Consider the following 56202-nt stretch of genomic DNA (forward strand, 5'->3'; position numbering starts at 1 on the left):
GCGCCCGGAGGTCGTGGTGCCGCTGACGGGGGCGCCGGCGGATGCCTGGTCACGCCAGGATGTGGCCGCCCTGCGGCGTCAGCTCAACGACTGCCGCGGCGAGGTGCCGGGGGATCAGCCGGCGCGGGCGCGTCAGCTCTACGATGCGATCAAGGCCCTGGACGGGGCGCGGCGGCCGCTGGTGCGCATGAAGCAGGAGCGGGGGAGGATAGAGACCACGGTCGAGCGGCTGCTGGAGCGGCGGGCCGATGAGCGCCTGCCGGCGCAGCTCGCCCTGACCCAGGACGTTTTCCGCGGGGAGCCCGCCGCGCCGGAGCGGTACGGCCTGCGGGGCGTGCCCAACTGGATCCGCCACGTGGAGCGCGCCCGGCCGTACCTGACCGGCGCCGAGGTGGACGCCCTGGTCGCCCGTCTCGAGACGCGGCGGGCGGCGCTGGCGGCCGAGGCGGCGCGTGTGGCGGCGGAGCGCGAGGCGACGCTCGCGGCGCTGCGCGCGGAGCTGGCGGCCGTGCCCGAGGACGAGTCGGGGCTGCGGCGGCTGGACGAGCTTCAGCGTTCGCCGCGTCTGAACGAGCTGCCGGCGGAGGCGGGGCGAGCGTTCCGCGGCGAGGTGCAGCAGCGGCGCCGCACCGTGCTCGCCGCCGTGGAGGCGGAACGCCAGCGCCGATACGCGGCCGAGCGCGCCCGGGCAGCCGAGGAACGCGCGGCGCGGGAGCGCGCCGCCCGCCAGGCGGCCGAGGCTCGCGCGGCGCAGGAACGGGCCGCCCGCGCCCAGGCGGAACGGGCCCGCCAGCAGCAAGCTCAGGCCGGCCGTCCCGGCCGGCCGGCTGGGGAGCAGGCGCCCGCGGCGCCGGCCGACGGCGGGATCGCCGCCCATCTGGCGGAGGTCCTTGCCGGCGACGGTCCCGGCACCCTCACGCTGGTCGGCCTCACGCCCGACACGGCGCAGGGCGAGGTGCTCGAGCACCTGCGCCAGCGCCTGGGCTACGAGGAGATGATGTCGCCGTTCTTCACCCGCGCCTGGGGTCGGGGTGACGCGTTCGTCGAGCTACGGACCATGGGCGATGCCGTCGGCCAGCTCGACTACACGGAGTACTTCCGCCCGGCGCTGGATACCGCGGCCGTGGCGGCCGCGCTGACAGAGCGTTTCGGGCCGCCGGACGCCGTCGAGAGCCTGCGCGGCTCCGGGCGGCTGATGACCTGGCGGCGCGACGGCCAGGGGCTGCAGGTCTTCGCGACGGATATCCTGCACGCCGCGGTGCGGCATCAGGGCTACACCGGCCGCATCAGCATCAGTCTCTGGGACGAGGCCTACGACCGCCATCTGGCCGGGGTGAACCGCCGCTGCGCGGAGCTGCGCGACCGGCCGCAGGATCAGTGGAGCATGAACGATGGCCAGTACTTCAGTGCCAACTGCCCGCTGATGTCCAACGCCGAGCGGCACGCCGGGGTGCAGGTGGTGGAGTAGCGTCGCCATCGCGGGCGAGCACCACAGGCGTCCCGGCACCGCGCCCGACAGGCGGCGCCGAGAACGGCTATCCTGCGCGTAATGCAAAGCCCACTGGTTCCCCGGCCCCGCGAGCCACGCCTCAGGCGCCACACCCTGGTGGCGCTGGTCTACCTCGTGGCGGCGTCGGCCTACATCCTGATCAGCGGCATCGGCCTCGCCTGGCGCTACGAGTACGACGTCATCGTGCTGCGTGCGGAGACGCTGAAGGGGCTGGGCTTCGTCATCGTCACCTCCGGGTTGCTCTGGTACGGGCTCAAGCGTGCCTACCACACCCGGCTGTTCGGGGAGCGCATCTTCACCACGCTGGTGGAGTCCCTGGACGATGCCGTGCTGGTGCTGCGGCTGCCCGAGCGGGTGGTCGTCTATGCCAATCCGGAGGCCGAGCGGCTGTTCGGCTATCCGGAATCGGCGCTGGCTGGCGCCGATACGCGCCGCCTGCACGTGGACGAGGCGAGCTTCGCGCAGTTCCAGGCGCTGAGCGCCGGCGAGGTGGCGGCCGGCAGGCCGTACCGTGGCGAGTTCACCATGCGCGCCCGGGACGGGCGCGTGTTCCCCACCGAGCACCTGGTGTCCATGTTCACCGTCGACGGCAGCGAGCGGTACGCGGTGAGCGTGGTGCGCGACATCACCGAGCGCCGGCGGCGCGAGGAGGCGGTGCGCGAGAGCGAGGCGCGCTTTCGGCAGCTGGCGGAGAATCTGCGCGAGGTGTTCTGGATCTCGAGCCCCGACAAGCGGGTGATGGAGTACGTCAGCCCCGCCTTCGAGAGCATCTGGGGCCATCCGCCGCAGGCGCTTTACGAGCGCCCAACCCTGTTTCTCGAGACCATCCACCCGGACGACCGGCCGGCCGTCGAGGCAGCGCTGCCGCTGCAGCGCGAGGGCCGCTACGACATCGAGTACCGCATCATCCGCCCCGATGGCGCGACCGCCTGGATCTGGGACCGCGCCGTGCCCATCGCGGATGACGCCGGCGAGGTCTATCGCATCGTCGGCGTCGCCGAGGACATCACCGAGCTCAAGCTCGCCGAGCAGCGCTTCCAGCAGGCCCAGAAGATGGAGGCCGTGGGCAACCTGGCCGGCGGCATCGCCCATGACTTCAACAACCTGCTGACTATCATTCTGGGCAGCCTGGAGGCGCTGGAGGATGGGGGCACGGCCCTGCCCGAGCGCGATGCGGCCCGCATCGCCTCCGCCCGGCGCGCGGCCGAGCGTGGCGCCGACCTCACCCGCCGCCTGCTCGCCTTCGGCCGCGGCCATGCCACCGTGTCCGTGGACGTCGACGTCAACCGCCTGATCGACGACTCCCACCGCATCCTGGCCCGCACCCTCGGCGAGGACATCGAGCTGCACATCGAGCCCGTGCGCCCGCCGGCCTGGGTCAGTGTGGACCCGACCCGGCTCGAGTCCGGGCTGCTCAACCTCGCCGTCAACGCCCGGGACGCCATGCCCGGCGGCGGCGGGCTGACGATCCGCGCCGTGCGCGAGCGGGTGGATGCGCGGCAGGCCGAGTCGCTCGGCCTCGCCGCCGACGCCCCGTACGTGGTGATCGAGGTGACGGACACCGGCACCGGCATGACGCCGGAGGTGCAGAGCCACGCCTTTGAGCCCTTTTTCACCACCAAGGAGGCGGGGCGCGGCAGTGGCCTTGGCCTCAGCACGCTCTATGGCTTCGCGCGCCAGTCCGGGGGTACGGTGACCATGGCCAGCACACCGGGGCAGGGCACCTGCTTCCGGCTCTACCTGCCGGAGGGCGAAGCCCCGGTACCAGCGGCGGCGGAGGTGGGCAATCCCCGCGCGGAGCCGTCCGCCGACCCCCTCCGGGGCCTGCAGGTCCTGCTGGTGGAAGACGACGATACCGTGCGCCAGCTGGTCGTCGATCAGCTGCAGGCCCTCGGCTGCGCAGTCACCGCCGTGGACCGCGGCGACGCCGCCAGGGAGCGCCTCGAGGCCGGAGTGCCGGGTTTTGATGTCCTAATCAGCGACGTGGTCATGCCGGGGGGCCTCAGCGGCCCGGAGCTCGCCCGCGAGGCCCGCCAGCGCTGGCCGGCACTGCGCGTGCTGCTGACCTCCGGCTACCCGGACCGCGCCAGCGAGGCGGGGGCGGACCTGCCGGAAGGCGTCGCCTTCCTGGCCAAGCCGTTCCGCGCGGCCCAGCTTGCCGCGGCGCTGCGGGCGCTGTGCGGGCCGCCGACGGACTGAACGCCGGCGCAGCCATGCGCCGCCGATCTCCGCCGACGCCGGCTTCGCTCCGTGGTGCTGGCCGGCTTCGCGCGGGATTCAGCACGGGGGCGCGCCCCAGGCGGGCAGTTCTGGCCGTGCTGGCATGATCCGAACGTCCGGGAGCGGCGCCCTCGCCGCGAACGGGGCGCTGCGGTCGCCGCGGGTGGCGGCGCCTACAGCGAGCTCACCCGGGCCTCGCCGGCGGGCTCGGCGGGCGCGCCGTGGTCCGTGCGGCAGCGGCGGTGATCGGCCAGGGCCTCGATCACCCGGCAGCCGCTCGCGTGGCCCTCGCAGCGGTCGGCGAGCATCCGCTGCAGTTCCGCCTCCAGCGCCTGCAGTCGCTCGATACGCGAGCGCACGTTGGCGAGATGGGCCTCGGCGATGGCGTCGGCGGCGTCACAGGGCTGCTCCGGGTGGTCGCTCAGGGCGAGCAGATCGCGCACTGCCTCCACCGAGAAGCCGAGCTCCCGCGCATGGCGGATGAAGCTCAGCCGCTCGGCATCCGCCTGCCGGTAGCGGCGCTGGTTGCCGCTGGTGCGCGCCGGCGGCGGCAGCAGGCCAAGCTGCTCGTAGTAGCGCACGCCCTGGGCGGAGCAGCCGCTGCGCCGGGCGAGCTCGCCGATGGTCAGCATGGGGTGCCTCCAGGGTCGGGCCGCATGGGTGTCACCCGACAGTGTAACCCTTGAACCTACAGCGGCTGTAGGTCGTAGCCTCCTCACGAGGAGGTGGGCCGATGAGTCAATGCTGCGGTTCCGACGCCTGTGAGTCCGCCGATGGCGACGGGGCGACCCGGGGCAGGGCACGCGTCTACGTCGTCGAAGGGCTTTGCTGTGCCCAGGAGGTGACCGCGCTGAAGCAGGCCCTCGGGCCGCTGGTGGGCGATCCAGAGAGGCTCGGCTTCGATGTGATGCGAGGGCGGCTGCGCGTGCCCGCGGAGGCGCCGGTGAGCGACGCCCGCATTCGCGAGGCCGTCGCCAGCACGGGCATGACCGCGCGCCCGGAAGCGGCCGGCGACACCGGGAGCGCGGGGCCCGCGGACCGCCGCCCGCTGCGCGCGGCGCTGGCGAGCGCGGGGCTGATCGTGCTCGCGCTGGTGCATCACGTGGCGGTGAGCTGGGAGGGCAGCCTCGGCTCCTTGCTGCGCGGCGAGGGCGTAGGCCTGCCGCTGCCGGAGCTGCTGCTCTATCTGGCTGCCATCGTGACCGGCGGGCGATTCGTCGCCGTGCGCGCCTGGTACGCGCTGCGCCGGCGGCGCCTGGACATGCACGTGCTGATGACGGTTGCCGTCGTCGGTGCCATGGTGCTCGGCGAATGGCTCGAAGGGGCCATGGTCGTGTGCCTGTTTGCCGTCTCCCTCGCGCTCGAGAGCTGGAGCGTCGGCCGCGCCCGGCGGGCGGTCGAGCGGCTGCTGGACCTGCGCCCGGAGACTGCCCGCGTGCGCACTGCGGATGGCACATGGGCCGAGCGGCCGGCGGCCGAGGTGGCGGAGGGCAGCCGCATCCAGATCCGCCCGGGTGACCGGGTACCGCTGGATGGCCAGGTACTCGATGGCGCGAGCAGCGTGGATCAGGCGGCGGTCACCGGCGAAAGCGTGCCGGTGGCGAAGGCGGCCGGGGACACGGTCTACGCCGGTACCGTCAACGTCGAGGGCACCCTGGAGGCACGCACCACGGCGCCGGCGGACGGCACGCTGCTTGCGCGCATCCTGCATCTGGTGGAGGCCGCCGAAGGCGGCCGCGCCGAGACCGAGCAGTGGGTGGACCGCTTCGCCCGCGTCTACACGCCGGCGGTGTTCGCCGCCGCGCTCGCCACGGCCTTCATCCTGCCCTGGCTGCCGGGGTGGACCCTCGCCGAGGGCGTCTACAGCGCCCTGGTGCTGCTGGTGATCGCCTGCCCCTGCGCGCTGGTGATCTCCACGCCGGTGAGCATGGTGGCGGGGCTCGCGAGCGCGGCCCGCCACGGGGTGCTGATCAAGGGCGGGCGCTTCCTGGAGCTGCCGGCACAGGCGCGCGCGGTGGTGCTGGACAAGACCGGCACCCTCACGGCCGGGCGCCACCGGGTCACCGCGGCGGTGGCGCTGCCGGGGCGCGACGAGGCCGACCTGCACCGCGTCGCCGCGGCGCTCGCCGCCCACAGCAGCCATCCGCTGTCGGCGGCGATCCGTGCGGCGCTGCCGGCGCCGGCCGGGCAGGCCGCTGAGGCGTCCGCGGTGGTGGCGGCGCCCGGGCGGGGCGTCAGCGGGGAGCTGGACGGCCGGATGGTGGCCCTCGGGGCGGTGCGGTTCCTGGCGGAGCGGGGGCTGGACACCCGTGCGCTGGAGGCCGCCACGGCCGCCCACGAGGCCGCGGGCGAGACCGTGGTGGCGGTCGCTGACGGCACCGGGCCGGTCGGCTTCTTCGCCCTCGCCGACCGCCCCCGACCGGAGGCCGCGGCGGCGCTGCAGGACCTGCGCCGGCTCGGGGTGGGCACCCGCGTCATGCTCACGGGCGACAAGCGCCGCACGGCGGAGGGCGTGGCCCGCGGGCTGGACCTCACCGGGATCGAGGCCGAGCTGCTGCCGGAGGGCAAGGTGGACGCCGTGGCCCGGCTCGCCCGCCGCCACTCGCCGCTGATCTTCGTTGGCGACGGGGTGAACGACGCACCGGCCATGGCACGGGCCGACCTCGGAATCGCCATGGGCGCGCTCGGCAGCGATGTCGCCATCGAGACCGCGGATATCGCGCTGATGACCGACGAGCTCGACCGGCTGCCCTGGCTCGTCCGCCACGCCCGGCGGACGCTGCGCGTCATCCGCCAGAACGTGTTTACCGCGCTGGGCGTCAAGCTCGTGTTCGTGGTGCTGGCGCTGCTGGGGATGGCGAGCCTGTGGGGGGCGATTGCGGCGGATGTGGGCACGACGCTGCTGGTGGTGCTGAACGCCCTGCGCCTGCTGCGGGCCGATGCGCCATCGGCTCCTGCGGCGGCGGGCGCAGAGGCGCCGGCGCTCGACGCGGCGTCACACGGCTGACCGGAGCGATCCGCTACACTGGGGGCAGGTAGGCTACCCGGCGGGAGGCGCGACGCGATGGCGCTGGCGAGCCGTGACTACTCCGCCGCCGAGCAGTGCGCCGACCGCTGGCTGCACCGGGTCGGCATCGGCGTGGCCGTGGTCGGCGTCGGCGTGCTGCTCTGGCTGGCGGCGGGCCGGCACGATGCGCTGCTGCTGGTTGGCGTTGCCCTCTACAGCGTCGGCCTGCTGGCGATGCTGGTGGCCTCCGCAGTGGCCAACCACCATCTGGGCGCCAGCGGCGAGGGGCTGCTCTGGCGCGAGCGCTTCGACCACGCGGCGATCTTCCTCATGATCGCCGGGACCTACACCCCCTTCACGCTGACCGTGCTCGCCGGGCCCTGGGGCGTGGGGCTGCTGGCCTTCGTCTGGAGCCTGGCGCTCGCCGGCGCGGGGCTGAAGCTCACGGGCCGGCTCGGCTACGGGGCCTCCATAGCGCTGTACCTGCTGCTCGGCTGGAGCATCCTGCCCGCGCTGAAGCCGCTGGTGGCGGGGCTCGCCCTTCCGGCGATGGTGCTGCTGGTCGCCGGGGGTGTGGTCTACACCGCGGGCGTGCTGGTGTTCGTCTGCTCACGGCTGCCTTTCCATACTGCGATCTGGCACGGCATGGTGATGGCGGCGGCAGGCTGCCACTACGCCGCCGTGCTGCTCGGCGTGGTGGTTCCCGCAGGCACTGGCAACCTCTGAGCACGCCATGACAGAGGCCGACGATCGCGCCCACTGGGAGCACATCTACGCCACCCGCTCGCCGGAAGCGGTGAGCTGGTATCAGGCCGAGCCGACGCGCTCCCTGGAGCTCATCGAGGCCAGCGGGGCCGGGCCGCACAGCGCCCTGGTGGATGTGGGCGCGGGCGCGTCGCGGCTGGTGGATTGCCTGCTGGCACGCGGCTGGCAGGACATCACCGTTCTGGATTTCTCCGTCACCGCCCTGGAGGCCGCGCAGTGCCGCCTCGGCGAGCCGGCGGCGGCGGTGAACTGGCTGGTGGCCGATGTGCGCGAGTACCGGCCCGAGCGCCCGTTCGACCTCTGGCACGACCGCGCCGTCTTCCATTTCCTCACCGATGCGGCGGACCGGGAGGCCTATCGGCGATCCCTCGAGGCCGCGCTGCGCCCGGGCGGGCACGTGGTCATGGCCACCTTCGGGCCGGACGGTCCCGAGCGCTGCAGCGGCCTGCCTGTGGTCCGCTACGACGCCGAAGCCCTCACCGCCGCCCTGGGCAGCGGCTTCCGCCTGCTCGAGGAGCGCGCGGAGCAGCACCGGACCCCAAGCGGCGTGACCCAGGCCTTCCGCTACTTCCTGTTGCGGCGGGAGGGTGCGTAGCGCGCCTGTCGCCGCCGGTGCCGGGCAGGAGGCTCATGGCGCGTCCATGAGTCGCCGCACGCAGCCGTTCAGCGCCGCCACGGCGTCCCGGGGATCGGCGCCTGTCAGCCGGCCGTCCCGAACCCGCGGCATGCCGTGTACCAACACCAGATCTGCCCGCGGCGGCGGGCTCAGCACCAGCGCCGCCAGCGGGTCATGCACCGCGCCGCCGGCGAACGCCGGGTCGTCCAGGCGGAAGGCCGCGATGTCGCCCACGCAGCCGGCGGCCAGGCGGCCGAGCTCGGGGCGCCCGAGCACGGCGGCGCCGCCCCGCGTGGCCAGCTCCAGCGCCTCCGCCGGCGTGAGGGCGCCCGCGCCGCCCCCGGCGCGCTGCAGCAGCAGCGCCTGGCGGGCCTCCTGGAGGAGGTGACTGCTGTCGTTGGAAGCGGCGCCGTCGGTGCCGATGCCCACCGTCAGTCCGGCCTCGCGCAGAGCGCGTACCGGGGCGATGCCGGTGCCGAGGCGCATGTTGGAGCACGGGCAGTGGGCGATGCCACAGCCATGGTGGCCAAGGCGCAGGCGCTCGGTGGCGTCGAGGTGGATGCCGTGGGCGAACCAGACGTCTGCGCCGACCCACTCCAGGGATTCCGCGTAGCCGGCCGGCGTGGTGCCGAGCGCACGCCGGCAGAAGTCCCGTTCCTCGCGGCTCTCGGCCAGATGGGTGTGCAGACCGACGCCATGCCGGCGGGCCAGTGCGGCGGTGCTGCGCATCAGCGCCGGGGTGACCGAGTACGGCGAGCAGGGCGCGAGGGCGATGCGCAGCATCGCGCCCGGCGCGGGGTCGTGGTAGCGGGCCAGGACGCGCTCGCAGTCGGCGATGATGGCGTCATCCTCCTCCACCGCTTCATCCGGGGGCAGGCCGCCGCGGCTGGCACCGAGGGAGATGGCGCCGCGACAGGCATGCAGCCGCAGCCCGAGCGGCGCCACCGCCTCGATCACGTCGTCGACACGGCAGCCATTCGGCCAGAAATAGCCGTGGTCGACGCTGGTGGTACAGCCCGAGAGCAGCAGCTCCATCGCGGTGACCCGTGCGGCGGCGTGCAGGGCCGGCGGGTCGATGCGGGACCAGAGTGGATACTGGGCCCGCAGCCAGTCGAAGAGCCCCAGGCTCTGTGCCGCCGGCCAGCAGCGCGTGAGCGTCTGGAAGAAATGGTGATGGGTGTTGATGAGCCCGGGGACGAGCACGTGCCGGCTGACGTCAATGGTGGCGGCGGCGTGGCCGGCCAGCTCGGCGGCGGGACCGATGCGCTCGATCCAGCCGTCGCGCAGCAGCAGGCTGATATCGCGCTGCAGCTGCGGGCCGTTGCCCGTATCCACCAGCGCGGCCCCGGCGTCGCGCAGCAGCAGAGTGTTCCCGTCGTCACCGGACATGGGCCCGGTACCTCCTCGCCCCCGGCGGCCGCGGCGCCGCCGCCTGAATGCCCCCGATGGGGGTGATCCGTGTCGACAGCCCGTCCGTTCCGTAACGGGTGCCGTGAGGCAAGGGTAGCGGCTGGTGACCGGTTGGGCTTGCCGGGCGAGAGTGGCCGGTGCAGGGGAGCCGCCGGATCAGTCGCTGGAGCAGTCGCGCACGAAGGGCCGGAGCTTTTTGCGGCTCTGGGAGACGTATTCCCGGGCGGCGCCCGGCGTGCGCCCGAGGCGTGCCCCGATCTCGGCCATCGCCAGCCCGTCCAGGGCCGCCCAGATCAGGCAGCGCGCGCGGTCGGGATGGGCCCGGGCGAAGCGGACCAGTGCCAGCCGGATGCGGGCGCCGTGCTCCTCCTGCGCCACCTGCTCGGGGATCGACAGCTGGGGGTCTGCCAGACGCTCGATCACGTCGTCGGCGAGCGGCTGCTGATGGCGGCGCAGCCGCAGCGCGTCGATCATCACCCGGCGCGCAGTGGTGCGCAGCCACGCCCCGATGCGCGCGGGATCCCGGACCTCATGGGCGTGCCGGATGAGGCGCAGGAAGGTGTCGTGGGTCCAGTCGTCCGCTTCGGCCGCGCTCACCCCCTGGCGGCGGTAGCGTTCGCGGAGCCCGGCGGCGTGCCGGCGGTAGAGGCTGGCCAGCGCACGCTGGCGCTCGTGCGGCCGGCCATGGCGGAGCGCTGCCATCAGTGCGGCGTCGCTCTCGTCCCCGGCGTGACCGCCGTCCATGCGCTGGGCATGGCCGTCCGGCGTCGGTGGTGTCGGCATCGAAGTCTTCCTCCAAGGCTTGTTGTTCTTGGTGCCCGGAGTGGCTGCGCAGACGGTCCGAACCGTCCTGCGCACAGGGACGGCAGGGGAGCGCCTCCGCTAAAGCGGCAGGTGGCAGTGACCGGCGTCAAAGTCGTGGGTTTGTGACGCGGTGCCTGATTGACCGTGCAATCAATCACGCTGCGCACAGGGTTTCCGCGCCGCCACGGCCGCCGCTTGAAGGCTCCCCCACCGACCACCATCTCTGGGGGAGTGCGTGCCGGCCGGGGCCGGCTACAGAACGGATTCAGGAGCGGCGGATGACCTCACGTGACCTGGAACGCCTGATGTGGGCGGATGCCTGCGAGATGCTCGATCGTGCCGAGCGGCTGCGGCGGCAGTTCTTCCGCCCGGCCAGCGGGGCAGCCACCTCGGTGTGGGAGCCGCCAGTGGACGTCTACCAGAGCGCGGACACGGTCTGGCTGGTGGTCGCCATGCCCGGGGTGTCCCCGGAAGCCATCGAGGTCAGCGTGCGGGGCAGCGAGCTGGTGGTAAGCGGCGAGCGGGCGTTGCCGGCCGTGGCCCGCGCCGGCTCGGTACGCCGCCTGGAGATCCCCCACGGCCGCTTCGAGCGGCGACTGACGCTGCCCCCCGGCACCTACCGCCTGGCCGAGCGGTACTGGGAGGACGGCTGCCTGTTCCTCGGCCTGCAGATCGCCTGACGCGGAGTCACGCCACCATGACGGATATCGAACATCACGGCCCGGACGCCGGCCGCCAGCAGCCGCCACTGCCAGACGACGCCCTCATCCTGCTGCCGGTGCGGGACCTTGTGCTCTTCCCGCAGCTGGTGCTGCCCGTGGGCATCGGACGGCGGCTGTCGGTGGCGGCGGCCCAGCAGGCGGTTCGCGACGATCGGCCGCTGGGGGTGCTGCTGCAGCGCGAGCGCGAGACCGAGCAGCCCGCCGGCGACGAGCTCTACCCGATGGGCACCGTGGCCAATGTGCTGCGCTTCGTCTCCGGAGAGGACGGCAACCACCACCTGGTCCTGCAGGGCGTGGAGCGCTTCCGGGTGCGCGAGTACCTTGAGGGCTACCCGTTCCTGGTCGCCCGGGTGGAGCGCATCCGCGAGGAGCAGCCCGAGGGGCCGGAAACCGAGGCGCGCGTGCTCGCCCTGCGCGAGCGCGCGCTCGAGGCCCTGGAGCTGCTGCCGCAGGCCCCGCGGGAGCTTGCCGGCGCGATCCGCTCGATCACCGAGCCGGGCCTGCTGGCGGACGCGGTGGCCGGCTATCTCGACCTGTCGCCGGCGGAGAAGCAGGAGCTGCTCGAGGAGACCGACGTCATCAGCCGGCTCGACCGGGTGCAGTCGCTGCTCGACTACCGCGTCGAGGTGCTGCGGCTGTCGCAGAAGATCAGCCAGCGCACCCAGGAGACCATGAGCGAGCGCCAGCGCGAGGCGGTGCTGCGCGAGCAGCTGCGCTCGATCCAGCAGGAGCTCGGCGAGGGCGACGACAAGGGCGAGGAGATCCGCGAGCTGGACCGGCGCATCGGCGAGGCGGGCATGCCCGAGGAGGCCGAGGAGCAGGCGCGCAAGGAGCTCAAGCGCCTGGAGCGCATGCCCGAGGGGGCCGCCGAGTACTCCATGGTGCGCACCTACCTGGACTGGCTGCTGGAGCTGCCCTGGAGCCAGGCGAGCGAGGAGCACATCGATATCGCCCGGGCCCGGGAGATTCTGGACGAGGACCACTACGGCCTGGAGCCGGTGAAGCGGCGCATCCTCGAGCACCTGGCCGTGCGCAAGCTCAACCCCGAGGGCAAGAGCCCGATCCTCTGCTTCGTCGGCCCGCCCGGCGTGGGCAAGACCTCCCTCGGCCAGAGCATCGCCCGGGCCACGGGGCGCGAGTTCGTGCGCGCGAGCCTCGGCGGCGTCCACGACGAGTCCGAGATCCGCGGTCATCGGCGCACCTATATCGGTGCCCTGCCCGGCAAGGTGATCCAGGGCATCCGCAAGGCCGGCGCCAACAACCCGGTGTTCATGCTCGACGAGATGGACAAGCTCGGCGCCGGCATCCAGGGCGATCCCTCGGCGGCGCTGCTGGAGGTGCTGGATCCGGCGCAGAACAGCACTTTCCAGGACAACTACCTGGGCGTGACCTTCGACCTCTCGCCGGTGATGTTCATCGGCACCGCCAACGTCCCGGACCAGATCCCCGGGCCGCTGCGGGACCGCATGGAGCTCATCGAGCTGCCGGGCTACACCGAGGACGAGAAGGTGGAGATCGCCCGGCGTTACCTGCTGCCGCGCCAGCGCGAGGCGGCGGGGCTCCGCGAGGAGCAGCTCGAGGTCACCGACGCCGCCCTGCACCGCATCGTCGCCGAGTACACCCGCGAGGCCGGCTGCCGCCAGCTGGAGCGCCAGCTCGGCGCGGTGGCCCGGCACGTGGCGGTGCGCATCGCCGAGGGCCGCAGCGAGGGGGAGCGCATCGACGCCGACGACCTCCACGATGCCCTGGGCGCGCCGAAGTACGAGAACGAGGTGGCCATGCGCACCAGCGTGCCCGGCGTGGCCACCGGCCTGGCCTGGACGCCGGTGGGCGGCGATATCCTGTTCATCGAGGCGAGCCGCTCCGCGGGCAGCGGCCGGCTGATCCTCACCGGCCAGCTCGGCGACGTCATGAAGGAGAGCGCCCAGACCGCGCTCAGCCTGATCAAGGCCCGGGCGGACGAGCTGGCGGTGGACGCCGAGGCCCTGCAGAAGGCCGACATCCACGTGCACGTGCCCGCCGGCGCCATCCCCAAGGACGGGCCCAGCGCCGGGGTGGCCATGTACACTGCCCTGGTGTCCCTGCTCACCGGGCGCTGCGTGCGCGAGAGCGTGGCCATGACCGGCGAGATCACCCTGCGCGGGCTGGTGCTGCCCGTGGGCGGGATCAAGGAGAAGGTGCTCGCCGCCCAGCGTGCCGGCATCACGACGGTCCTGCTCCCCGCCCGCAACCGCAAGGACTGGGAGGACATCCCCGAGCACGCCCGGGAGAAGCTGGAATTCCGCTGGATCGACCGCGTCGACGACGCCGTCGAGGCGGCCCTGCAGCCGGCGCCCGAGCCGGAGCCGGCGTGACCGGCGCAGCGCCGAAGGAATGGCAGTAGTCAGTAGGTCGGCAAGCGCGCAGCGCTCGCCGACAGCCGCGCGGAGCGCGGCCCGCAGATTCGCCTGCCGGCGTGTCGGGTAGGAAGTAGGTCGGCAAGCGCGCAGCGCTCGCCGACAGCCGCGCAGAGCGCGGCCCACGGATTCGCCTGCCGGCGTGTCGGGTAGCGCCTGCGGCGCTTCCCGACCTACACCTGCGGCAGCCCGGACAGCGCCATGGCCTGCTCGGCGTCGCTGGTGTGCTCGTCGCTCAGCCTGCCGGCGAGATAGTCCGTGTAGGCCTGCATGTCGAAGTGGCCGTGGCCGCAGAGGTTGAACAGCAGCGCCTTTGACTCCCCGGCCTCGCGGCAGCGGATGGCCTCGTCAATGGTGGCCTTGACCGCGTGGTTCGCCTCCGGCGCCGGGATGATGCCCTCGGCCCGGGCGAACTCCAGGCCCGCGGCGAAGCATTCCAGCTGGCCGTAGGCGCGGGGCCGGATGTAACCGAGCGCGGTGAGATGGCTCACCTGCGGCGCCATGCCGTGATAGCGCAGGCCGCCGGCGTGGAAGCCCGGCGGCACGAAGCCCGAACCGAGGGTGTGCATCTTGGTCAGCGGCGTGAGATGCCCGGTATCGCCCCAGTCGTAGGCGAACCGCCCGCGGGTCAGCGTCGGGCAGGCCGCCGGCTCCACCGCGACGAAGTCCACCTTGCGCCCGCCACGCAGCTGCTCGCCGAGGAAGGGAAAGGCGAGGCCGGCGAAGTTGCTGCCACCGCCGGTGCAGCCGATGACCATGTCCGGGTAGTCGTCCACCATCTCGAGCTGCACCTGTGCCTCCAGGCCGGCGACGGTCTGGTGCAGGAGCACATGGTTGAGCACGCTGCCGAGGGCATACTTGGTGTCCTCGCGCTCGGCGGCAAGCTCCACCGCCTCGCTGATGGCGATACCGAGGCTGCCCGTGCTGTCCGGGTGTTCCGCGAGCACGGCGCGGCCGGCGGCCGTGGTGTCGCTCGGGCTCGCGATGCAGTGGGCGCCGAAGCTCTCCATGAAGGCCCGGCGATAGGGCTTCTGCTCGTAGCTGACCCGCACCATGTACACCGCGATCTCGAGCTCGAACATGGCGCCGGCGAGGGCCAGCGACGAGCCCCACTGGCCTGCGCCGGTCTCGGTGGTAATGCGGCGCACGCCCTCGGCGTGGTTGTAGAAGGCCTGCGGGATGGCCGTATTCGGCTTGTGGCTGCCGGCCGGACTCACGCCCTCGTACTTGTAGTAGATCCGCGCCGGGGTCTGCAGCGCGTGCTCGAGGCGCCGGGCGCGATAGAGCGGCGTCGGCCGCCACTGGCGATAGGCGTCACGCACCGGCCCGGGGATCCCGATCTCCCGCTCGGTGCTCATCTCCTGCTCGATCACCGCGCGCGGGAAGATCGGCGCGAGATCATCGGGTGTGACCGGCTCGTGGGTCTGTGGATTGAGCACCGGCGCCAGCGGCTCCGGCAGGTCGGCGTTGATGTTGTACCAGTGCCGCGGCAGCTGCGACTCGGCGAGCACGGTCTTCACGGTCTCGGGCATGACGGCGGACGTCCTCTTCCGGGGCGTGGGTCCGAGAAGCTATCACGCCAGGCGGTGCCGCGGGGCGTTCGGCTGCCGGGAATTCGCCACGGGGCGGCGCTCAGGCCGGGGGCAGGATGAGGGTTGCGGTGGTGCCTTCGCCGGGCGTGCTGTCGAGGGTGAGGCGGCCGCCGCTCTCGCGGGCGAAGCCGTCGGCCATGCTCAGGCCCAGGCCGGTGCCGAAGCCGTGGCGGCGGTGGCTGAAAAAGGGCTCCCGGGCGCGGGCGAGCACCTCCGGCGACATGCCGACGCCGGTGTCCCGGAGGGTGATGACGACCTCGCCGTCGGCCGTCGTGCCGACGGTGAGGGTGATCGTGCCGGACTCCTCCATGGCCTCGATGGCATTGAGCGCCAGCGCCAGCAGCGAGGTCTCGAGCAGGGCGGGGTCTGCGATCACCTTGGGAACGCTGGCGGGGAGATCGGCTTCCAGCACCACGTGCCGCGGCAGGTTGGAACGGATCAGCGCTGCCGTGTCCTGCACCGTTGCCAGCGGGTCGATCTGCTGGGCGACCATCACCCGGCGCCGCGAATAGGTGAGCAGGCGGCGCACCAGGTCGGCGCCATGCTCGGAGGCGCGCAGGATCGACTCCAGGTAGCCGCGGCTGCGCTCGTCGAGCAGGGCATCGTCCAGCAACAGGTCGGCGGAGGCGGTGATGCGCATGAGCAGGTTGTTGAATTCATGGGCGACGCCGCCGGTGATGCGGGTGACGAGCTCCATGCGGCTCGCCTCCAGCAGCTGGCGCTCGCGCCGGCGCTCGTGGGTGACGTCGGCGAGGATCCAGACGCGCCCGCTCGCCTGCGCCAGCTCCAGCGGACGGTGCTGCACGAACAGCACCCGCTCGCCGCGGCGCAGATCGGCGCTGCGGGGGTCGTCCGGGCTGCCATCCAGCGCCAGCCGTTCGCCGGCCTCCGCCGCGTTGTCGGCGCTGCCGATGAATCCACGCATGAGGCGCGAGAACTCGGCCGGGGTCACGCTATGCGTCGGCGCTCCCAGCAGGAGCGCGGCGGCCGGGCTCATCACCACCCAACGGGCGCCATCCTCGACAAAGGCGACGCCATGGGGCAGCGCTTCCAGCACGCCGAGCAGCAGCGCCGCCGGCGAGAGCGCCCCGGGGGGGCGGGCGGCCTGGCTCAGCAGCATATCCAGGGTGCGGCAGGCGGGCTCCAGCGGAGGTGCGTCGGGAACCGCATCCGCCCAGGCGAACAGCAGCCGGCAGCGAGACTCCACCGCGCCGACGGGCGGGCCGAACCACAATGCCTGCGGCCGGCCGCCACAGGCGCTGAGGAGCACGGCGGGGAGTTGCGCCTCCCGGGTGGTCTGCGGCACCGGCGCGGCGAAGGGCGCCAGTGGCGCCGTGGGTACGGTGACCCCGGTGGCGAGCCTTGCCGTGGGCCATTGCGCCACCACCATGGCGCGCTCGCTCCCGGTGGCGTCCAGCAGCAGCGCGGTGCCGGCGCCGGCCGCCTGCGCCGCTATGGCCAGGGCGTCGTCCAGCCGGCCGGGCACGGCGCCGGCGTCGATCATGGGGCAGCTCCGCTGCGTGCTGGCGTGTTCACGGGGAGGATCGTGCGCAGCGTCGACCACACCTCGTCCGGCGCGGAGAGGTGGGGCAGATGCCCGGACGCCTCGATCCGGTGCAGCGTGGCGTGCTGGAGGCTGTTGCGCAGATAGTCGGCCACCGCGGCCGGGACGGCCATGTCCTGGGAGCTGTGAATCAGATCCACGGGTACCGTCACCGCCGGCAGCAGGTCGCGCACGTCCGACTGGAAGATGGTGCGTGCCACGCCCACGGCGATGTCCGGGCGCATCGCGCGCAGGCCGTCGCTGAAGATGCGTACCGCTTCCGGCGCGTCGGCATGGATCACTGCGGGGGCGAAGCCCGCGACCCAGTCCTGATAGGTGGTGCCCATGGCGCGGTAGAGCCCGTCCAGATCCTCCTGGTCGAAGCCGCCGTAGTAGCCGGGGGCGTTCAGGTAGCGCGGCGAGGGGTTGAGCATGATCAGCCGGCGGAAACGCCAGTGCTGCTCGAGGCTCGCCATGAGCCCGATCATGCCGCCCACCGAGTGCCCGAGGTAATAGGCGTCGGTGATCTCCTGCTCCGCGAGCAGGGCCAGGAGGTCGTCGGCGTAGTCACCGACGTGGGTGTAGTCGGCCGGCTCGAAATCCGGATCGGCGATGCAGGCGAGGTCGTAGCCGAGGACGCGGAAGCGCGCGTCCAGCCCCGGGCGCAGATAGCGCCAGGAGGTCTGATCGGTGCCGAAGCCGTGGCCGAGGATGAGCACCGGCCCGTCGACTCCGCTCCAGGTGGCGTTGAGGCGGCGGGCGTGACGGCCGTCGGCGGGTATCGGGAGGCGGGTCATGGTCAGCTCCAGGTGATCGGAAGATCGGCAACCCCGACCTTGCCTAGTCGAGCACGCCGAGGCTGCCACGACCGCGAACTGGCGCAAAGCAGCAAGCGCCAGCCCGCCTGTCTCACCGATCCGCGCCCGCAGCGGCGAATCGGTGAGACAGGTGGGCTCAGTCGGGCATATCCCGCAGCAATACCCGGAAGACAGCGCCGCCGCCATCGTCGAGGCTGGCGGCGCGGACGTTGCCCCCGTGCCGCTCGGCCACCAGGCGCACGATGGTGAGCCCGAGCCCGAGATGCGCCCGCCCGTCGCCGGGGTCCCCCTGCCGCTGACTGACCAGGGCGTCGAACGGGTCGCTGTCGCCGAAATCCGGAAGCGGCGGCCCCTGGTTGGTGACGCTCAGCACATAGCCGCTCCCCGAGGGCGCAACGGCAAGGCGTATCCAGCCGCCGTCCGGGCTGAAGCTGGCGGCGTTGTCCACGAGCTTGTCCAGCAGCTGGCCGACCAGCTCGGGTGCACCGTGCAGCGGACAGGGCGTCGCCGGCAGGTCGAGCTGGATGCGGCGGCCGGGGTAGAGCTGCTGGTAGGCCTCGCCGTAGTCCCGTAGCAGGGCGGCAAGGTCGAAGCGCTCCGCCGCCGTGTCCGCCAGGCTCTGCTCGATGCGGGTCGCCTCGCTCATGGCACGGAGCAGGGTGCCGAGCCGCTCGGCGCCGGCCTGGGCACGGTCGAGATAGCGGGTGTCCTCCGCCGTGAGGCGGGTCCGGTCCAGGTTGTCCAGGGAGGAGGTGACGATGGCGAGCGGCGTGCGGAGCTCGTGGGCGAGGCGGCCGGTGAGGCTGCGGAGGTAAGCCGTGTAGCGGCGCAGGGACTCCAGCGTCTGCCCGAGGCTGCGGGAGAGATCGCCGAGCTCGTCGCCGGCACTGCGCTCGGGCAGCTCCGGGTCCACCTCGCCGCGGCTGCCGACGGCGCTCGCGGCCGCATCGCGCAGCCCGCGGATGCGCCGCGACAGCCGCCCGGCGAAGGCGAGCAGCGCGCCAAGGGCGAGGGCAACCGCCAGCAGCACCGCCAGCAGGACCTCGCCCAGTGCCCGCTCGGTGAGCAGCAGCACGCCGTCGCTGGCCTGCTCCACAACCAGGGCGCCCCCTCCGGCCAGCGGCTGCGCGGCGCTGATGAGCACACCGCCGGCACCGCCGACGCTCCGCCAGCGGGTGCCGGCCTCGCCAGCGAGCGCCTGCGCGACCTCCGGGCCGGCTATGCGTGCCCGGGGCCCGCTGCGTTCGGCCGGCGGCGCCAGGGGCGAGGCCAGCAGATAGCGGTAGATCAGGTTGCGCAGCCAGGGCCGGCCGGGGCCGGTGAGGTCCAGGCTGCCGGCGGCTGCGATCACCCAGCCGCTGCCGTCCAGTACCCAGGCCCGGGTGTGTCGCGGCAGCAGCTCGTCGACCTGCCTGGCCAGCGCCGCCGCCGGCCGGCGCAGGGTGCGCGTCGCCGCAGGCCGGGCGCGGGGGCCGGTGCCATGCACCGCGCCGGGCCCCCGGGCGTCCCGATCATGTACGCTCGCCCCCAGGGCCGTCACCTCCGCGCCGCGGGGGATGCGCAGCTCCACCGAGTAGCCCTGCGGCGTCTCCTGCCACACGCCGGAGATGCGATGGCGCGGGGCATTGCCCTCGACCGGCAGGGCCTGGAAGGCGCCCGGGGCGAGCGGTGCGATCCGGTAGTGCAGCGCCGTCCCGGCGCGGCGCAGGCGCAGGCGCAGGTGATCGCCGGCGGCCGCCGCGGCACTTGGGGCCGGGCGGTAGCGGCGGCTGTGGTCGCGGGCCTCGATCAGCGCGACCAGGGCGTCGCCGCGCTCGGCGAGGGCCAGGCGTGGCGGCTCGCCGCTGCGGCCGTCGAGATGGGGCAGGGGGCGCGGGAGGTCCGGCCAGTCCCGCCATTCGTCGCCGTAGCCGTCGACGCTCAGGGGGCGGTCACTCGGCCAGACCAGGAGGCTGTCCCGGTCGCGGTCGGCGGGCAGGCTGCCCAGGCTTGCCAGGCTGCGCGCCAGGGCACCGGTGGTGGCGAGCAGGGCCTCTTCCTCCCCGGCGCGCAGCAGCCCTTCCGTGGTGCCCACGAAGCGCCAGGCCGCCCAGGGCAGCACCAGCAGCACCAGGCTGATCAGCGCGAGCTTGCGTCGCAGGCTCATGCCTGCCAGCGATAGCCGAGGCCGTGCACGGTGCCGATGGCGTCGAAGGCCGGGTCCACGGCCTGGAACTTCCGCCGGATGCGCTTGATGTGAGAGGTGATGGTGTGGTCGTCGACGACGATCCGCGCCTCGTCCATGAGCTGATCCCGCGTGCGCACGTGGCCGGGGCGGCGGGCGAGGGCGTGCACCATCCAGAACTCCGTGACCGTCAGCGCCACCGGCTCGCCCTGCCAGCGCAGCTCCAGGCGCTCCGGGTCCAGCCAGAGTGCGCCGCGCTCGAGGGCATGCTCCTCCACGGCGGCGCCGCGCAGGGCGTCGAGCCGGCGAAACAGGGCGGCGATGCGGGCGCTGAGCTGTACCAGGCTGATGTCCTTGCCGAGGTAGTCGTCGGCGCCCAGCCGCAGGCCCGAAACCGCATCCAGATCGCTGTCGCGGGCGGTGAGGAAGATGATCGGCAGCGCGGTGGAGCGGGCGCGCAGCTCCCGGCAGAGGTCGAAACCGCCCTCGTGCTCGTCGCCGAGGCCGACGTCGATAATCACCAGATCCGGCAGGGCATCGCGGAACGCGGCCAGGGCCTCGCTGCGGCCCGGGTAGCCACGGACGCGGTAGCCCTGGCGCGCCAGGGCCTCGGCGTAGTTGGCGCGAATGCTGGCCTCGTCCTCGACGATGGCGATCTCGCGGGGCATGGGCCCTCCCGGACCGGTGAAACGATGACTAACCCTGCCACAGGCCCGGTCGGCCGGCCACGGCGGTCACCTTTTCGCCACAAATCATCAGCGGACTGCCACGGCGCCGCCCGGGCAGCGTCCTCCCGCTGCGGTGTGATGGCCCCGTCGCAAGCCAGTCAATCCGCAGAGGAGTTGCACCATGAACCGACGTCGCCTTTACGCTATCGCCCTTGCCGCCGGCCTTGCCGGTGCCCCCCTCGCCGCCGCGGCCGACACCGGCGGGGACAGCCCCGAGACCGGCTGGGGCTTCGCCGCCGGCGGTCTTGCCGGCGCCGCCCTGGGCGGGCCCGTGGGGCTGCTTGCCGGCGGCATTGTCGGCGCACTCACCGGCAACGCCATGGACGCCGAGCAGGACCGCCGCGACGCGGCACAGCGCCTCGAGGCCGCGGACCGGCGCGCGGAGCGTCTGGCCGCGGAGCTCGGGGAGGCCCGGCAGGCCCTTGCGGAGAGCGGCGCGGCCACGCCGCTGGAGGGTCTCGACGGCGCGCTCGCGCTGGATGTGCTGTTCGACACCGGCTCCGCGGCACTGGACGCCCGGGCCGAGGAGCGGATCGCCCGCGTGGCCCGGGTGCTGGAGCGGTACCCGGAGCTGCAGCTGACGCTCACCGGCCACGCCGACCGGCGCGGCTCCGCGGAGCGCAACGAGACACTGTCCCGCGAGCGGGCGGAGGCCGTGCGCCGGGTGCTGCTGGAACAGGGCATCGCTGCCGAGCGTCTGCGCCTGCGGGCCCGTGGCGAGCAGGCGGCCAGCGCGCCGGTGGAGGACCTGGAGGGCCTGGCGCTGGATCGCCGCGTGGCCCTCGAGGTGGGGATGACGCGGCGCGGACCGGACGTCGCCCAGGGCCGCTGACTGGCCCGCACCCGCCGCTACCGCCCCGTCGCCGCCCGGCGACGGGGCGGCTTGCTGTGCGCGCGCCGCTGCCGCCGGGTGCCGCTCGAGTAGCACGGCCGCGTATGCTGTGCGCGTTCCGCCGCTGGGGCGGGCGACAGGGAGAAGCGGCGATGACCGAGCAGACCGGTGTCTGGCAGCGATTGTGGCGCACCTTCGTCTCCGGGCTGGGCGTGGTACTGCCCGCGGCCATCACGCTGTACGTGCTGGTCTGGATCGGGGTGCAGGCCGAGCAGGTGTTCGGTGGCATCGTCCGCGTGATCCTGCCGGAATCCTGGTACCTGCCCGGCCTCGGCATATTCGCTGCCATCGGCTTCATCCTGCTGGTCGGCATGTTCATGAAGGCCTGGGTGTTCAGCAGCCTCGTCGGTCTCGGCGAGCGGCTGCTGACGCGGATCCCGGTGGTGAAAACCGTCTACGCCGGGCTGCGCGACCTCACCCGCTTCGTCTCCGAGTCGAGCCGGCAGCAGGAGCGGCTGCAGCGTGTCGTACTGGTGGAGATCGCGTCCGATGTGCACGTGATCGGTTTCATCACCGATCGCGCGCCCGCGGAGGGCATGCCCGAGATCGCCGAGGTGTGCGACGAGGAACGGGTTGCCGTATACATGCCCATGGGCTACCAGATCGGCGGCTATACCCTTTACCTGCCCAAGCATCGCCTGCGCCCCGTGGACATCCCGGTGGAGGATGCCCTGCGCGTGGTACTCACGGCCAACGTCAACCGGCCGACCCGACGCTGACGGATGAAAGGGAAACCCATGCCGAAGTGGATGCCGGCCCGCCTTGATGACCGATGCGCAACGCAGGGACGCTCGCTGGACCCGGGTACGCAGCCGGCGAGCGGTCGAAAACGCGGGCCCGTGGCGATGCTGGTCCTGGCAGGTCTGCTGCCTTCGCTGGCTGCTGCACAGGTGGACGACGCGGCGGACGCGCCCATCGGTGAGGGGCGCACGCCGCTTGACTCGGAGGCGGAGGGCGAGGGTATCCAGCCGCGCCTCGGGGAGCCGGTGCGCGAGGCACGACCGGTACCGACGCCGGGGGAGCCAGGGGCGGCGCTGACCGTCAACGAGCCGATGTATTTCGTGGTCGGCGGGCGCGGCGATACCCGCGCCCGGTTCCAGTTCAGCCTCAAGTACCGGATCTTCGCCGAGGACGGGCTCGTCGTTGACTGGGTGCCGTGGCTGGAAGACCTCCACTTCGGCTATACCCAGACCGCGCTCTGGAATCTCAGCGAGGACAGTGAGCCCTTCGAGGACACCAGCTATCGCCCCGGCTTCTTCTGGGACATGACTCCGGAGCTCGGCGGCATCGTCCCGGATATCGCCCGCTTCGGCTACGAGCACGAGTCCAACGGCCAGGCCGGGGTCGAGTCGCGCAGCCTGGATACGCTGTTCGTCCAGCCGGGCTGGGTCTGGCAGGTGTTCGACCGCCCGCTCACGTTCGCACCCAAGCTCTACGGCTACATCGACCGGGACGAGCAGAACCGTGACATCGCGGACTTCCGTGGCTATGCGGACATCATCGTGCGCTACGGCAGCGAGGACGGCCTGCTCGGCCAGATCATGCTGCGCCAGGGCGCCGCCGCGGACCGCCAGACCCTGCAGCTGGACCTGTCCTACCCCATCCGCCGCCCGATCTTCGCCCGCACCGGTGGCTACCTCTACCTGCAGGTCTTCGACGGCTACGGCGAAAGCCTTGCGACCTACAACCGGGAGACGGGCCCCCAGGTGCGCATCGGCTTCGCCATCGTGCGGTAGACGTCGAGCGGTCTGCTATTCTCTGCCGCCGGCAGCCAGGGAGAAGCGAGCATGCAGTCCGCCACCGTCGTGATCGATCATCCGCTGGTGCAGCACAAGCTTACCGTGCTGCGGGACCGCGAGACCTCCACGTCGAAGTTTCGTGGGGTGCTGCGGGAGCTCTCGCTGCTGCTCGCCTACGAGGTCACCCGCGACCTGCCGCTGACCAGCCGTCGCATCGAGACGCCGCTGGAGCCGATGGATGCGCCGGTCCTGGAGGGCAAGAAGCTCTGCTTCGTGTCCGTGTTGCGCGCCGGTAACGGTCTGCTGGAGGGAATGCTGGATCTGGTGCCCACGGCCCGGGTGGGGCATGTGGGCATGTACCGCGATCCGGAGACGCTGGAGCCGGTGGAGTACTACTTCAAGGTGCCCGCATCGCTGGACGAGCGCATCGTCATCGTGGTGGACCCGATGCTGGCCACGGGGCATTCGGCGGCGGGGGCGGTGGATCGCCTGAAGCAGGCCGGCGCCAGGGATATCCGTTTCCTGGCGCTGCTGGCCGCGCCCGAAGGCCTGCGCGCCTTCCATTCCCGCCATCCCGACGTGCCGGTCTACACCGCCGCCGTGGACCGCGAGCTCAACGAGAAGGCGTATATCCTGCCCGGGCTCGGAGACGCCGGCGACCGGATGTTCGGGACCAAGTAATCTGCCGCCGCCTTCAGCCGCCCGCCAGCGGAGCCACCCCGGCGCCCAGATAGCGCAGATGCGCGCCGCAGCCTGCTTGGCAGTCGGAGGCGCCGAAGCCGGGGATCGCAATGCGGCCACCCTGGCGCGCGTTCAGGGCGCACTCTTCGATTGCCACCAGACAGACGTCCACCACCTGGCAGTCCGGGTGCGTGAGCAGATAGTCCACGTGCCAGCGCAGCCGGCGCGGGCGCAAACCCAGATGGCGCTCGAGCCGGGCGCGGGGGTGGCGCCGGGCACTGCCGGTGTAGACGTAGCGACCGGGGGCGAGGTGATGCTCGCCCAGCGCGCCGATACGCAGAGGCGGACCGGCCGCTCCAGCCACAGGCACAGCCGGTAGCTGAGCGGCGACGCCGTATTGCCCTTCACTCCCCGGCGCGGCGCTGTTCCTGGGGGCGCTCCTCGGCGGCCGGCGCATCTGCTGCCGGTCTCTCCGGCTCCGGCGCCCGCTCCCGTTCAACCTCGGTATCATCGTCTGCGCCGGCTCGACTGCCCTGGTCAGCTTGGCCGGCCCCGGCAGCCCGCTCCGTGTCTGCAGTCTCCGCCGTGGCGTCGGGCTCGGCGGCTTCGGTGCGCGGGGCGGGCTCGTCCGTCGCGGCGGCCTCGGACGGATGCTCGGCGGGCGCCTCGCCATCCGCGCCGGGGGCCGTCTCCGGGCGCCGTGCCCCGGTATCGGCGGCGGCATCGATGGGCGGTTCGCCGGGGGTGTCCGGCTGTGGCACGTCCGCCGGTGCGCGGGCCTCCTCGATCAGGCGGCGGGCCGGCTCCTCGCCGAGGCCGAGACTGCGGGCGCCCTCGGCGAAGTGGAGATAAAGGGCGCGGTAGTCCCGGGAGAGATTGCCGAACAGCGCCGCCGTGTGCTGGAAGTGATCCTCTACCTGCGAGCGCAGCTCGTCGCGCTCCTTCTGCGTCCGCTCCAGCTCCGAGCGCGTCTCCTGATACTGGCGTTCGCGCGGTGCCGTCAGCCGGCCGACGAGAAAGCCGATCACCACGGCCACCACGGCGATGGCGAGCATCAGCCACGTCGTCTGCGTCATTGGCGCTCTCCTTGTTGCGCTGCCCCATCGCAGGGTCCGGATAGCCGACGGTACCCGAATACGGGGGGCGGCGTCTCGGTAGCCGGCTCAGACAAGCGGTGCGGCCAGAGGTCGCACCGGCATCGGCCGGCCCCGCTCCGGCGGCAGCGGCGGCAGAGCCGGGGCGGGTAGCGGCCTGTGGGCGTGTCGCCGCAGGCAGCGCCGATACTCGGCGAGCACCGGCGCCTGACGCTCCTCCGCCGTGGCAAGCAGCGTCGGGCCCGGCCAGGGCGTGCTGCTCCACCGCACAAGCGGCGCCGCGACCAGCGGCCCGAACAGCACCGGCGCGAGCCAGGGCAGAAAGGCCGGCGCCAGCACGGCGGCCAGCGCGCCCCAGGCCAGGGCAAGCACGGTAACCGGCCCGACCCGGCGCCACACCTCGCCCCAGGGCAGGGCGCGGGCGTCGCGGTCCTGCGGATCCCAGCTCACGGCCCGACCTGCGGCGATGGTCACGACGAAGGCCGCATGGAAGGCCATGGTGAGCGGCGCGATGATCACCGCGAACGCGGCCTCGCCGGCGGCGGCGAGGGTGAGCCGGACGCCCCCGCCGTAGGCCTGCCGCCGCCGCAGCAGCGCTAGGAGGAGACCGAGTACCTTGGGGACTGCGAGCAGGCCGATGGTCACCGCCAGCAGCGAGCGGATCAGATCCGGCCGGCTCACGGGCCAGTCGGGAAAGAGCTGGTAGCCGGTGCCGAAGAACTGGGCGGTGGAGACGGCGTTGATCACGGCATCCGCGGTGCTGGCGGCGAGCATCAGCAGCCATAGCAGCGAGGCGATGAAGGCAAGGGCGCCGAGGGCGAAATGCAAACGGCTGATGGGGTGCAGGCCGCGGACGGCAAGCAGGCGCAGATGCTGCAGATTACCCTGGCACCAGCGCCGGTCGCGACGCAGGTAGTCCAGCAGATTGCCCGGCAGCCCCTCGAAGCTGCCGCCGAGCTCCGGCAGCAGCAGCACGCGCCAGCCGGCACGGCGCAGCAATGCGGCCTCGACGAAGTCGTGGCTGAGGATCTCCCCGCCGAGCGGCGGCCGCCCTGGCAGCGGTGCGAGGCCGCAGTGCTCGGTGAAGGGCCGTATCCGCAGGATGGCGTTATGGCCCCAGTAGTTGGCGGTATCGCCCTGCCAGAAGGCGAGGCCGTGCGCGAGCATCGGGCTGTAGAGGCTGGCGGCAAGCTGCAGCAACCGGGCGAACCCCGTCTGCTGGCCGACCGGCAGCGGCACGGTCTGGATCAACCCCGTGTCGGGGTTGGCCTGCATGCGCCGCACCAGGGTTACCAGTGTCTCGCCCGCCATGACGCTATCCGCATCGAGCACGACCATGTACTCGTAGAGAGCGCCCCAGCGCTGGCAGAACTCGGCGAGATTGCCCGGCTTGCGGCCGCGGTTGTCCTCGCGATGGCGGTAGTAGAGACCCGGCGGCTCGCCGAGGCGCCGACGCAGCGTCGCCAGGCCTGCGGCTTCCTCGCGCTGGCGCTGCGGGTCGGTGCTGTCGCTGAGCAGATAGCAGTCGAACCAGGCACCGTGGCCGGTGGCGGCGAGGGAGCGCCAGGTCGCCTCGAGGCCGGCAAGCACGGTGGGGACGTCCTCGTTGCAGATGGGCATGACCAGCGCCGTCCGGGCCAGCTCCGGCGGTGGCCCGGGTGGCTCGCCACGTCGGCGCAGGGTCAGCGCATGGCGCCCGAGCAGCTCCAGCAGGAAGCCGATAACCGCGGTCCAGAAGGCCACCGCGAGCCACGTGAAGGTGATGGCGAACAGCACCAGCACAGCGGCCTCCAGCGGGCGCATGCCGTTGGTGCGAAGGATGTCCAGCATCAGCCGCAGGCCAGCCGCGGCCGTGCCGGCCACCAGCACGAGCATCAGCGCCCGGCGCAGGCCAAGCGCCGGGATCGGCAGCCGCCAGGCGCTGCCGTCAGGGCTGCTCTTCGGGATACCAGACATAGTTCCAGGTCTCGCTTACTCGCTCGCCGCGCAGCGTCAGGTGCAGTCGCAGGTCGGCGGCCTCGCCGCCCTCCGGGACGAGACGCAAGCCCACACGCCAGAGGGACTGCTCCGGCACCGGCGCGGCCTGCACGTCACGCACCTCGCCGCTGCTGCTGGTGACCACCGCGCGCACGGGCTGGCGCGGATCCAGCCCCTCCAGGTCGCCGCCGGCGAAGTCCACCAGGAAGCGTCTATGGGCACGGGGCGGATCGGCGCTGCTCCCGTTGCCGGCCCAGCCGACCCGCGTGCGCAGGACCCGCCCCAGCGGGGTGCCCCGCTCCCCGGCGAAGGCGGTCAACCGGTAGCGATAGCGCCGGCTCTCCCCCGCGGCGGGCGGGTCGTCGGTGCGCCAGTAGGCGGTGATGTTGTCGTTGATCTCACTCAGGGAGGGGATTTCCAGCAGCTCCACGCTGCCTTCCCCCCAGGGCTCTCCCAGCGGCTCGATCCAGTAGCTCGGCCGCCGCTCGAAGGCGGCCTCCTGATCCAGGTAATGCGCGGGGTCGCGGTCGCGCTGGAGCAGGCCGAAGCCCTGCAGCGCGCCCGCCTGCAGGGCGCTGACCCGCAGGCGTGGCGGGTTGACCAGCGGGCGCCACACGCGTTCGTGGGCATTGGTGAGCAGCATGAGGCCGTCGGCATCGTGGACCTCGGGGCGGACGTCATCCACGGCCCGGTTCGTGTGCTCGCCGTGCAGGAAGGTGCCGGTGAGGGGAGCGACACCGAGCTTGTCGATACCCTCGCGTGCGAACAGTCGCGCATCCACCAGCACGCGGGTGCGGGCACCCGGAACGACATCGAACCGGTAGGCACCGGTGATGGAGGGGCTGTCCAGCAGCGCGAGCAGGGTGATGCGTGTGGCGTCCGGCGCCGGGCGCAACAGCCAGAAATCCGTGAAGCGGGGGAACTCCTCGCCGGTTGCCGTGCCGGTGTCCACCGCCAGCCCCCGAGCCGAGAGCCCGGTCACCTGACCGCGGGCGAGTATCCGGAAATACGAGGCGCCGAGGAAGCCGACCACGGGGTCCTTGTGCCCGGGGCGGTTGAGCGGGTAGTGCAGGGTAAGCCCCGCAAAGCCGAGATCCTCGGGCACGCGCTCCGCCAGCGCCGAGGCCTCTCCGTCGTAATGGAAGCGATCCGGGCTGAAGGGCACCTCGCGGATGGCCCCATCCACCACCTCATGGATACGCACCCGATCGCGGTAGACAAAACCGCGATGGTGGAAGCGCGCCTCGAAAAGCCGCTCGCCATGCCAGAGCCCCCGCTCCGGGCGCGAGCGAATATCCTCGTAGGCGTCGCGCTCGAGCTCACGCAGGGGCTCGGGCAGGGCGGGCGGATCGCCCTGATAGGGCCGGGTGGCGAGGGTCTGCGCCTCGGCGATCACCGCCTCGAACACGAGCTCGTTGTCGGGGGTGAGGGCGGGCGCCGCCTCCATGTAGAGCGGGACGGGCGCCGTCGGCTGGCCGTGCGCCAGGCTAACGACGGCGAATAACAGCACCGCCCACAGGCCGTGGCGTGGACGCATGGCGACTCCGTTGCTGCCTTCTTCGGGCGCCCCGCCCCCACGGACGGCCCCTCTAGATTAGTGGGGCGCTGGCAGTTGGGCCAGCGGGACGGGCTTTCTGGCCGATGGACACCGTCGGCCGGCTGAAGTTGCTCTGCCGGAACGCCCGGCATGACGCGGCGGTCGGAGAGAGCATGCCGAATCCGAAACCACCGTCACCCGTCGGCGACAGCCTCTGGCCACCGCTACTCGCCTTTCTGGCCCTGCAACTGCTGCTGCTGGCGCCGGAATGGTGGTTGCCGGGGGGCAGCTGGCTGCAGCCCGCGATAGCGGCCGAAGCGCTCCTGGTGATGGGCCTGCTGCTCGGGCTCACCCGTCGCGAGGCGGGCTGGCTGCCGCCGCTGCTCGGCGGCGGCCTGGTGCTGGTGGTGGCCCTCGCGCTGTCGGACCTGGCCGCCTACTGGTCACTCGGACGCCCGGTAAACCTCTATCTGGATCTGCCTCTGCTCGCCTCGGTGGAGCACCTGCTCACCGGCGCCCTCGGGCGGGTCGGCGGCTGGGCCCTGCTGCTTGCCGGGGGCGTTCTTCTGCTTGGCCTGGCGGCCGGTGCGGGGCTCGCCATGCGCGCGTTGATGCGCCACCACGTCGGCCCGCGACGGCGGCTGCTGGGCGCCCTGCTGGTGGCGGCGGCGGTCGGTGTATACGCCATGCGCAACGAGTGGCCCGTGGGCCTGCACTTTGCGGCCCCGGCCGTGGACCGGGTGGCTGCCCAGGGCGAGCGCGTGCTGGCCACCGCCCGCGAGCGGGAAAGCTTCGCCCGCGCACTGGCCACGCCCTCGGCGCCGGCGGGGCCGGCGTCGTTGCAGCGGCTGCAGGGACGGGACGTGGTGCTGGCGTTCATCGAGTCCTACGGCGAGAGCGCGGTGCGCGATCCACGCTACGCGCCGGTGGTGCAGGGCGCCCTGGAGCAGCTGGCGGCGGATCTGGACGCGGCCGGGCTGTCCGTGGTCACGGGCCTGCTGCGCTCGCCGGTGCAGGGCGGGCAGTCCTGGCTCGCCCACGGCTCGCTTCTCAGCGGGCTCTGGCTGGACAACCAGCTGCGCTACGACCTCTTCCTGGCGAGCCCGCGTTCCTCCCTCATCGACGACCTCGAGGCCGCCGGTCATCACAGCGTGGCGGTGATGCCGGCGCTGACCGCAGCCTGGCCCCAGGGCCGGCTCTGGGGCTACGACGAGGTGCACGATTATGCAGCCATCGACTATGCCGGCCCGCCGCTTAACTGGGTCACCATGCCGGACCAGTACACCTGGCACTACTTCCAGCGGGCCGTGCGGGAGCCGGCGTCGGAGCCCGTATTCGCCGAGCTGGCGCTCATCAGCAGCCACGCGCCCTGGACGCCGATCCTCCCGGTGCTCCCCGACTGGTCCCGTATCGGCCGCGGCGAGGTGTTCGGGCCCTGGGCCGACGCCGGACCGAGCCCGGGAGAGCTCTGGCGTAATGCGGAACGGGTGCGCGCCCATTATGCCCAGGCCGTGGCCTACGCGCTGCGCACGGCGGGGGCCTGGAGCGGGCGCTACCTTGGCGAGGAGGCGCTGCTGATCCTGCTGGGCGATCACCAGCCGGCGCCGTTGATCACCGGCGAAGAGACCTCTCGCGCCGTGCCGGTGCATGTTGTCAGCGCCGACCCTTCCCTGCTGGCGCCGCTTCGCGAGTTCGGCTTCATGGCAGGCGTTCTCCCGCCGGAGGCGCCCAATGGCCGTCTGGACGACGTGCGCGGCTGGCTGCGGGCGGCTTACGGCGGCGGACCGGAACGCGGCGTCGCTGTGGCACCATCCACCGCGCAATGAGCAGGAGAGCAGCCATGGACATGGAGCCCATTGTCATCGTCGGCGGCGGCATGGTGGGGGCCGCCCTGGCCCGGGATCTCGGCCAGCGCGGGCTTGCGGTACGGGTGCTGGAGGCGCAGCCGCCGGCGCCTGTCGCCGCCGGCGAGCCGCCGCGCCTTCGGGTCTCCGCGCTCAATCGGCGCTCGCTGGACTACCTGGAGTCCCTGGGCGTGCGCGATCGCCTCGACCCGCGCCGACTGGCATCCTTCGATCGCGTCGAGACCTGGGATGCCGCGGGGGGTGGGCGTCTCGTCTTCGACGCCGGCGAGATCGGCCTGGATGCCTTCGGCTGCTTTCTGGAGAACGACCACCTGCAGGCAGCCCTGCTGGCAAGTCTGGAGGATACTCCCGGCGTCACCGTCGAGGCCCCCGCCCCGGAGCTCACCCTCACGGCCGATGAAAACGGCCCACGGCTGTCCATTGCCGGCCGCGGCGCCGTGCAGCCGACCCTGCTGGTGGCCGCCGATGGCGCGCGCTCCCGGGTGCGTGAGGCCGCCGGCATCGGCGTCAGCCGCGGCGATTACCGCCAGCACGCCGTGGTGGCCACGGTACGCCTCGATCCCCCGGCCGGCACGGTGACCTGGCAGCGGTTCACGCCCGAGGGTCCGCAGGCGCTGCTGCCGCTGGCGGGCGGGCTGGCATCGCTGGTGTGGTACGTGGATCCGCCCCATGCACGGGAGCTCACGGGCCGGCAGCCCGAGTCCCTGGCGCGCACGGTGGAGGCTGCCTTTCCCCCGGCCCTCGGGCGCATCACCGAGGTGCTCGCGACCGGCAGCTTCCCGATCACCCGCCTGCACGCGAATCGCTACTGGGCGGCGGGGACGGTGCTTGTCGGCGACTCTGCCCACGTCATCCATCCACTGGCGGGCCAGGGCGCGAATCTCGGCCTGCGGGACGCGGAGGCGCTGGCGCGCCGACTGGCGGAGGCCGCGGCGCGCGGCCTGCCGCCGGACCATCCACCGACCCTGCTCGCCTACGAGCGTGAGCGCCGACGTGACAACCTGCTCATGCAGCAGACCATGAGCGCCCTGCACTATGGATTCACCAGCGGTCTCGGGCCGCTGCGGCGGCTGCGCGGTCTCGGCCTGCGCGCTGCCAATGCCGCAGGTCCGCTGAAGCGCCGTGTTCTCGCCTATGCCGTCAGCGGACGCTGACCAGGAGGATCCCATGCGCTGCCTGCCGACCACATTAGCCCTTCTGGTGCTCGCGCTGCCTGCCGCCGCAGTGGAGCGCAGCGAGGAGGTGGACTTCGAGGTCGAGATCGTCGCCGAAGGCCTGGAGCACCCGTGGGCGCTCGCCTTCCTGCCGGACGGCGACATGCTGGTTACCGAGCGCCCGGGCCGTCTGCTGCGGGTGGCGCCGAATGGCAGCAGCGAGGTGATCGGGGGCGTGCCCGAGGTCATGGCGCGCAATCAGGGCGGTCTGCTGGACGTGGCGCTGCACCCGGACTTCGCGGATAACCGCCTGGTCTACCTGAGCTATTCGGAGCCGCGCCGCGGCGGCAGCGTCACCGCCGTCGGCCGCGGTGCCCTGCGCAATGGCGCACTGACAGACTTCGAGGTGATCTTCCGTGCGACGCCGCCGGTGGACAGCAGCAAGCACTTCGGCTCGCGCCTCGCGTTCGACGGCGACGGCTACCTGTTCGTCACCAGTGGCGAGCGTGGCCGGCGCGAGCACGCCCAGGCCATGGACAAGTACCACGGCAAGGTGATCCGCCTGCTGCCGGATGGCAGCATCCCCGACGGCAATCCCTACGTCGGCCAGCAGGGCGTCCAGCCCGGCATCTACAGCTACGGCCACCGCAACCCCCAGGGCATGATCGTCCACCCGCCGAGCGGCCGCATCTGGGTCAATGAGCACGGCCCCCGGGGCGGGGACGAGGTGAACATTGTCGAGCCGGGGGGCAACTACGGCTGGCCGGAGGTCACCTACGGCCGAGAATACTATGGCCCCGAGATCGGGCCCGATACCCGCCCCGACGTGGTCGACCCCATACACCAGTGGACCCCGTCCATCGCACCCTCGGGGATGGCCTGGTACCAGGGCGATGCCTTCCCCGACTGGCGGGGTGATCTGTTCGTCGGCGCCCTCGCGCTGACTCACCTGGCCCGGCTCGAGCTCGATGGCGAGCGGGTAGTGGGCGAGGAGCGCCTGCTGGAGGACCGCAACTGGCGCATCCGGGATGTACGCGCCGGGCCGGACGGCATGATCTACCTCCTGGTGGACGCCGCCGACGCGCCGCTCGTGCGCCTGGTGCCGGCGGACGGAGCCTGATCAGGCATACTGGCCGGCTGGCCTGGCCCGAATATCTCACCGATCCGCGACCGCAGCCGCGAATCGGTGAGATGCCCGGGCGTGGCCGCCACCGGCCGATGAGGGAGCCCGTAGCGAAGATGAGCCTGATCAGCCTCGAGGACGTGGAGATCGCCGTCGGCGGTCCGCCCCTGCTGGAGCACGCCAGCCTCAACGTCGAACCCGGCGAGCGGATCTGCGTGGTGGGGCGCAACGGCGCCGGCAAGTCCACGCTGCTGCGCCTGCTCGAGGGCAGCCTGACCCCGGACGCCGGGCGCGTGCGCCGGCGCGAGGGGATCAACGTGGCGCGCCTGGAGCAGGCGATCCCGAAAGGGGTCACCGGCAGTGTGTTCGACGTCGTCGCCGAGGGCGTGGGCCGGCTTGGCGCGCTGGTGGCCCGACACCACGAGCTGAGCCGGCGCCTCGCCGAGGGCGGCGAGGCGCCGGAGCTCGCCGCCGTGCATGCCGAGCTGGATGCCCATGACGGCTGGCAGCTCGACCAGCGCGTCGAGGCGGTGCTGAGCCGGCTGGGGCTGCCGGCGGAGGCGCCGTTCGAGAGCCTGTCCGGCGGGCTCAGTCGGCGCGTGCTGCTCGCGCGGGCGCTGGTCTCCCGGCCAGACGTGCTGCTGCTCGACGAGCCCACCAACCACCTGGACATCGATGCCATCGCCTGGCTGGAGGACTTCCTGCGGGAGTTCGGCGGCAGCCTTGTGTTCGTCACCCATGACCGCGCGTTCCTGCGCGCGCTGGCGACCCGCATCGTCGAGATCGACCGCGGCCGGCTCACCAGCTGGCCCGGGGACTACGACGACTACCTCCGCCGCAAGGCCGAGCGCGCCCATGCCGAGGCTCAGGAGAACGAGCGGCTGGACCGCCGACTCGCTCAGGAGGAGGCCTGGATCCGCCAGGGCATCAAGGCCCGACGCACCCGCAACGAGGGTCGTGTGCGCGCGCTCCAGGCGCTGCGCCGGGAGGCCGCGGAGCGGCGCAGCGGTCCCGGCCAGGCGCGGCTTACGGTGGCCGAGGCGGAGCGCTCCGGGCGCCTGGTGGCCGAGGCGGAGCATGTGGACTACCGCATCGACGGCAGGCCCCTGGTGCGGGACTTCAGCACGCGCATCCTGCGCGGTGACCGGATCGGCATCATCGGCCCCAACGGCTCCGGCAAGACCACGCTGCTACGCCTGCTGCTCGGCGAGATCACGCCGGATCGTGGCCATGTGCGGCTCGGCACGCGGCTGGAGGTGGCCTACTTCGACCAGCACCGCGCCGTGCTGGACGAGTCCCTCAGCGCGCGCGACAACGTCGCCGGCGGCGAGGAGTTCCTGGACCTCGGCGACGGCCGCCGGCGCCACGTCATGGGCTACCTGCAGGACTTCCTGTTCACCCCGGAGCGGGCGCACGCCCCCATCAGTGCGCTCTCCGGCGGCGAGCGCAACCGCCTGCTCCTGGCGCGGCTGTTCGCGCGCCCCTCCAATCTGCTGGTGCTGGACGAGCCCACCAACGATCTCGACGTGGAGACCCTGGAGCTGCTGGAGGAGCGGCTGATGGACTACCCAGGGACGCTGCTGCTGGTCTCCCATGACCGGGCGTTCCTCGACAACGTGGTCACCAGCACCCTGGTGCTGGAGGGCGGGGGCCGGGTCGGCGAGTACGTCGGCGGCTACAGCGACTGGCTGCGCCAGCGGCCCGCCCCGGCGGCGACGCCGGCTCGGGCCACGGCGGGCAGCCGGGAGCCCCAGCGCCCGCGCGGGCGCGGCGGCAAGCTGAGCTACAAGGATGCGCTGGAGCTGGAGGCCCTGCCGGAGCGGATCGAGACGCTGGAGGCGGCACTGGAGCGGGCCACGGCCGCAGTCAATGACCCGAACCTGTACGAGCGTGGCCGTGCCGCCGTCGAGGCCGCCACCGCGGAGCTCGAAAGGGTGCAGACCGAGCTCGAGCAGGCCTACGAGCGTTGGGAGCGGCTGGAGGCCGAGCGCGAGCGCCTCGCTGGCGGAGGCTGACCGTGAGCGGGAGCGCGCCTACGGAAGCCCCCAGGGTACCCGCCGCCGAATGCCACGCGGAGATCACGGTGAGGCGCAGCCGGTTCGTCGCCGTGGCGGCGCCGGCAGCCGACCGGAGCGCGGCGCGGGGCGTGGTGGCGAGTGCGCAGGACCGGCATCCGGGCGCCACGCACCACTGCTGGGCCTGGCAGGGGCAGGGCAGTGCGGCCTCCAGCGACGACGGCGAGCCCGGCGGTACCGCGGGGCGGCCCATCCTGGGCGTCATCGGCCACAAGGGCATCAGTGATGTGGTGGTCGTGGTGAGCCGCTATTTCGGCGGGGTGAAACTCGGCGCCGGCGGACTGGTGCGCGCCTATGCCGGCGCGGCGGAGGCAGTGCTCGCCGACCTGCCGGTGGTGACGGCGGTGCCCATGGCACGCCTGGAGCTCGCGCTCGGTTTCGCCGATGAGCAGCCGCTAAGGCACTGGCTAGCGTGCCAGGACGGCGCCGAATTGCAGCAGCTGGAATACGGCGAGGGAGTCACTGCGAGGGTCACTCTGCCGGCGGCAGCGGTGAGCGAGCTGCTGGCCTGGTCCGGGGCGCGGGGCGTCAGTTGCCGGCAGCTCGACGACGCGCCGGCTGCTGGCTGACCTCGCCCGCGGCCGGACGCTGGCGAGCGCGGTCCGGGCGCATGGCCGTCGCGTGCTCATGGGGTGGCAGCCCCCGCGCCAGGGCCTCGGCCTCGCGCGCCTTGCGGGCCGCTTTCTTGGCCTTGCGGGCGTGCTTGCGGGCCTTCTTCCAGGCCCTGCGGGCGGCCTTTGCGGCGTCATGGTCCACCACCGGCAGTGGCGCGTCCGCTGTGAGGGCAGGGGTACCGAGATCGAGGCTGTTGGCCGCCACGCGCACGGGGCTGGCCGGCGCGTGACGCGCGGCGAGCGCGCCGGCCTGCTTCTTCGCCTTGCGCCGGGCCTTCTTGCTGGGGATGGCCTGATCGCCGAGGGCGGTCACCCGGGCGGCGGCCTGGGTCACAACGTGGCGCCTCTCGGCCTTGTCCATCCGCTTCCAGCGTTTCTTCTCCGTGCGCAGCCGGCCGCAGGACAGGCAAAGCCCGTCGTTGAACTTGCACACCCCGGTACACGGATTGGAAGCGGCACCCATGCAGGCTCCTCGATGCGGCCAGGAATACGAATAACTAGCGTTGCCTACTTCACCGGACTGCGCAACCCTGCGGCCGGTTCCTGCCCGGTTGGCAATCCCGCCCGCGGCGGCGGCGTGGCGGATTCCCTGAGGCGCGGTGAGCTGTTAGTCTCCCCTGGTCGCGTCACGGCGCGACGACCCATGGCGGAGGCGCCGGTCCCCCCGCGACGATAAGCTGCGAACCCCGTCAGGCCCGGAAGGGAGCAGCGGTAGCAGTGGATTCGGGCGCCGGGGTGTGGCTGGCGCCGACGCCTCCATTACCCGCCTGAAGTCCCACCGGGCGATGCTACAATCCTCGCCCCGGCAGCGTTCCAGCTCAGGCACCGCATGACCTACCAGGTCCTCGCTCGGAAATGGCGCCCCCGCAGCTTTGCGGAGATGGTCGGGCAGTCCCACGTCCTGCGGGCGCTGGGCAACGGCCTTGCCAACGGGCGGCTGCACCATGCGTATCTGTTCACCGGTACCCGCGGCGTCGGCAAGACCACCGTGGCGCGCATCCTCGCCAAGTGCCTGAACTGCGAGCGCGACGGCGTCACCGCCGAGCCCTGCGGCACCTGCGATGCCTGCCGCGAGATCGACCAGGGCCGGTTCGTCGACCTGATCGAGGTGGACGCCGCCTCGCGCACCAAGGTCGAGGACACCCGCGATCTGCTGGACAACGTCCAGTACGCGCCGACGCGGGGCCGCTTCAAGATCTATCTGGTGGACGAGGTCCACATGCTCTCGGCACACAGCTTCAACGCGTTGCTGAAGACGCTGGAGGAGCCGCCGCCCCATGTGAAGTTCCTGCTGGCGACGACGGACCCGCAGAAGCTGCCGGTGACCATCCTCTCGCGCTGCCTGCAGTTCAACCTGAAGCACCTGCCGGCGACGGTCATTCGCGAGCAGCTCGCGCGCATCGCCGAGGCGGAGGGAATCAGCGCCGAGCCCGAGGCCCTGCGCCGGCTCGCCCGGGCCGCGGACGGCAGCATGCGCGACGCCCTGAGCCTCATGGACCAGGCTATCGCCTTCGGCGGCGGCGCCCTCGGCGAGGACGAGGTGCGCGAGATGCTCGGCACCCTGGAGCAGGAGTTCGTGCTGGAGCTGCTGGAGGCGCTGGCGGATCAGGACGGCCCGGCGCTGCTGGCCGTGGTGGAGCGCATGGCCGAGCGGGCGCCGGATTTCGGTGATGCCCTGGCGGAGCTGCTGGCCCTGCTCCACCAGATGAGCCTGGCGCAGCATGTGCCCGAGGCGGTGGCGGAGGACCTGCCCGGCCGGGAGCGGCTGCTCGCCCTTGCCGAGCGCCTGGCGCCAGAGGCGGTGCAGCTCTTCTACCAGATCGCGCTCACGGGTCGGCGCGATCTGCCGCTGGCGCCGGATCCGCGCACCGGCTTCGAGATGACGCTGCTGCGCATGCTGGCCTTCGAGCCGGCGGCCGTGGAGCCGCCGGTTGAGCATGACGGCGGGACCCGGGCGAGGTCGCCACAGACCCCGCAGCAGGCGCCCGCGGCCCCGGCCTCCACGCCGGCCAGCGGGGCCCGCCGCGCCACCGCACACGGCGCTGCCAGCGCGTCGGCAGCGGGCGGGACGGCAACAGCCGTGGCGGAGCGCCAGGGGGCGCCGGACCCAGCGGCGGCCTCGCCAGCCGAGCCAGCGCCGGCCCCATCCTCGGCCGCTGCCGACGAGCCGCCACCCGCCGCGGCCAGGGACTTGCCGCCGTCGGGGCCGCCGGTCGCGGAGCGCGGCCCCGCCGGCGGCGAGGACGGGGAAGGCGTCGACTGGCACGGCCTGGTGGCGCGCCTGCGCCTCGGCGGCATGGCGCATGCGCTGGCAAGCCATTGCGACTGGGCCGGCCGCGAGGGCGACCGCGTCCGCCTGCGCATCGATGCGGGGCATGCGCATCTGCTCAACCCCTCCATGCAGGAGCGCCTGCGCGCCGCGCTCGCGCGGCACTTCCAGGCCGAACTGCAGCTCAGTATCGATGTCGGCGAGGTAAGCGCGGAGACACCGGCGGAGGCACAAAGCCGGAGCTCGGCGGCGCGCGCCGAGGCCGCGCGCGAGGCCATCGAGCGCGACCCGAACGTGCTTGCGCTGCGCGAGACCTTCGGCGCCGAGGTCATCCCGGATTCCATTCGTCCGGCGGACTGACGCCGGGCGGGCCATACCCAAGGATTCCCACACGGAGAACCAGCCATGCGAGGCGGAATCGGCAACCTGATGAAGCAGGCCCAGAAGATGCAGGAGGAGATGCAGAAGGCTCAGGAGGAGCTGGCGGAGATGGAGGTCACCGGGCAGGCCGGCGGCGGCATGGTGTCCGTCGTCATGACCGGACGCCACGAGGTGCGCCGCGTGAGCATCGACGAGAGCGTCTACGACGACCGCGAGATGGTCGAGGACCTGGTGGCGGCGGCCTGCAACGATGCCGTGCAGAAGCTCGAGCACGTCACCAAGGAGAAGATGTCGGGTCTCACCGAGGGCATGGGCCTGCCCCCGGGCATGAAGCTGCCCTTCTGAGGCGCCGATGGCGTTCTCTCCTCTCGTTCGCGAGCTCATGGAGGCGCTTCGCTGTCTGCCCGGCGTGGGCCCGAAGTCGGCACAGCGAATGACCTTCCAGCTCCTCCAGCGTGACCGCGGCGGCGCCCGGCGGCTCGCCGAGGCACTCGCGGCCGCTGCCGACGGCGTGGGCGAGTGCCGGGAGTGCCGCACCCTCACCGAGGAGCCGGTTTGCGCGATCTGCGCGAGCCCCCGGCGCGAGCGCTCGTTGCTCTGCATCGTCGAGAACCCGGCAGACGTGAGCGCCGTCGAGGAGGCCACGGACTACGGCGGCCTGTATTTCGTGCTCAAGGGCCGGCTCTCGCCGCTGGACGGCATCGGTCCCGCCGAGCTCGGGCTGGACGCACTCGAGTCCCGCTTCGCCGGCGGCGAGGTGCGCGAGATCATCCTGGCCACCAACCCCACGGTGGAGGGGGAGGCCACGGCCCAGTACGTGGCCGAAATGGCCCGCGCCCGCGGCATCGTGGTGAGCCGCATCGCCCACGGCGTGCCGGTGGGCGGTGACCTCGAATACGTCGACAGCGGCACGCTCTCCCACGCCTTTGCGGGGCGTCGCGAGTACCGCTAGCGTTTGTCCGTCTATCTCACCGACCCGCGGCTGCGGGCTGGCTCTCCGGCATGGGCCAAACGGGACACGGGACGGCGTTTGCCGGCAAGTCAAGGGCTTGACCCGCACCACCCGACTCCATCACGGTTAGCCGGGCAGCGGCGCTGCCTGTCCCTCCCGAGGGCCGCACGAGGCGGGCCCATAAACTACTTTTATGGGGTATGGCAGTCGCTTGGGGCGGCGATGGCTGCGCCTCGGGCTCTGCGTGGGGATGTCCGTTCCGGGCAGCGGGTGGTGCCAGCGCAGCTGAAGTCCGGGCGCTTGCCGGCAGTACCCTGCAACACAGGACGCAAGGGAGACCGATCATGTTCAGAAAAATCATGGTGCCGGTGGATCTGGCGCATACCGAGGCCATCACGCCGGCGCTGACCGCCGCCGCGGACCTCGCGCGCCACTACGGGGCCGAGGTCTGCTACGTAGGGGTCACGGCCACCACGCCGGGCAGCGTGGCGCGCACGCCGGAGGAGTACGCCCACAAGCTGCAGGCCTTTGCCGAGGATCAGAAGAGTGAGCATGGACAGGCCGTGTCCTCCCACTGCATCACCTCGCCGGATCCGGTGGCGGACCTGGATGACACCCTGATCCACGCCATCGATGAGGTGGGCGCGGATCTGGTGGTCATGGCGACCCATCTGCCGCGGCATCTGGATGCGGTCATGCCCGCCCACGGCGGCAAGATCGCCACCCATACGGACGTGTCCGTGTTCCTCGTTCGCCCGCCGGCCGGCCAGGCGTAGGCGGACGCAGGCGCAGAAGAACTACACGACAGCCTCATCAAGGGAGCCCTATCGTGAGTACGCATACCGATACCGAAAATGCCCACGCCTCGGCCGGATCCGAGGGGGTGCCGGCCCCGGAGGGCCCGGCCAACCTCATCGACACCGATTACGTCATCGGCCAGGACAACATCGCCACCAAGGCACTCGGCGTCGACGTCGACCTGCACGGCAAGGTTTTCACCATCTCGTCGCTGCTGATCCTGTTCTTCGTGATCATCACGCTGGCGCTGCAGGATCAGGCGGGTGCGGTATTCGAGGGGACACGCCAGTGGGTCCTCGATAACTTTGCCTGGTTCTTTCTCTTCTCAGCCAACATTTTCGTCGTCCTTGCTATCGTGCTGATCTTCACGCCCTTGGCCAGAGTGAGGATCGGCGGGGCTCACGCCAAACCGGACTTCAGCTACGCGGGCTGGTTCGCGATGCTGTTCGCGGCGGGCATGGGCATCGGGCTGATGTTCTACGCCGTTTCCGAGCCCATCACCCACTTTGGTACGTCTCTCGATGGTGGGGCCTGGGCGCCGCTGGGGGCGGCCGAGGGCGACGAGCAGGCCGCCAAGTCGCTCGGTATGGCAGCGACGATCTTCCATTGGGGCCTGCACCCCTGGGGCATCTATGCCGTCGTGGCGCTGGCCCTGGCCCTGTTCTCCTACAACAAGGGACTACCGCTGACCATGCGCTCGATCTTCTACCCGGTCCTCGGGGAGCGCGTGTGGGGCTGGCCCGGGCACGTGATCGATATTCTGGCGGTGTTCGCGACGCTCTTCGGCCTTGCGACCTCCCTCGGCATCGGCGCCACCCAGGCCGCCGCTGGGCTGGAATACCTGTTCGACATACCCGCCAATAACGTCACCATGGTGTTCCTGATCATGGGCATCACTCTGGTGGCTCTCGGCTCCATCCTGCTCGGGGTGGCCAAGGGCGTGCAGCGGCTGTCGCAGATCAATATGGGGCTCGCAGCGCTGCTCATGGTGTTCGTGATCCTGGTCGGGCCCACGCTGCTCATCGCGGCCGGCTTCTTCCAGAATCTCGGGTCCTACGCTGTCAACCTTCCAGCGCTGTCCAATCCATTCGGCCGTGAGGACCAGAACTTCATGGGCGGCTGGACGGCCTTCTACTGGGCGTGGTGGATCTCCTGGTCACCCTTCGTCGGCATGTTCATCGCACGGGTCAGCCGCGGGCGGACCGTGCGGGAGTTCCTGATCGCCGTGCTGCTGGTGCCTTCCGTGATCTCGGTGCTCTGGATGACGGCGTTCGGCGAGACCGCGATCAACCAGTACGTGGCCGAGGGCTTCGAGGGCGTGCGCAATGCAAGCCTCGAGCTGCAGCTCTTCGAGATGCTCGGGCAGCTCCCGCTGGCCGCGATCACCTCGTTCGTCGGCATCGTGCTGGTGATGGTGTTCTTCATCACCTCGTCCGACTCCGGGTCGCTGGTGATCGACGCCATCACGGCCGGCGGCAAGGTGGACGCACCCAAGCCCCAGCGGGTGTTCTGGGCGCTGATAGAGGGCGCGATCGCCATCGCCCTGCTACTTGGTGGCGGGCTCACCGCCCTGCAGGCGGCGGTTATCTCCACTGGCCTGCCGTTCACGGTGGTGCTGCTAGTTGCCTGCTACGCCATCGTCAAGGGCCTGATGGACGAGCCTCGGGCGGTCTGACGGCGATCCCACGATCGCATCAAGAAAAAGGCGGCCTGCGGGCCGCCTTTTTTTGGGGGCATGGCGGTGGTGTCCCTGGAAATCGGAAGCCGCTGGCTTCGCGACGGATGTCGACTGCAGGAGCGGCGCCCGAGCTGCGAATCCGGACTCCGGCAGAGGGCCCGCAGGAAGGGCTCCGGTCCCGCAGGCAGCGGCAACCCGGAGGCTCGCAGGCGACTCAGCACCAGAGCTCGCCGAGGGGCGTCTCCGGGCCGAGCCGATGCCGGATCTGGGCCTGCAGGAGCTCGGCGGTTGCGATGGCGTCCACCAGCGCGCTATGGGCCTGGTAGGCGGGGAGATGGTAGCGCTCGCGGCTGTCCCCGAGGCGTATCGAGAGAGGATCGTGGCCGAGACGCTGGCGCAGCCGTGCACGCCAGGAGAGGCGATGGCGTTTCGCCTCCAGCACCATGGTGTCGATCAGCGGGAAGAACAGATCCTCGCCGAGCCGCGCGACGACCGCCGCATTCAGGAAACGCCGCTCGATGCGGTGGTAGTGCACCACGGGGACGCGGCCGGCCATGGTGGCGAGCAGCTCCGGCAGGATTTCGCCGAGATCCGGAGCATTCTCGATGTCGCTGTGGGTAATGTGGTGGAAGGTCACCGAGAGGTCTTCCAGCGCTCGCGGCGGATGCACCACCCAGTGCCGGCGCTCGGCGAGCCGGATGCGATCCAGCGTGAACGGCACCAGCCCGATGCTGACGATGGCGTGCTGGTCCGGGTCGAGGCCGGTGGTCTCCATGTCCATCGCCACCATGGGTGCCTCGGCGATGGGCGTCTCCGGGGCGGGCAGGGGTGTCGCGTAATACGCGCGCAGCACGTCGCTGCGGGTGTTCTCCGCCCGGCGTCGGAAGTAATCCGGCCACTGGTGCGTTGTTTCGGGGCGGCCGCGATGCAGGGAAGACATACGTAAGAGGATAGGCCCTCAGCTGGCCCGCGCCGGCAGCGGATATCGGAAGCGCAGGAACTTCTGGGCGTTGCTCAGCACCTGGAAGGCCTCCTTGAGGTTGCGCCGGTCGCTGTCCGAAACGTTCTCCGGGATCACGTTGTTGTCGGGCTCACGATCGTGCTCGATGTCGAACACCTGGTGGCGGATGCGCGTGATGCTCAGGAACTCCAGCGCGTAGCGCAGCCGGTCGCTCACCCCTGGGCCGAGCAGCTGGGTGCGGTCGATTTCGTCCAGGCGCCGGAACGAGTTCTGGGCGCGTGAGCCGCAGGCGAGCGCATGCACGCGGATCAGGTCCGTGAGCGGCGCCGTGCCCCGGCGCTTGATGTTGATGGAGTTGTTGTGCTTGCCATCCTGCTCCATCACGAAATCCCGGAAGAAGCCGAGCGGCGGCGTGCGGTTGAGGGCATTGCGCGCCATGGCGGCGAGAAACCGCTCGTGCTGTGGCGCCTTTTCCGCCACCAGATCCTGCAGCGCCTCCACCAGCCGGTTGTCGCCATGGCAGGTATCCAGGTCGAAGAAGATGTTCGCGTGCAGCAGCCGTTCCGGCGTGGGCTGCTCGATCCAGCTCGTGAAATAGCGCTTCCACTTGTCCAGCGGCTGGCGCCAGCGGGCGTTGGTGGCCATCACGCCGCCCTTGCAGTAGCTGTAGCCGCAGGCGGCGAGCCCGTCACTCACGCGCTTGCCAAGCAGGTAGAAGTACTCGTCGTGCTGCTTGGGGTTGAAATCGTCCGAGAGCACCAGGGCGTTGTCCTGGTCGGTGACCAGGGTCTGCTCGTTACGCGCCATCGAGCCGAGCGCCATGAAGCAGTAGGGCACCGGGGGCGGGCCCAGCTCCTCCTCGGCGAGCTCCAGCAGGCGGCGGGTGAAGCTGCGGCCGATGGTGGAGAGCGCACTGCCCACCATCTGCGAGTCGGCGCCGTCGCGCACCATGCGGGTGAAGGCCGCGCGCACGTCCGGCAGCAGCTCCGCAAGCCCGGCGGCGCTCTTCTGGCTGAAGATGTTGTCGACGAGATAGAGGCTGCTGCGGGTCTCGTAGCGGATGATGTCCGCCAGCGTGACGATGCCGATGGGCCGGCGCCGGTGGACCACCGGCAGGTGGTGCACGTTGTTGCGCAGCATGCAGAGCATGGCCTCGTACACCGATTCGTCTGACTGGATGGCAACCAGCCGCTCCCGCACCAGCTCGCTGAGGGCCGTCTCCGGCGCCAGGCCGGCGGCGACCACCCGGGCGCGGAAGTCATAGTCGGTAATGATGCCGCGCACCTGCCAGAGCCGGCCCTCGCTGTCGGCGTAGGTGTAGCGCGGGTTGTCGCCGGCGGCATCGACGATGAGCGCCGCCTCGGCATCCTGAGCGTTCATCCGCCGGGCGGCGTCCTGGATGCTGTCTGTCATCTCCACGATCAACGGCGGCCGCGCGATGAGCTTGCGCACCCGGGTGATCATCATGTCGTTGTTCTTGCGCTGATCCTCCACCGCTGCCTGCAGGCGGGGACGGCCGAGCTCGACGAAGTCGGCGAAGTGGTCCTCGCCCTCGCAGAGCTTCTGGAACACCTCTTCAGGGATGAAGTAGATCAGCGTGTCCTCGATGGCCACCGCCGGGAAGCGCACCCGATTGCCGCGCATGAGGCTGTAGTGGCCGAAGATGTCGCCCTCGCCGAGCCGGTCGTAGAGAGCGCCCGTGCGCCGGTAGACCTCCACGGCACCGCTGCGCACGTAACAGAGGTGCCCGATGGCCTGGCCGTCCTCGAGGATGGCCGTGCCAGCCCGGAAGTACGCCACCTCGATGCTGCCGGCGACCTCGTCCAGCAGCTCGTCGGAGATCCGGTCGAACGGTGGAAACCGCCCCATGTGCTGGCGGATCTCGAAGAGTTCGGGGTCCATCGGGCGTGCCTCGGGGTTCGGTGCGGGTAGACGTGCAGTGTGCTGATCGGGGCGTGGCGTGTGAAGGTGGGCGCGCGCTGGGCACGCAGTTCAAAGTTCTCAGTGCAAAGTTCAAAGGAAGAACTCGGACCAGGCGGCGGGTTCTCGGTCTTTGAACTCTGAACTGAGGACTTTGAACTAACTCGAGCCCTATCTGGCCGCGCGTCAACGCGCGGCCAGATAGGGCTCGAGTTCCTCGAAGAGCGCCGCCCGATCCTCCTTCGCCCGCGCGGCAATGCCGCGCTGGACGACCTCGGCCGTGAGGTGGGGGGCGAAGGTCTCGATGAACTCCAGCATATAGCCGCGCAGGTAGGTGCCGCGGCGGAAGCCGATGTTGGTGACGCTCGGCTCGAACAGGTGGCTCGCGTCGAGGGCGACCAGGCCCTCGTCGTGCCGCGGGTCGAAGGCCATGGAGGCCATGATGCCGACGCCGAGCCCGAGCTGGACGTAGGTCTTGATCACCTCCGAGTCGGTGGCGGTGAATACCACCTCCGGGTGCAGCCCGCGGGCGGCGAAGGCCTTGTCCAGCTTGGAGCGGCCGGTGAAGCCGAAGACGTAGGTCACGATGGGATAGCTCGCGATGGCCTCGAGGGTCAGCGGCTCCGCCTCCCGCAGCGGATGGTCCGCGGGCACGATGATGCTGCGGTTCCAGCGATAGCAGGGCAGCATCACCAGATCCTCGAACAGCTCGATGGCCTCGGTGGCGATGGCGAAGTCCACCGAGCCGCGGGCCGCCATCTCGGCGATCTGCATCGGCGTCCCTTGATGGATGTGCAGGCTCACGTTCGGGTAGCGGTGGCGAAACGCCGCCACGGTCTGCGGCAGCGCATGCCGGGCCTGGGTGTGCGTGGTGGCGATGGACAGGCTGCCGCGGGACTCGTCCACGTGCTCCTGGGCGATGGCCGTGATGTTGTGCGCCTCGCCGAGGATGCGCTCGGCCACCGCCAGGATCTCCTTGCCCGCGGGGGTGACGTGGGTCAGGTGCTTGCCGCTGCGCCCGAAGATCTGCACCCCGAGCTCGTCCTCCAGCAGGCGGATCTGCTTGCTCACCCCGGGCTGTGAGGTGTACAGCGCCTCCGCTGCGGCGGAGACGTTGAGCCCGCGGCGGGCCACCTCGACGATGTAGCGGAGCTGGTTGAGCTTCATGCCGGCCTCAAATAACGGGATCGTCTATAAGTAAAAGGATACATTCCTTTTGCAAATAATGCGGCCCCGTTAATTTACCGGCTTAACCCTGCTGCCCGCCCCTCCGTGGGGTTTACGCCATGCCTCAGCCGACTGCCACCGACCGCCACACCCGCAAGGCTCTGCGCCGTTCCGCGCCCGGCCGCCCCGGTTCGATGCCGCCGAGCCCGGCCGGGGGCACCGGTGCTGCCGAACGGGGCGGCGATGGGCGCGGCGAGGTCTACCTGATCGGCGCCGGCCCCGGCGATCCGGACCTTATCACCGTCCGCGGCCTGCGCCTGCTGCAGGCCGCGGACGTGGTGCTCTACGACCGGCTGGTCGCGCCGGAGCTCATCGCCCGCACCCGCGGTGACGCCGAGCGCCTGTTCGTCGGCAAGCAGCGCGACCGCCATGCCGTCCCCCAGGCCGAGATCAACCGCCTGCTCGCCGAGCACGCCCGGGCCGGGCGGCGCGTGGCGCGGCTGAAGGGCGGGGATCCGTTCATCTTCGGCCGCGGCGGCGAGGAGATCGACACCCTCATGAGCGAGGGCATCCCCTTCCAGGTGGTGCCGGGCGTCACCGCCGCCAGCGGCTGCTCGGCCTACGCCGGCATCCCGCTCACCCACCGCGACCATGCCCAGGCCTGCGTCTTCGTCACCGGCCACCGCCGCGCCGACGGCGGCCTCGCCGTGGACTTCGAGGCCCTGGCGAGGCCCGGTCAGACGGTGGTGATCTACATGGGCCTCGGTGGCCTGCCGGAGCTCGCGGCCGGGCTCGCCGACCACGGCCTCGCCGGGGAGACTCCCGCCGCCGCGGTGGAGCAGGGCACCACCCGCGGGCAGCGCGTGGTCACCGGAACCCTCGCCACCCTGGCCGACCGCGTCCACGCCGCCGGCCTGCAGCCCCCGGCCCTGGTCATCGTCGGCGAGGTGGTCCGCCTGCGCGAGCGCCTCGCGTGGTTCGAGGCCCGCCAGCCCAAAGCCGCCGCCGCGCCCGCCTGAGCCCCACGGCGCTCCGCCGCGCGATTTTCCGATCCCGTAGATCCGTAGGTCGGCAAGCGCGCAGCGCTCGCCGACAGCCGCGCCCAGCGCGGCCGTCCTGGATGAAAGCAGCCGCGGACTATTCCGATGCCAGCCATTCGCGAGACCTCTGGCCATGATTTCGCCTGCCGGCGTGTCGGGTAGCGCCTGCGGCGCTTCCCGACCTACCACGCTGCCCCGTCTGCCGCCGTAGGTCGTGCACGGCGAAGCCGTGTGCGACATCCCCTTACCGGCCGGGATGTCGCACACGGCCTTGCCGTGCACGACCTACGTGGGGATTCATACCTAACCGCACATAGCGGCCCCAGCCCGGCACGCCGGCCATGCGGCACATTTCGTGCCTGGGTCCGCCTGCCGGCATGTCGGGTAGCGTGTTTGGCGCTTCCCTAGCAGCCTGTTTCCGGGTTGAGGCTCCGCTATGATGGATTATCTGGCGGGGAGTAATGCCGTGGGGCTTGCCCCGGCTGCGGAGGGCGTGGTCAGCGCTTCCCTGGCCGTGAGGGACTCGGCCCGCCGCCGGTGACTCCGCGGCCCACCGATCTTTGGAAATGGTTCTTATTCCCTCGTATACTTACGAGCTTGCGCCGGCGCTGACTGCCGCTGGCTCGTTCGCCACTGCAGGGTAGTCTTCATGGACACAACCGAGATGTTTGCCTGGGAACGGCTGGTGGGTTTCTTCGGCGCCGGCGGGCCGGTGGTTGCCATCCTGGCCGTGATGTCGGTCATGGCGCTGACCATCGTGCTGGTCAAGCTCTGGCAGTTCCGCAGCGCGCGGGTGAGCGACCTGCGCAGCGCCGGCGAGGCGCTGCAGCTGCATCGCGCCGGCCAGTCCGCCGCGGCCGTCGCCCGCGCCGAGCGCTCCCGCAACCCCGCCGCGCAGGCCGTCGCGCGCGCCCTGCGCGGGGTCGAGCGCGGGCTGCCGGAGGCGAAGGTGCGCGAGGAGGTAACCCGCTATGGCCGCGGCGCCCTCGAGTCCCTGCGCACCGGGCTGCGGCCGCTGGAGGTGATCGGCTCGCTGGCCCCTCTGCTCGGGCTTTTCGGCACCGTGCTCGGCATGATCGAGGCCTTCCGCCAGCTCGAGGCTGCCGGCAACCGGGTGGACCCCTCCGTGCTCTCCGGCGGCATCTGGGAGGCGCTGCTCACCACCGCGGTCGGGCTCGCGGTGGCCATCCCCGTGGTGGCCCTGCTCAACTGGCTGGAGCGGCGCATCGAGCGCCTGGCGCATCGCATGGACGACTGCGTCACCCAGGTGTTCACGGTGGATCTGAGCGAGACCGCAAGCGCCCCCAACGAGGACGAGGCCGAGGATGAACCTGCCCGCTTCCGCGCAGCCGGCGTCGCTCGCCGCTGACCAGCGCCGCCGCCGGCCGCTGGTCGGCCTCACGCCGCTGATCGATGTCGTCTTCATCCTGCTGGTGTTCTTCATGCTCGCCTCGAGCTTTCTCGACTGGCGCGCCATCGAGCTGAATGCCCCCGCCGAGGCGAGCGTGGCGGGCACCCTGGAGGGTGCCCTGCTGATCGAGGTGCGCGCGGACGACCTGCGCCTGGGCGGCGAGGCCATCTCGCTCGGCGCCGTCGCCCAGGCGGTCCGTGGCCGCCTGGACGAGGCGCCCGACACCCGCGTGCTGGTGCGTCCTGCGGAGGGCGTCGAGCTGCAGCGGGCGGTGGACGTGCTGGACCGCCTGAGCGCCGCAGGGGTGACGGATCTCTCGCTGATCCGGGCGGGGGCAAGATGATCGGCGAGCCACGGCCCTTTGAGCAGCAGGCGCGCCCGCGCAACGACGACGAGCGCATATTGCCCCTGATCAATGTCGTTTTCCTGCTGCTGATCTTCTTCATGATTGCCGGTCAGCTCAGCGCCACGGACGCCTTCCGCGTGGAGCCGGCGGAGTCGCGCAGCGAGGGCCGCCCGGAGCGCGAGGACATCCTCGTGCTGGTCGGCGCCGACGGCCGGCTTGCCGTGGACGACGAGGAGATCGCGCCCGAGGCGCTGGTGGGCAACCTGCGCGAGCGGCTCGAGGGGCAGGACGCGGTCCGCGTCCGGCTCAAGGCCGATGCGCGCGCCGCGGCCACCGAGGTGGTGGCCATCATGGAGCAGCTACGCAGCGCGGGCGTCGAGCGCCTGCAGCTGCTGACGGTCCCGGAGCGCTGATGGGGCCGTCCCGCTGGCACTGGCTGCTCGCCCTGCTGGTCGCCCTGCTGCTGCATGTGGTGGCCCTGGCAACGGTGCTTTGGCAGACGCCGCGCAGCGGGGCCGAGAGCGCGGGGGCCGGGGGGCTGGAGGTCTCCCTGGGGCCGGCCGGCGGGGCGCCGGGCAGCGTCGCGGTAGAGGCGCCGGAGACGGCAGAGACCGAGCCGGCCGCCGAGAGTCCCGCGGAGGTACCGCCGGAGGCGGCGGAGGCGGAGACGGCCGCGCCGCCCGAGGCGGAACCCGCCGAGGTTGAGCCCCAGGCGCCGCCCGAGGCCCAGCCGGAGCGCGCCGCCGCCGAGACGCCGGATGTCGCGGAGAGGAGCGAGGCGCCGCGGCCCGAGGAGGTGCTGGCCCTCGCCGAGGAGCCGCCGGAGCCCGAGCCCGAGCGGGCGAAGCCCAGCGAGCCGGAGACCGCCGAGGCCGAGCCGGTGGAACCGGAGCCCGAGCCCGAGCCGGAGACGGTGGAGGCCATGGAGCCCGAGCCGGAACCCGAGCCAGAGCCAGAACCCGAACCCGATCCGGAACCCGTCGAGGCCGTGGAGCCGGAACCCGAGCCGGAACCGGAGACGACAGAGGTGGCCGAGCCGGAGCCCGCCGAGGAGACCCCAACGGAGGCTGCGGAAGCCGCCGAGGCAGTGCCTGAGCGCGAGCAGGTGGCCGCCAGCGAGGCCGGCAGCGGCGGCGAGGGCGGTACCCGCGACAGCCGCGATCAGGGCAGCGGCGATGACAGCGCGGCCGGCGGCGCCGCCGGGGCGCAGGCCGACTATATCGCCCGGCTGCGCGCCTGGCTCGAGCGGCACAAGGAGTACCCGCGGCGAGCGCGCTTGCGCCGCCAGGAGGGGGTGGCCACGCTGCGTTTCGTGCTGAATCGGAGAGGGGAGGTGATCGAGTACGCGCTGGAGCAGAGCTCTGGCCACTCGGCCCTCGACCGCGAGGTGGAGGCCATGATCCAGCGCGCCTCGCCGCTGCCGGCCATGCCCGATGACATGAACCGGGAACGTCTGGAGCTGGTGGTCCCGGTCCAGTTCTCACTGCGCTAGTCAGAATAACGAGGAGCTCCCATGCGATTCGTCAGCCATCTTCCCGCACTGCTGGTCGGTCTTCTGCTCGCGCTGCCGGCGGTGGCCCAGGCACAGGGCGGGCCCGTGTCCATTCAGCTCAACAAGCTCGAGCCGGACGGGGATGCCTGCCGCGCCTACCTGCTGATGGAAAACGGCAGCGACAGCGACTTCGAGAGCCTGAGCCTGGATCTCGTGATGTTCGACAACGACGGCATCATCGCCCGGCGCCTTGCCGTAGAGACGGCACCGCTGCCCGCCGGCAAGACCAGCGTCAAGGTGTTCGGCATCAGCGACCTGCCCTGCGGGGAGATCGGCCGGGTGCTGCTGAACGGCGTCCTCGACTGCGTCGACCAGACCGGGGAGCGGGGCGACTGCCTCGGCCGCATCGCCGTCGATAGCCTGGCCGGGGTTCCGTTCATCGAGTAGTGGCTGCGCCTGGCGCCAGTGGCTTCTGTCTGATCCCCCCGTTTCAGCATCTCCGGTGGCGACAGGGCAGCCGCGGGGCGGCGTGTGGTGCAATCGCTGGCGAGCCTGCTGGAGGGGTCCCGCTTCGAGGGCTTCGATGTGGCGCAGCGCGTGGTGCCCGAGGACTTAAGGACCGGGCGGCGGCGTCAGCAGCCGCCGCCACCGCCATCGCCGATGGCAATCCCGCCCGGCCCCGCCATCAGCGACCAGAGCGCGCCGAGATACAGGGCCAGGCCCCCGTAGCCGACCAGATCGGCGAGGCTCGCGGTACCGAACAGCGGCGTCTGCGGTCCGAGCCATGCCAGGACGATGCCGGCGAGCATGGCCATGGTCGCCAGGACGCAGAGCCACGCGACCCCGCCACGGTTGGCGCCGGTGGCCAGGCCGGAACGCGCCTGGGTCGCCGGCAGGCAGAGACCGCCCAGCAACCAGCACAGGCCGAGCGCGATCGCCTGCCAGCCCCCCGGCACGCCGGACGCCAGGGCGAACCCGCCGCCCAGGGCGGTGACGGGGCCGGCAAGCAGCAGGCTCACCGCCAGGCGCCTGTGCTCCCGCGACAGGCTCCGCCCGCGCAGGGCCCGGGCGGCGGCAGCCGCCAGCCGGCCGAGCTTCCACAGCAGGAAGCCGGCCATCACCACGGCGATGCCGGCGACAACGAGCCATGCCGCTTCCTTGCTCATTGCGGGAGTCTGGCAACGCCCGGGCCCGTGCGGCAAGCGACCGACCTGGAGACACCCCCGCGCCGCTGCCCTTGCCGGCGCCGCGCCGTGGCCCTATCTGATCGTTACCGGTGATCCTCGACCCGTTTGGATGCAAGGGAGGTGACGCGGATGAGGCGGTCGCTGGAGCCCAGGAGCGATGCCGCGCCCGCTCGGGCACGCGCACCGGCTGGGGCGCTGGGTGGCGGAACCGGCGTGGCCCTCGCCCCAGGTGGCGCCCGTGACCTGGCAGCTCGACGGCCAGCGCCGGCTGGTGCCGCCGACGCGGGCCGCGGGCAAGCCCGAGGGGCCGCTCAGCCTGCAGTCGCCGCTCTCGGTGGGGCTGATGGCGGGCAAGTGGTGCTCCTTGTGCACGCCACGCTGGACGCCTGGGAGGGCCGCGAGCGGGTGGACACCCGCATCCGGAAGGAGAAGATCCCGCGGGGTCTGCGGTGAGCCTTAACCTTCGGCCGCTCCGGTTACCCCTGCAACCATTTGGCCGCCGCCACCCCCGGTGCGCGCGTAAACTCCCGGGCGTGGCCCGTGGTGAGCGTCAACGGCGACGGCCGGACCGTGCCCCACACCCCGCTGGCGGCGAGGCCGGCCCCTTGGCAGCGAAGCGCAGGCTTGCCCCAATGCCGGGGACGCCTGACCGGGTCGGTGGGCCGGCCCGGCGGTCGTGGCGGCGCCGCGGGCTGACGCTGGCAGTTCTCGCCATCGTTTCTCTGACTGCCTGCACCGGCGGGACGCCGTCGGTCAGGCCCGTGGATACCCCCGCGAGGCCGGTCCCTGAGATGACCTTGCCGGCGGCGGACGGCGAGCGCCTGCCGGCGAGCCGCTGGCTGCCGGCGGGCCCACCCCGGGGCGTGGTGCTGGCGCTGCACGGCTTTGCCGAGTACCGCGGCGGCTTCTACACGCTGGGCCCGCGCCTCGCCGAGGCCGGCTACGCGGTGTACGCCTACGATCAGCGCGGCTTTGGGCAGACGGCCCGGCGCGGGTACTGGCCGGGCAGGGCGCAGCTCGTCGCCGACGCGCGCACGGTCCTGGCGCATCTGCGGGATCGCTACCCGGGTCGGCCGGTGCATCTGCTCGGGCACAGCATGGGGGGGGCGGTGGCCATGCTGGCGGTGACGGGCGAGGCCGCCGTCACCCCGGCGAGCACCATCCTGGTTGCGCCCGCCGTGCACGGCTGGGAGTCGCTGCCGCTGCTGCAGCGCTGGGCTCTGCAGGTGGGCAATGCCCTGTTCCCCGGCTGGCGGCCGCAGCAGCGCTGGGGGCAGCGCCTCGCCGATATCCGCGTCACCGACGATCCCTGGGTGCAGCTGGTGCAGGCTGGCGACCCAGACTATCTGCGCGCCATCCGGGTGGACATGATCCATGGCGTGGTGACGCTCATGGACCGGGCGCTTGCCGTCGCGGGCGGGTTGCCCGCCCGCACACTCGTGCTCTACGGCGGCCGGGACGACCTGGTGCCGCGCACCGCCTTCTGCAACCTGCTCGCACGCCTGCCGGCGCCGCCGGCCGGCCCGCGCGTCGCGCTCTACCCGGACGGGCATCATTACCTGCTGCGCGACCTGCAACGTGAGGCGCCCCTGCGGGACATCGTCGCCTGGCTGGAGGCCGGCCGCCGGCCGACCACGGTGGGTGCCGCGGTCAGCCGCGAGGAAGCCCGTGACCGGCTCTGCGCGGCGGGCGGGTAGCGTGCGCCCTCGCTTCGTGTATCGGTGAGACAGGCGGGCTAGCGATGCAGCCAGCAGGCGCTGTGGTGCCCGGGGCGGGGCTCGAAGTCCGGCGGCGTGTCCACGTCACATAGCCCCGGCATGTGATGCGGGCAGCGGGGATGGAAGCGGCAGGCCACGGGCGGGGCGATGAGGCTCGGCGGCTCACCGGCCGGAATCGGCCGCTCCCGGCGGGCATTCTCCGGGTCGGGGTCGGCCAGGGCGGCGAGCAGGGCCTGGGTATAGGGGTGCTGTGGACGGTCGATGAGCTCGTCCACCGGGGCCTCCTCGACGATGCGCCCGGCGTACATGACGAACACGCGGCTCGCGTAGTGGCGCACGGTGGAGAGGTCGTGGGTGATGAAAGCCAGTGTGAGCTCGCGCTCGCGCTGGATGCGGTGCAGCAGCTCCAGGATCTCCACGCGCACCGAGGCGTCCAGCATGGAGACCGGCTCGTCGGCGATGAGCAGGCTCGGCGCGAGCACCAGGGCGCGGGCGATGACCACGCGCTGCTGCTGGCCGCCGCTCAGCATGTGCGGGAACTTGCCGAGGTAGTCGGCGGCGGGGGCGAGGCGCACCTCGGCGAGGGCGGCGGCAATGCGCTCCGCCCGCTCGGCCCTGGGGACGCCGTGGACCTTGAGCGGCTCCTCGAGGATGCGGCGCACGTCCATGAACGGGGGCAGGGCGCCGTAGGGGTCCTGCTGCACGTAACCCACCCGGGCGCGATAGCGCTTGAGGGCGGCGCCACTGAGCGAGCCGAGCGCCTCGCCGTCGCACACCACCTGGCCCGCGCTCGGTCGGTGCAGGCCGAGCAGGGTGCGGGCGAGGGTCGACTTGCCGCAGCCACTCTCGCCGACGAAGGCGACGGCTTCGCCGGCGGCGAGCTCGAAGCTCACGCCGTCCACGGCCTGCACGCTGCCGGCGCGCAGGAAGCCCCAGCGGCGCAGCTCGAAGTGCGTGCGCAGTTCCTGCACGGCGAGGCGCACGCCGCCCGTCGTCGGTGTGTCGGGCCGCATGCTCATCCGTCGCCGTGCCCCGCGAACAGCCAGCAGCGGGCGTCGTGGCCGTCGGCCACGCGGAATGCGGGCGGGTCCTCGGCGCAGCGCGCGAAGCGCTGCGGACAGCGCTCGGCGAAGCGGCAGCCCGCGGGCGGCGCGGCGAGGCTCGGCGGCTCGCCCGGGATGGCCTGCGGCCGCTCCCGCTGCTGCAGGCGCGGCACGCTCGCCATCAGCAGGCGCGCATACGGGTGTGCGGGCGCCGTGAAGAAGGCCGCCGCGCCCGAGTGCTCGACGATCTGCCCGGCGTACATCAGCGCCACGCGGTCGGCGATCTCGCTGGAGGTGGCGACGTCGTGGGTGATGAGGATGAAGCTCGTCCCCCGCTCCCGCTTGATGGCCTTCAGCCGGTTCATGATGCTGGCCTGGGTGAGCACGTCCAGCGCCGAGGTGGGCTCGTCCATGATGACCAGATCCGGCTCGGTGATGAGCGCCATCGCCAGCACCACGCGCTGGCGCATGCCGCCGGAGAGCTCGAAGGGATAGCGGGCGAGGAAGTCGGTGGACACCCCCACCAGCTCGAAGACCTCCCGCGCCCGGGCGGCGGCCCGCTCGGCGCTTGCGCCACGATGCACCCGCAGCGGCTCGGCCACCTGCTCGCCGACGCGGACCACCGGGTTCAGCGCGTTCATCGCCGCCTGCATGACGAAGGCGATGCGCTGCCAGCGCACCTCGCGGCGGAAGCGCTCATCGGAGAGCGGCATGGTGTCCGTGCCGTCGATGGCCACCCGGCCGGCGAGGCGGGCGACGTTGCGCGGCAGCACGCGCAGCAGCGCGCGGGCGAGCGAGCTCTTGCCGCAGCCGGATTCCCCCAGCACCACCAGCGCCTCGCCGCGGTGGACGGTGAGATCGATGCTGTCCACGGCGCGCACGATGCCGCCCTGGCTGCGGTAGTGCAGGGTCAGCCCCTCGACGGCGAGCAGCGGCGCCGCGGCCATCACAGGCTCCTCAGCCGCGGGTTGAACACGCGGTCCAGCGCGAACCCGAGCATGGCGAAGCCGAGCCCGGTGAGCATGAGCAGCGCCGCGGGCTCCAGCACCCAGTAGAAATAGCCGTGATAGAGGGCGCTCTGGTTCTGGGCGTCGTTGAGCAGCTTGCCCCAGGTGGGCAGCGCGGGATCGCCCAGGCCGAGCACCGCGAGCGACGCCTCGAGGAAGACGAAGGTCGGGATGAGCGTGACGAATGTCGGGATGAGCACCGGCAGTATGCGCGGGATCATGTAGCGGAAGATGATGCGTGCATTGCTCGCCCCGTAGGCCTGCGCCGCCTCGATGTAGGGCGCCTCGCGGATGGGCAGGAGCATTGCGCGGTACATCTTCACGCTTGCCGAGAAGATGCCGAGCGCGATCACCACGCCGAGGATCACCCAGATGCTGGTGGAGTAGAGGGTCCCGACCATCACCAGCACGGGCAGGATGGGCAGGATCATGTTCACCTCGGTGAGCCGCTGGATCAGCCCGTCCACCCAGCCCCGGTACCAGACGCCGACGGCGGCGACGATGAGCGTGGTGACGGTGGTGCCCACCGTGGCGATCAGGCCGAAGGCGAGCGCCACCGGCGTGCCCCAGAGCAGCGCGAGCAGCAGGCTGCGGCGCTGGTGGTCCGTGCCGGCGAGGCCGTGCACCTGGCCGTAGACCACGAGGTCGGCGCTGATGTCGGCGTCTTCCTCGAAGACGATGGCATCGGCGATGAGCCGGTAGTCGCCGGTCTCGACCACGGGCGGGCCGTTGCCGTTGGGTGCGGCGAACAGCCCGACGTGGGCCGGGGCGCCCAGGCGCCGCTGCAGTGCCCAGTCCTGGGACAGGGCGATGCGCTCCTCGCGCCCGGACTGGTAGCTGCCAAGGGGGATGCGCCGGCCGTCCGGCGTCTCCCAGGCGAGGCGCACGAACGGTGCGCGCCGCTCGTACTCGGCCTCGATGAACACGCTCACCTCGCTCGGAAAGTCGCCGGCCTCGAAGCGGAAATCCAGCGGGATGCTGATGCGCCGGCCGCCGGGGAAGGCCTCCACGCTGCGTTGGGCCTCCGCCGCGGAGACGGTGAAGGTGGCCGGCCGGTCGCCGCCGAGCAGGCGGTCGGCCCAGACGGGGCCGGCATTCACCGGATAGCGCTGCCATACCTCGCCGCCGCGCCAGCGCTCCAGCGCCTCGCCGTAGGGGATGGCGATCACGGTGTAGACCGCCAGCGCCACCAGCAGCACCACGATCGCCGCGCCCGCCACCGCGGACGGGTAGCGGGCAACCTGCCGCAGCCCCGCGCGCCAGCGGCTCATTCCGGCCCCACCCTGACCCGCGGATCGAGGATCGCGTAGAGGATGTCCAGCAGGAACACGGTCGCCGCCAGCAGATAGGCGAAGATCACCACGCCGCCGATGATCACCGGCGTGTCCCGGTGGCCGATGGCCTGGAAGAGCAGCGTGCCGAGGCCCGGCCAGTTGAACACCTGCTCGAGGATGATGGCGCCGCTCCACAGCCCGATGAGCATGAGCAGGAAGCTGGTGACGATGGGGGCAAGCGTCGGGCGCAGGACATAGCGGCGCTGGATGAGGCGCTCGGGCAGGCCCTTGGCCCGGGCCATCTCTACGTAGTCCTCGCTGGAGTGGATGAGGAAGAATGTCCGCCAGGAGTAGATGGAGATGAAGATCTGCGAGAGGAACATGGCCGCCACCGGCAGCGCCATGTGCCGCGCCACGCTCCAGGCGTAGGCGAGGGTGCCCTCGGGCGGCGGCACCGCCACCATGCCGCCCGCGGGGAGCATCGGCCAGACGAAGGCGAAGATAAGGATCAG

48 protein-coding genes, 1 other RNA gene and 1 pseudogene (2 of these 50 only partly in view) are annotated in these 56202 nt (G+C 71.9%); 29 read left to right on the plus strand and 21 right to left on the minus strand.

Annotation, left to right across the window (positions count from 1 at the left end):
- A protein-coding gene (locus LMH63_RS09285) for a hypothetical protein (protein ID WP_146205190.1) crosses the window boundary here: on the plus strand, window positions 1–1468 show its 3' portion. 170 nt of this gene lie to the left of the window's left edge; only the last 1468 of its 1638 coding nucleotides appear in the window; its start codon lies off the left edge, out of view; the stop codon is at window positions 1466–1468.
- A gap of 81 nt (window positions 1469–1549) precedes the next feature.
- Window positions 1550–3709 (plus strand): hybrid sensor histidine kinase/response regulator, encoded by a 2160-nt coding sequence (locus LMH63_RS09290; protein WP_109677765.1) that lies wholly within the window; start codon window positions 1550–1552, stop codon window positions 3707–3709.
- A gap of 194 nt (window positions 3710–3903) precedes the next feature.
- On the opposite strand, the gene LMH63_RS09295 is transcribed toward LMH63_RS09290, so the two are convergent.
- The gene (locus tag LMH63_RS09295; RefSeq protein ID WP_109677767.1) at window positions 3904–4362 is read right to left on the minus strand and encodes a MerR family transcriptional regulator; all 459 of its coding nucleotides are present in this window, start codon (window positions 4360–4362) and stop codon (window positions 3904–3906) included.
- 101 nt (window positions 4363–4463) lie between these two features.
- Here LMH63_RS09295 and LMH63_RS09300 point away from each other — a divergent pair, with 101 nt between their 5' ends.
- The 3 genes from LMH63_RS09300 to LMH63_RS09310 are packed head-to-tail and all read left to right on the plus strand — an operon-like array spanning window position 4464 to window position 8097.
- Entirely contained in the window at window positions 4464–6737 is a 2274-nt protein-coding gene (locus tag LMH63_RS09300; RefSeq protein ID WP_109677769.1) for a heavy metal translocating P-type ATPase, read from the plus strand.
- A gap of 57 nt (window positions 6738–6794) precedes the next feature.
- A complete protein-coding gene (trhA, locus tag LMH63_RS09305; RefSeq protein ID WP_109677771.1) occupies window positions 6795–7463 on the plus strand; it encodes a PAQR family membrane homeostasis protein TrhA in 669 nt (222 codons plus the stop codon).
- Window positions 7464–7470: 7 nt separating this feature from the next.
- The gene (locus tag LMH63_RS09310; RefSeq protein ID WP_109677773.1) at window positions 7471–8097 is read left to right on the plus strand and encodes a class I SAM-dependent methyltransferase; all 627 of its coding nucleotides are present in this window, start codon (window positions 7471–7473) and stop codon (window positions 8095–8097) included.
- A 33-nt stretch (window positions 8098–8130) separates the two neighbouring features.
- On the opposite strand, the gene LMH63_RS09315 is transcribed toward LMH63_RS09310, so the two are convergent.
- Window positions 8131–9507: an 8-oxoguanine deaminase gene (locus LMH63_RS09315; protein WP_109677775.1), complete on the minus strand. Its 1377-nt coding sequence runs from the start codon at window positions 9505–9507 to the stop codon at window positions 8131–8133.
- A 177-nt stretch (window positions 9508–9684) separates the two neighbouring features.
- Window positions 9685–10311, minus strand: a complete 627-nt coding sequence (locus LMH63_RS09320; RefSeq protein ID WP_109677777.1) for an RNA polymerase sigma factor — start codon at window positions 10309–10311, stop codon at window positions 9685–9687.
- A gap of 299 nt (window positions 10312–10610) precedes the next feature.
- Between LMH63_RS09320 and LMH63_RS09325 the strand changes: the two genes are divergently transcribed.
- Both LMH63_RS09325 and lon read left to right on the plus strand, forming a co-directional pair.
- Window positions 10611–11012: an Hsp20/alpha crystallin family protein gene (locus LMH63_RS09325; protein ID WP_199225628.1), complete on the plus strand. Its 402-nt coding sequence runs from the start codon at window positions 10611–10613 to the stop codon at window positions 11010–11012.
- Window positions 11013–11029: 17 nt separating this feature from the next.
- Window positions 11030–13408: an endopeptidase La gene (gene lon / locus LMH63_RS09330; protein ID WP_109677779.1), complete on the plus strand. Its 2379-nt coding sequence runs from the start codon at window positions 11030–11032 to the stop codon at window positions 13406–13408.
- A 215-nt stretch (window positions 13409–13623) separates the two neighbouring features.
- Here lon and LMH63_RS09335 read toward each other — a convergent pair whose 3' ends face one another.
- The 5 genes from LMH63_RS09335 to pdsR all read right to left on the minus strand — a co-directional run bounded on the left by LMH63_RS09335 (window position 13624) and on the right by pdsR (window position 20235).
- Window positions 13624–14982 (minus strand): TrpB-like pyridoxal phosphate-dependent enzyme, encoded by a 1359-nt coding sequence (locus tag LMH63_RS09335; protein ID WP_109677781.1) that lies wholly within the window; start codon window positions 14980–14982, stop codon window positions 13624–13626.
- A 100-nt stretch (window positions 14983–15082) separates the two neighbouring features.
- Window positions 15083–16546, minus strand: a complete 1464-nt coding sequence (locus LMH63_RS09340; protein ID WP_109677783.1) for a two-component system sensor histidine kinase NtrB — start codon at window positions 16544–16546, stop codon at window positions 15083–15085.
- Window positions 16543–17382: an alpha/beta fold hydrolase gene (locus LMH63_RS09345; protein ID WP_109677785.1), complete on the minus strand. Its 840-nt coding sequence runs from the start codon at window positions 17380–17382 to the stop codon at window positions 16543–16545. Before LMH63_RS09345 ends, LMH63_RS09340 begins: the two co-directional genes overlap by 4 nt.
- A 157-nt stretch (window positions 17383–17539) precedes the next feature.
- Window positions 17540–19549, minus strand: a complete 2010-nt coding sequence (locus LMH63_RS09350) for an ATP-binding protein (RefSeq protein ID WP_109677787.1) — start codon at window positions 19547–19549, stop codon at window positions 17540–17542.
- Window positions 19546–20235, minus strand: coding sequence for a proteobacterial dedicated sortase system response regulator (gene pdsR / locus LMH63_RS09355; RefSeq protein WP_109677789.1), 690 nt, complete (start codon window positions 20233–20235; stop codon window positions 19546–19548). The genes LMH63_RS09350 and pdsR overlap by 4 nt, the downstream gene beginning before the upstream one ends.
- 181 nt (window positions 20236–20416) lie before the next feature.
- Between pdsR and LMH63_RS09360 the strand changes: the two genes are divergently transcribed.
- The 4 genes from LMH63_RS09360 to upp all read left to right on the plus strand — a co-directional run bounded on the left by LMH63_RS09360 (window position 20417) and on the right by upp (window position 23607).
- Window positions 20417–21127, plus strand: a complete 711-nt coding sequence (locus tag LMH63_RS09360) for an OmpA family protein (protein ID WP_109677791.1) — start codon at window positions 20417–20419, stop codon at window positions 21125–21127.
- A 152-nt stretch (window positions 21128–21279) separates the two neighbouring features.
- Window positions 21280–21906 carry a DUF502 domain-containing protein gene (locus tag LMH63_RS09365; protein WP_158280332.1) on the plus strand — a complete coding sequence of 209 codons (627 nt, stop codon included), beginning with the start codon at window positions 21280–21282 and terminating at the stop codon, window positions 21904–21906.
- A 126-nt stretch (window positions 21907–22032) separates the two neighbouring features.
- Window positions 22033–22923: a phospholipase A gene (locus LMH63_RS09370; protein WP_229332789.1), complete on the plus strand. Its 891-nt coding sequence runs from the start codon at window positions 22033–22035 to the stop codon at window positions 22921–22923.
- Between the two features lie 51 nt (window positions 22924–22974).
- Window positions 22975–23607 carry a uracil phosphoribosyltransferase gene (gene upp, locus LMH63_RS09375; protein ID WP_109677797.1) on the plus strand — a complete coding sequence of 211 codons (633 nt, stop codon included), beginning with the start codon at window positions 22975–22977 and terminating at the stop codon, window positions 23605–23607.
- Between the two features lie 13 nt (window positions 23608–23620).
- Here the strand turns inward: upp and LMH63_RS09380 are convergent, their stop codons facing one another.
- The 4 genes from LMH63_RS09380 to LMH63_RS09395 all read right to left on the minus strand — a co-directional run bounded on the left by LMH63_RS09380 (window position 23621) and on the right by LMH63_RS09395 (window position 28215).
- Complete coding sequence (locus LMH63_RS09380; RefSeq protein WP_229332774.1) at window positions 23621–23971, minus strand: GIY-YIG nuclease family protein; 351 nt, start codon at window positions 23969–23971, stop codon at window positions 23621–23623.
- 40 nt (window positions 23972–24011) lie between these two features.
- Window positions 24012–24683, minus strand: a complete 672-nt coding sequence (locus LMH63_RS09385; RefSeq protein WP_109677801.1) for a Z-ring associated ZapG family protein — start codon at window positions 24681–24683, stop codon at window positions 24012–24014.
- 87 nt (window positions 24684–24770) lie between these two features.
- Window positions 24771–26657 carry a glucans biosynthesis glucosyltransferase MdoH gene (mdoH, locus tag LMH63_RS09390; RefSeq protein ID WP_109677803.1) on the minus strand — a complete coding sequence of 629 codons (1887 nt, stop codon included), beginning with the start codon at window positions 26655–26657 and terminating at the stop codon, window positions 24771–24773.
- A complete protein-coding gene (locus tag LMH63_RS09395) occupies window positions 26629–28215 on the minus strand; it encodes an OpgD/OpgG family glucan biosynthesis protein (RefSeq protein ID WP_109677805.1) in 1587 nt (528 codons plus the stop codon). Before LMH63_RS09395 ends, mdoH begins: the two co-directional genes overlap by 29 nt.
- Before the next feature lie 173 nt (window positions 28216–28388).
- Here LMH63_RS09395 and LMH63_RS09400 point away from each other — a divergent pair, with 173 nt between their 5' ends.
- The 5 genes from LMH63_RS09400 (at window position 28389) to LMH63_RS09420 (ending at window position 35001) form a co-directional block, all read left to right on the plus strand.
- On the plus strand, window positions 28389–30041 hold the full coding sequence (locus LMH63_RS09400; RefSeq protein ID WP_146205191.1) for an alkaline phosphatase family protein: 1653 nt from the start codon (window positions 28389–28391) through the stop codon (window positions 30039–30041).
- Between the two features lie 14 nt (window positions 30042–30055).
- Entirely contained in the window at window positions 30056–31234 is a 1179-nt protein-coding gene (locus tag LMH63_RS09405) for an FAD-dependent oxidoreductase (RefSeq protein ID WP_158280334.1), read from the plus strand.
- 13 nt (window positions 31235–31247) lie between these two features.
- A complete protein-coding gene (locus tag LMH63_RS09410) occupies window positions 31248–32354 on the plus strand; it encodes a PQQ-dependent sugar dehydrogenase (RefSeq protein WP_109677812.1) in 1107 nt (368 codons plus the stop codon).
- 119 nt (window positions 32355–32473) lie between these two features.
- The gene (locus tag LMH63_RS09415; protein WP_109677814.1) at window positions 32474–34372 is read left to right on the plus strand and encodes an ATP-binding cassette domain-containing protein; all 1899 of its coding nucleotides are present in this window, start codon (window positions 32474–32476) and stop codon (window positions 34370–34372) included.
- A 68-nt stretch (window positions 34373–34440) separates the two neighbouring features.
- Window positions 34441–35001, plus strand: a complete 561-nt coding sequence (locus LMH63_RS09420; protein WP_229332775.1) for an IMPACT family protein — start codon at window positions 34441–34443, stop codon at window positions 34999–35001.
- Here the strand turns inward: LMH63_RS09420 and LMH63_RS09425 are convergent.
- Window positions 34961–35509 (minus strand): DUF1289 domain-containing protein, encoded by a 549-nt coding sequence (locus LMH63_RS09425; protein WP_109677818.1) that lies wholly within the window; start codon window positions 35507–35509, stop codon window positions 34961–34963. The two genes, LMH63_RS09420 and LMH63_RS09425, sit on opposite strands and share 41 nt — an antisense overlap.
- Before the next feature lie 190 nt (window positions 35510–35699).
- Here LMH63_RS09425 and ffs point away from each other — a divergent pair.
- The 6 genes from ffs (at window position 35700) to LMH63_RS09455 (ending at window position 41121) form a co-directional block, all read left to right on the plus strand.
- Window positions 35700–35796, plus strand: an RNA gene (ffs, locus tag LMH63_RS09430) — signal recognition particle sRNA small type.
- 79 nt (window positions 35797–35875) lie between these two features.
- Window positions 35876–37675 carry a DNA polymerase III subunit gamma/tau gene (gene dnaX, locus LMH63_RS09435; protein ID WP_109677820.1) on the plus strand — a complete coding sequence of 600 codons (1800 nt, stop codon included), beginning with the start codon at window positions 35876–35878 and terminating at the stop codon, window positions 37673–37675.
- Between the two features lie 45 nt (window positions 37676–37720).
- A complete protein-coding gene (locus LMH63_RS09440) occupies window positions 37721–38041 on the plus strand; it encodes a YbaB/EbfC family nucleoid-associated protein (RefSeq protein WP_109677822.1) in 321 nt (106 codons plus the stop codon).
- Between the two features lie 7 nt (window positions 38042–38048).
- Window positions 38049–38648: a recombination mediator RecR gene (recR, locus tag LMH63_RS09445; RefSeq protein ID WP_109677824.1), complete on the plus strand. Its 600-nt coding sequence runs from the start codon at window positions 38049–38051 to the stop codon at window positions 38646–38648.
- A 344-nt stretch (window positions 38649–38992) separates the two neighbouring features.
- Window positions 38993–39424, plus strand: a complete 432-nt coding sequence (locus LMH63_RS09450) for a universal stress protein (protein WP_109677826.1) — start codon at window positions 38993–38995, stop codon at window positions 39422–39424.
- 53 nt (window positions 39425–39477) lie between these two features.
- Entirely contained in the window at window positions 39478–41121 is a 1644-nt protein-coding gene (locus tag LMH63_RS09455; protein ID WP_109677828.1) for a BCCT family transporter, read from the plus strand.
- 217 nt (window positions 41122–41338) lie between these two features.
- Here the strand turns inward: LMH63_RS09455 and LMH63_RS09460 are convergent, their stop codons facing one another.
- The 3 genes from LMH63_RS09460 to cysB all read right to left on the minus strand — a co-directional run bounded on the left by LMH63_RS09460 (window position 41339) and on the right by cysB (window position 45172).
- Window positions 41339–41977: a 3'-5' exonuclease gene (locus tag LMH63_RS09460; protein WP_229332776.1), complete on the minus strand. Its 639-nt coding sequence runs from the start codon at window positions 41975–41977 to the stop codon at window positions 41339–41341.
- A gap of 105 nt (window positions 41978–42082) precedes the next feature.
- On the minus strand, window positions 42083–43987 hold the full coding sequence (locus tag LMH63_RS09465; RefSeq protein ID WP_109677832.1) for a DUF294 nucleotidyltransferase-like domain-containing protein: 1905 nt from the start codon (window positions 43985–43987) through the stop codon (window positions 42083–42085).
- 204 nt (window positions 43988–44191) lie between these two features.
- A complete protein-coding gene (gene cysB, locus LMH63_RS09470; RefSeq protein WP_109677834.1) occupies window positions 44192–45172 on the minus strand; it encodes an HTH-type transcriptional regulator CysB in 981 nt (326 codons plus the stop codon).
- Between the two features lie 242 nt (window positions 45173–45414).
- On the opposite strand from cysB, the pseudogene cobA reads away from it, so the two are divergent.
- From cobA to LMH63_RS09500, 6 genes and pseudogenes are all read left to right on the plus strand, one after another.
- A pseudogene (gene cobA, locus LMH63_RS09475) lies at window positions 45415–46191 on the plus strand (uroporphyrinogen-III C-methyltransferase); the annotation flags it as partial.
- Window positions 46192–46861: 670 nt separating this feature from the next.
- Entirely contained in the window at window positions 46862–47581 is a 720-nt protein-coding gene (locus LMH63_RS09480) for a MotA/TolQ/ExbB proton channel family protein (protein WP_109677838.1), read from the plus strand.
- The gene (locus LMH63_RS09485) at window positions 47538–47966 is read left to right on the plus strand and encodes an ExbD/TolR family protein (RefSeq protein WP_109677840.1); all 429 of its coding nucleotides are present in this window, start codon (window positions 47538–47540) and stop codon (window positions 47964–47966) included. The genes LMH63_RS09480 and LMH63_RS09485 overlap by 44 nt, the downstream gene beginning before the upstream one ends.
- A complete protein-coding gene (locus LMH63_RS09490) occupies window positions 47963–48382 on the plus strand; it encodes an ExbD/TolR family protein (protein ID WP_109677842.1) in 420 nt (139 codons plus the stop codon). The genes LMH63_RS09485 and LMH63_RS09490 overlap by 4 nt, the downstream gene beginning before the upstream one ends.
- Entirely contained in the window at window positions 48382–49461 is a 1080-nt protein-coding gene (locus tag LMH63_RS09495) for an energy transducer TonB (RefSeq protein WP_109677844.1), read from the plus strand. Before LMH63_RS09490 ends, LMH63_RS09495 begins: the two co-directional genes overlap by 1 nt.
- 21 nt (window positions 49462–49482) lie before the next feature.
- Window positions 49483–49908 carry a Tat pathway signal sequence domain protein gene (locus LMH63_RS09500; protein ID WP_109677846.1) on the plus strand — a complete coding sequence of 142 codons (426 nt, stop codon included), beginning with the start codon at window positions 49483–49485 and terminating at the stop codon, window positions 49906–49908.
- Window positions 49909–50093: 185 nt separating this feature from the next.
- Here the strand turns inward: LMH63_RS09500 and LMH63_RS09505 are convergent, their stop codons facing one another.
- Window positions 50094–50627: a hypothetical protein gene (locus LMH63_RS09505; protein WP_109677848.1), complete on the minus strand. Its 534-nt coding sequence runs from the start codon at window positions 50625–50627 to the stop codon at window positions 50094–50096.
- An 812-nt stretch (window positions 50628–51439) separates the two neighbouring features.
- On the opposite strand from LMH63_RS09505, the gene LMH63_RS09510 reads away from it, so the two are divergent.
- Window positions 51440–52345, plus strand: a complete 906-nt coding sequence (locus LMH63_RS09510) for an alpha/beta fold hydrolase (RefSeq protein WP_158280335.1) — start codon at window positions 51440–51442, stop codon at window positions 52343–52345.
- A gap of 38 nt (window positions 52346–52383) precedes the next feature.
- Here LMH63_RS09510 and LMH63_RS09515 read toward each other — a convergent pair whose 3' ends face one another.
- The 4 genes in view from LMH63_RS09515 to LMH63_RS09530 are tightly spaced (each overlapping or abutting the next) and all read right to left on the minus strand, a layout consistent with a single transcriptional unit that may run on beyond the window.
- Window positions 52384–53385 (minus strand): ABC transporter ATP-binding protein, encoded by a 1002-nt coding sequence (locus tag LMH63_RS09515; protein WP_373317850.1) that lies wholly within the window; start codon window positions 53383–53385, stop codon window positions 52384–52386.
- Complete coding sequence (locus tag LMH63_RS09520) at window positions 53382–54356, minus strand: ABC transporter ATP-binding protein (RefSeq protein ID WP_109677854.1); 975 nt, start codon at window positions 54354–54356, stop codon at window positions 53382–53384. Before LMH63_RS09520 ends, LMH63_RS09515 begins: the two co-directional genes overlap by 4 nt.
- Window positions 54356–55687 (minus strand): ABC transporter permease, encoded by a 1332-nt coding sequence (locus LMH63_RS09525; RefSeq protein ID WP_109677856.1) that lies wholly within the window; start codon window positions 55685–55687, stop codon window positions 54356–54358. Before LMH63_RS09525 ends, LMH63_RS09520 begins: the two co-directional genes overlap by 1 nt.
- On the minus strand, window positions 55684–56202 hold the 3' portion of the coding sequence (locus LMH63_RS09530; RefSeq protein ID WP_109677858.1) for an ABC transporter permease. Its footprint extends 588 nt past the window's final position; 519 of the gene's 1107 nt are visible here — the last part of the coding sequence; its start codon lies beyond the right edge, outside the window — the gene reads right to left on this strand; its stop codon occupies window positions 55684–55686. Before LMH63_RS09530 ends, LMH63_RS09525 begins: the two co-directional genes overlap by 4 nt.

This window comes from Spiribacter halobius, from assembly GCF_020883455.1.
Lineage (GTDB): Bacteria > Pseudomonadota > Gammaproteobacteria > Nitrococcales > Nitrococcaceae > Sediminicurvatus > Sediminicurvatus halobius.

Bases quoted from the DNA above. Each gene is read 5' to 3' on its own strand.
- dnaX (WP_109677820.1), top strand. From the start codon at position 35,876: ATGACCTACCAGGTCCTCGCTCGGAAATGGCGCCCCCGCAGCTTTGCG.
- cysB (WP_109677834.1), bottom strand. From the start codon at position 45,172: ATGAAGCTCAACCAGCTCCGCTACATCGTCGAGGTGGCCCGCCGCGGG.
- LMH63_RS09295 (WP_109677767.1), bottom strand. From the start codon at position 4,362: ATGCTGACCATCGGCGAGCTCGCCCGGCGCAGCGGCTGCTCCGCCCAG.
- LMH63_RS09325 (WP_199225628.1), top strand. From the start codon at position 10,611: ATGACCTCACGTGACCTGGAACGCCTGATGTGGGCGGATGCCTGCGAG.
- trhA (WP_109677771.1), top strand. From the start codon at position 6,795: ATGGCGCTGGCGAGCCGTGACTACTCCGCCGCCGAGCAGTGCGCCGAC.
- LMH63_RS09395 (WP_109677805.1), bottom strand. From the start codon at position 28,215: ATGCGTCCACGCCACGGCCTGTGGGCGGTGCTGTTATTCGCCGTCGTT.
- recR (WP_109677824.1), top strand. From the start codon at position 38,049: ATGGCGTTCTCTCCTCTCGTTCGCGAGCTCATGGAGGCGCTTCGCTGT.
- LMH63_RS09465 (WP_109677832.1), bottom strand. From the start codon at position 43,987: ATGGACCCCGAACTCTTCGAGATCCGCCAGCACATGGGGCGGTTTCCA.
- LMH63_RS09410 (WP_109677812.1), top strand. From the start codon at position 31,248: ATGCGCTGCCTGCCGACCACATTAGCCCTTCTGGTGCTCGCGCTGCCT.
- LMH63_RS09335 (WP_109677781.1), bottom strand. From the start codon at position 14,982: ATGCCCGAGACCGTGAAGACCGTGCTCGCCGAGTCGCAGCTGCCGCGG.
- upp (WP_109677797.1), top strand. From the start codon at position 22,975: ATGCAGTCCGCCACCGTCGTGATCGATCATCCGCTGGTGCAGCACAAG.
- LMH63_RS09450 (WP_109677826.1), top strand. From the start codon at position 38,993: ATGTTCAGAAAAATCATGGTGCCGGTGGATCTGGCGCATACCGAGGCC.
- LMH63_RS09480 (WP_109677838.1), top strand. From the start codon at position 46,862: ATGGACACAACCGAGATGTTTGCCTGGGAACGGCTGGTGGGTTTCTTC.
- LMH63_RS09370 (WP_229332789.1), top strand. From the start codon at position 22,033: ATGCTGGTCCTGGCAGGTCTGCTGCCTTCGCTGGCTGCTGCACAGGTG.
- LMH63_RS09400 (WP_146205191.1), top strand. From the start codon at position 28,389: ATGCCGAATCCGAAACCACCGTCACCCGTCGGCGACAGCCTCTGGCCA.
- LMH63_RS09520 (WP_109677854.1), bottom strand. From the start codon at position 54,356: ATGGCCGCGGCGCCGCTGCTCGCCGTCGAGGGGCTGACCCTGCACTAC.
- LMH63_RS09340 (WP_109677783.1), bottom strand. From the start codon at position 16,546: ATGATCGACGCCGGCGCCGTGCCCGGCCGGCTGGACGACGCCCTGGCC.
- LMH63_RS09345 (WP_109677785.1), bottom strand. From the start codon at position 17,382: ATGACCCGCCTCCCGATACCCGCCGACGGCCGTCACGCCCGCCGCCTC.
- LMH63_RS09505 (WP_109677848.1), bottom strand. From the start codon at position 50,627: ATGAGCAAGGAAGCGGCATGGCTCGTTGTCGCCGGCATCGCCGTGGTG.
- LMH63_RS09310 (WP_109677773.1), top strand. From the start codon at position 7,471: ATGACAGAGGCCGACGATCGCGCCCACTGGGAGCACATCTACGCCACC.
- LMH63_RS09490 (WP_109677842.1), top strand. From the start codon at position 47,963: ATGATCGGCGAGCCACGGCCCTTTGAGCAGCAGGCGCGCCCGCGCAAC.
- LMH63_RS09440 (WP_109677822.1), top strand. From the start codon at position 37,721: ATGCGAGGCGGAATCGGCAACCTGATGAAGCAGGCCCAGAAGATGCAG.
- LMH63_RS09300 (WP_109677769.1), top strand. From the start codon at position 4,464: ATGAGTCAATGCTGCGGTTCCGACGCCTGTGAGTCCGCCGATGGCGAC.
- LMH63_RS09510 (WP_158280335.1), top strand. From the start codon at position 51,440: ATGACCTTGCCGGCGGCGGACGGCGAGCGCCTGCCGGCGAGCCGCTGG.
- LMH63_RS09495 (WP_109677844.1), top strand. From the start codon at position 48,382: ATGGGGCCGTCCCGCTGGCACTGGCTGCTCGCCCTGCTGGTCGCCCTG.
- pdsR (WP_109677789.1), bottom strand. From the start codon at position 20,235: ATGCCCCGCGAGATCGCCATCGTCGAGGACGAGGCCAGCATTCGCGCC.
- LMH63_RS09515 (WP_373317850.1), bottom strand. From the start codon at position 53,385: ATGAGCATGCGGCCCGACACACCGACGACGGGCGGCGTGCGCCTCGCC.
- LMH63_RS09425 (WP_109677818.1), bottom strand. From the start codon at position 35,509: ATGGGTGCCGCTTCCAATCCGTGTACCGGGGTGTGCAAGTTCAACGAC.
- lon (WP_109677779.1), top strand. From the start codon at position 11,030: ATGACGGATATCGAACATCACGGCCCGGACGCCGGCCGCCAGCAGCCG.
- LMH63_RS09365 (WP_158280332.1), top strand. From the start codon at position 21,280: ATGACCGAGCAGACCGGTGTCTGGCAGCGATTGTGGCGCACCTTCGTC.
- LMH63_RS09525 (WP_109677856.1), bottom strand. From the start codon at position 55,687: ATGAGCCGCTGGCGCGCGGGGCTGCGGCAGGTTGCCCGCTACCCGTCC.
- mdoH (WP_109677803.1), bottom strand. From the start codon at position 26,657: ATGTCTGGTATCCCGAAGAGCAGCCCTGACGGCAGCGCCTGGCGGCTG.
- LMH63_RS09320 (WP_109677777.1), bottom strand. From the start codon at position 10,311: ATGCCGACACCACCGACGCCGGACGGCCATGCCCAGCGCATGGACGGC.
- LMH63_RS09290 (WP_109677765.1), top strand. From the start codon at position 1,550: ATGCAAAGCCCACTGGTTCCCCGGCCCCGCGAGCCACGCCTCAGGCGC.
- LMH63_RS09360 (WP_109677791.1), top strand. From the start codon at position 20,417: ATGAACCGACGTCGCCTTTACGCTATCGCCCTTGCCGCCGGCCTTGCC.
- LMH63_RS09315 (WP_109677775.1), bottom strand. From the start codon at position 9,507: ATGTCCGGTGACGACGGGAACACTCTGCTGCTGCGCGACGCCGGGGCC.
- LMH63_RS09415 (WP_109677814.1), top strand. From the start codon at position 32,474: ATGAGCCTGATCAGCCTCGAGGACGTGGAGATCGCCGTCGGCGGTCCG.
- LMH63_RS09500 (WP_109677846.1), top strand. From the start codon at position 49,483: ATGCGATTCGTCAGCCATCTTCCCGCACTGCTGGTCGGTCTTCTGCTC.
- LMH63_RS09385 (WP_109677801.1), bottom strand. From the start codon at position 24,683: ATGACGCAGACGACGTGGCTGATGCTCGCCATCGCCGTGGTGGCCGTG.
- LMH63_RS09350 (WP_109677787.1), bottom strand. From the start codon at position 19,549: ATGAGCCTGCGACGCAAGCTCGCGCTGATCAGCCTGGTGCTGCTGGTG.
- LMH63_RS09405 (WP_158280334.1), top strand. From the start codon at position 30,056: ATGGACATGGAGCCCATTGTCATCGTCGGCGGCGGCATGGTGGGGGCC.
- LMH63_RS09485 (WP_109677840.1), top strand. From the start codon at position 47,538: ATGAACCTGCCCGCTTCCGCGCAGCCGGCGTCGCTCGCCGCTGACCAG.